Annotated in this window: 54 protein-coding genes (1 of these 54 running past the window's edge); 21 read left to right on the top strand and 33 right to left on the bottom strand. The window is 62.5% G+C overall.

The window, feature by feature from the left end; all coding sequences use genetic code 11:
- Positions 1-14 precede the first annotated feature (14 nt).
- Positions 15-452: a hypothetical protein gene (locus ACTJKM_RS26180; RefSeq protein WP_245296097.1), complete on the bottom strand. Its 438-nt coding sequence runs from the start codon at positions 450-452 to the stop codon at positions 15-17.
- 252 nt (positions 453-704) lie between these two features.
- Here ACTJKM_RS26180 and ACTJKM_RS26175 point away from each other — a divergent pair, with 252 nt between their 5' ends.
- The gene (locus ACTJKM_RS26175) at positions 705-1,184 is read left to right on the top strand and encodes a hypothetical protein (protein ID WP_156436866.1); all 480 of its coding nucleotides are present in this window, start codon (positions 705-707) and stop codon (positions 1,182-1,184) included.
- 289 nt (positions 1,185-1,473) lie between these two features.
- Here ACTJKM_RS26175 and ACTJKM_RS26170 read toward each other — a convergent pair whose 3' ends face one another.
- From ACTJKM_RS26170 to ACTJKM_RS26155, 4 genes are all read right to left on the bottom strand, one after another.
- Positions 1,474-1,935, bottom strand: a complete 462-nt coding sequence (locus ACTJKM_RS26170) for a metallophosphoesterase (protein WP_245296098.1) — start codon at positions 1,933-1,935, stop codon at positions 1,474-1,476.
- A gap of 624 nt (positions 1,936-2,559) precedes the next feature.
- Entirely contained in the window at positions 2,560-3,813 is a 1,254-nt protein-coding gene (locus ACTJKM_RS26165; RefSeq protein WP_245296099.1) for an MFS transporter, read from the bottom strand.
- Positions 3,810-4,409 (bottom strand): NADPH-dependent F420 reductase, encoded by a 600-nt coding sequence (locus tag ACTJKM_RS26160; RefSeq protein WP_058327270.1) that lies wholly within the window; start codon positions 4,407-4,409, stop codon positions 3,810-3,812. Before ACTJKM_RS26160 ends, ACTJKM_RS26165 begins: the two co-directional genes overlap by 4 nt.
- Positions 4,410-4,434: 25 nt before the next feature.
- Positions 4,435-5,187, bottom strand: coding sequence for a 3-oxoacyl-ACP reductase family protein (locus ACTJKM_RS26155; protein ID WP_058327271.1), 753 nt, complete (start codon positions 5,185-5,187; stop codon positions 4,435-4,437).
- Positions 5,188-5,298: 111 nt separating this feature from the next.
- Between ACTJKM_RS26155 and ACTJKM_RS26150 the strand changes: the two genes are divergently transcribed.
- Entirely contained in the window at positions 5,299-6,228 is a 930-nt protein-coding gene (locus tag ACTJKM_RS26150) for a LysR family transcriptional regulator (protein ID WP_058327272.1), read from the top strand.
- Between the two features lie 67 nt (positions 6,229-6,295).
- Here ACTJKM_RS26150 and ACTJKM_RS26145 read toward each other — a convergent pair whose 3' ends face one another.
- The 17 genes from ACTJKM_RS26145 to ACTJKM_RS26065 form a co-directional block, all read right to left on the bottom strand.
- Positions 6,296-7,504 (bottom strand): AAA family ATPase, encoded by a 1,209-nt coding sequence (locus tag ACTJKM_RS26145; protein ID WP_440661267.1) that lies wholly within the window; start codon positions 7,502-7,504, stop codon positions 6,296-6,298.
- Positions 7,505-7,517: 13 nt separating this feature from the next.
- Positions 7,518-7,913, bottom strand: coding sequence for a hypothetical protein (locus ACTJKM_RS26140; protein WP_440638315.1), 396 nt, complete (start codon positions 7,911-7,913; stop codon positions 7,518-7,520).
- A gap of 76 nt (positions 7,914-7,989) precedes the next feature.
- Positions 7,990-8,139 carry a hypothetical protein gene (locus ACTJKM_RS26135; RefSeq protein ID WP_203319464.1) on the bottom strand — a complete coding sequence of 50 codons (150 nt, stop codon included), beginning with the start codon at positions 8,137-8,139 and terminating at the stop codon, positions 7,990-7,992.
- A 1,917-nt stretch (positions 8,140-10,056) separates the two neighbouring features.
- A complete protein-coding gene (locus ACTJKM_RS26130) occupies positions 10,057-10,842 on the bottom strand; it encodes a crotonase/enoyl-CoA hydratase family protein (RefSeq protein WP_058327274.1) in 786 nt (261 codons plus the stop codon).
- A complete protein-coding gene (locus ACTJKM_RS26125) occupies positions 10,839-11,708 on the bottom strand; it encodes a hydroxymethylglutaryl-CoA lyase (RefSeq protein WP_440661265.1) in 870 nt (289 codons plus the stop codon). The genes ACTJKM_RS26130 and ACTJKM_RS26125 overlap by 4 nt, the downstream gene beginning before the upstream one ends.
- Positions 11,705-13,693 (bottom strand): acetyl/propionyl/methylcrotonyl-CoA carboxylase subunit alpha, encoded by a 1,989-nt coding sequence (locus ACTJKM_RS26120; protein WP_440661264.1) that lies wholly within the window; start codon positions 13,691-13,693, stop codon positions 11,705-11,707. Before ACTJKM_RS26120 ends, ACTJKM_RS26125 begins: the two co-directional genes overlap by 4 nt.
- A 15-nt stretch (positions 13,694-13,708) precedes the next feature.
- Entirely contained in the window at positions 13,709-14,092 is a 384-nt protein-coding gene (locus ACTJKM_RS26115) for a RidA family protein (RefSeq protein WP_058327277.1), read from the bottom strand.
- A gap of 10 nt (positions 14,093-14,102) precedes the next feature.
- A complete protein-coding gene (locus ACTJKM_RS26110) occupies positions 14,103-15,710 on the bottom strand; it encodes a carboxyl transferase domain-containing protein (RefSeq protein WP_058327278.1) in 1,608 nt (535 codons plus the stop codon).
- 46 nt (positions 15,711-15,756) lie between these two features.
- Positions 15,757-16,920 (bottom strand): isovaleryl-CoA dehydrogenase, encoded by a 1,164-nt coding sequence (locus ACTJKM_RS26105; protein ID WP_058327279.1) that lies wholly within the window; start codon positions 16,918-16,920, stop codon positions 15,757-15,759.
- A gap of 267 nt (positions 16,921-17,187) precedes the next feature.
- Positions 17,188-17,745 (bottom strand): gluconokinase, encoded by a 558-nt coding sequence (locus tag ACTJKM_RS26100; RefSeq protein WP_058327280.1) that lies wholly within the window; start codon positions 17,743-17,745, stop codon positions 17,188-17,190.
- Positions 17,746-17,838: 93 nt separating this feature from the next.
- Positions 17,839-18,534 (bottom strand): class II aldolase/adducin family protein, encoded by a 696-nt coding sequence (locus tag ACTJKM_RS26095; RefSeq protein ID WP_058327281.1) that lies wholly within the window; start codon positions 18,532-18,534, stop codon positions 17,839-17,841.
- Complete coding sequence (locus ACTJKM_RS26090) at positions 18,531-19,997, bottom strand: FGGY family carbohydrate kinase (protein ID WP_058327282.1); 1,467 nt, start codon at positions 19,995-19,997, stop codon at positions 18,531-18,533. Before ACTJKM_RS26090 ends, ACTJKM_RS26095 begins: the two co-directional genes overlap by 4 nt.
- 43 nt (positions 19,998-20,040) lie before the next feature.
- On the bottom strand, positions 20,041-20,889 hold the full coding sequence (locus ACTJKM_RS26085) for a sugar phosphate isomerase/epimerase family protein (protein WP_058327283.1): 849 nt from the start codon (positions 20,887-20,889) through the stop codon (positions 20,041-20,043).
- A 2-nt stretch (positions 20,890-20,891) separates the two neighbouring features.
- Positions 20,892-21,890: an ABC transporter permease gene (locus ACTJKM_RS26080; protein ID WP_113514813.1), complete on the bottom strand. Its 999-nt coding sequence runs from the start codon at positions 21,888-21,890 to the stop codon at positions 20,892-20,894.
- A complete protein-coding gene (locus ACTJKM_RS26075) occupies positions 21,887-22,888 on the bottom strand; it encodes an ABC transporter permease (RefSeq protein WP_058327285.1) in 1,002 nt (333 codons plus the stop codon). Before ACTJKM_RS26075 ends, ACTJKM_RS26080 begins: the two co-directional genes overlap by 4 nt.
- Positions 22,881-24,395 (bottom strand): sugar ABC transporter ATP-binding protein, encoded by a 1,515-nt coding sequence (locus tag ACTJKM_RS26070; RefSeq protein WP_058327286.1) that lies wholly within the window; start codon positions 24,393-24,395, stop codon positions 22,881-22,883. Before ACTJKM_RS26070 ends, ACTJKM_RS26075 begins: the two co-directional genes overlap by 8 nt.
- Positions 24,396-24,547: 152 nt before the next feature.
- Positions 24,548-25,540 carry an autoinducer 2 ABC transporter substrate-binding protein gene (locus ACTJKM_RS26065; protein ID WP_113514809.1) on the bottom strand — a complete coding sequence of 331 codons (993 nt, stop codon included), beginning with the start codon at positions 25,538-25,540 and terminating at the stop codon, positions 24,548-24,550.
- A gap of 244 nt (positions 25,541-25,784) precedes the next feature.
- Between ACTJKM_RS26065 and ACTJKM_RS26060 the strand changes: the two genes are divergently transcribed.
- The 3 genes from ACTJKM_RS26060 (at position 25,785) to ACTJKM_RS26050 (ending at position 28,109) form a co-directional block, all read left to right on the top strand.
- Positions 25,785-26,843 (top strand): LacI family DNA-binding transcriptional regulator, encoded by a 1,059-nt coding sequence (locus tag ACTJKM_RS26060; protein WP_058327287.1) that lies wholly within the window; start codon positions 25,785-25,787, stop codon positions 26,841-26,843.
- 89 nt (positions 26,844-26,932) lie between these two features.
- Positions 26,933-27,385 (top strand): Lrp/AsnC family transcriptional regulator, encoded by a 453-nt coding sequence (locus ACTJKM_RS26055; protein ID WP_058327288.1) that lies wholly within the window; start codon positions 26,933-26,935, stop codon positions 27,383-27,385.
- A gap of 100 nt (positions 27,386-27,485) precedes the next feature.
- The gene (locus tag ACTJKM_RS26050) at positions 27,486-28,109 is read left to right on the top strand and encodes a LysE family translocator (protein WP_058327289.1); all 624 of its coding nucleotides are present in this window, start codon (positions 27,486-27,488) and stop codon (positions 28,107-28,109) included.
- 56 nt (positions 28,110-28,165) lie between these two features.
- On the opposite strand, the gene ACTJKM_RS26045 is transcribed toward ACTJKM_RS26050, so the two are convergent.
- From ACTJKM_RS26045 to ACTJKM_RS26025, 5 genes are all read right to left on the bottom strand, one after another.
- Complete coding sequence (locus tag ACTJKM_RS26045) at positions 28,166-28,477, bottom strand: GFA family protein (RefSeq protein ID WP_440661273.1); 312 nt, start codon at positions 28,475-28,477, stop codon at positions 28,166-28,168.
- Entirely contained in the window at positions 28,405-28,581 is a 177-nt protein-coding gene (locus ACTJKM_RS26040; protein ID WP_440638307.1) for a GFA family protein, read from the bottom strand. The genes ACTJKM_RS26045 and ACTJKM_RS26040 overlap by 73 nt, the downstream gene beginning before the upstream one ends.
- A gap of 98 nt (positions 28,582-28,679) precedes the next feature.
- On the bottom strand, positions 28,680-29,678 hold the full coding sequence (locus ACTJKM_RS26035; RefSeq protein ID WP_082663510.1) for a DUF535 family protein: 999 nt from the start codon (positions 29,676-29,678) through the stop codon (positions 28,680-28,682).
- Between the two features lie 190 nt (positions 29,679-29,868).
- A complete protein-coding gene (locus ACTJKM_RS26030) occupies positions 29,869-31,041 on the bottom strand; it encodes an ATP-binding protein (protein WP_440661262.1) in 1,173 nt (390 codons plus the stop codon).
- On the bottom strand, positions 31,038-31,733 hold the full coding sequence (locus tag ACTJKM_RS26025; protein ID WP_058327291.1) for a response regulator: 696 nt from the start codon (positions 31,731-31,733) through the stop codon (positions 31,038-31,040). Before ACTJKM_RS26025 ends, ACTJKM_RS26030 begins: the two co-directional genes overlap by 4 nt.
- Before the next feature lie 472 nt (positions 31,734-32,205).
- Between ACTJKM_RS26025 and ACTJKM_RS26020 the strand changes: the two genes are divergently transcribed.
- Positions 32,206-32,847 carry a phosphatase PAP2 family protein gene (locus ACTJKM_RS26020; protein ID WP_440661261.1) on the top strand — a complete coding sequence of 214 codons (642 nt, stop codon included), beginning with the start codon at positions 32,206-32,208 and terminating at the stop codon, positions 32,845-32,847.
- A 27-nt stretch (positions 32,848-32,874) separates the two neighbouring features.
- Here the strand turns inward: ACTJKM_RS26020 and ACTJKM_RS26015 are convergent, their stop codons facing one another.
- A complete protein-coding gene (locus tag ACTJKM_RS26015) occupies positions 32,875-34,968 on the bottom strand; it encodes a two-component system sensor histidine kinase NtrB (protein ID WP_058327293.1) in 2,094 nt (697 codons plus the stop codon).
- Positions 34,965-35,705, bottom strand: coding sequence for a response regulator (locus tag ACTJKM_RS26010; RefSeq protein ID WP_058327294.1), 741 nt, complete (start codon positions 35,703-35,705; stop codon positions 34,965-34,967). Before ACTJKM_RS26010 ends, ACTJKM_RS26015 begins: the two co-directional genes overlap by 4 nt.
- A 247-nt stretch (positions 35,706-35,952) precedes the next feature.
- On the opposite strand from ACTJKM_RS26010, the gene ACTJKM_RS26005 reads away from it, so the two are divergent.
- The 5 genes from ACTJKM_RS26005 to ACTJKM_RS25985 all read left to right on the top strand — a co-directional run bounded on the left by ACTJKM_RS26005 (position 35,953) and on the right by ACTJKM_RS25985 (position 42,426).
- Positions 35,953-36,945 carry an ABC transporter substrate-binding protein gene (locus ACTJKM_RS26005; RefSeq protein WP_058327295.1) on the top strand — a complete coding sequence of 331 codons (993 nt, stop codon included), beginning with the start codon at positions 35,953-35,955 and terminating at the stop codon, positions 36,943-36,945.
- 170 nt (positions 36,946-37,115) lie between these two features.
- On the top strand, positions 37,116-38,141 hold the full coding sequence (locus ACTJKM_RS26000) for an ABC transporter substrate-binding protein (RefSeq protein WP_058327296.1): 1,026 nt from the start codon (positions 37,116-37,118) through the stop codon (positions 38,139-38,141).
- 130 nt (positions 38,142-38,271) lie between these two features.
- On the top strand, positions 38,272-40,509 hold the full coding sequence (locus ACTJKM_RS25995) for an ABC transporter permease (protein WP_440661260.1): 2,238 nt from the start codon (positions 38,272-38,274) through the stop codon (positions 40,507-40,509).
- Between the two features lie 8 nt (positions 40,510-40,517).
- Complete coding sequence (locus tag ACTJKM_RS25990) at positions 40,518-41,579, top strand: ABC transporter ATP-binding protein (protein WP_058327298.1); 1,062 nt, start codon at positions 40,518-40,520, stop codon at positions 41,577-41,579.
- A 34-nt stretch (positions 41,580-41,613) separates the two neighbouring features.
- The gene (locus tag ACTJKM_RS25985; protein WP_058327299.1) at positions 41,614-42,426 is read left to right on the top strand and encodes an inositol monophosphatase family protein; all 813 of its coding nucleotides are present in this window, start codon (positions 41,614-41,616) and stop codon (positions 42,424-42,426) included.
- Positions 42,427-42,441: 15 nt separating this feature from the next.
- On the opposite strand, the gene ACTJKM_RS25980 is transcribed toward ACTJKM_RS25985, so the two are convergent.
- Together ACTJKM_RS25980 and ACTJKM_RS25975 are read right to left on the bottom strand one after the other, a co-directional pair.
- Positions 42,442-43,221 (bottom strand): slipin family protein, encoded by a 780-nt coding sequence (locus ACTJKM_RS25980; protein ID WP_058327300.1) that lies wholly within the window; start codon positions 43,219-43,221, stop codon positions 42,442-42,444.
- A gap of 52 nt (positions 43,222-43,273) precedes the next feature.
- Positions 43,274-44,626: an NfeD family protein gene (locus ACTJKM_RS25975; RefSeq protein WP_440661258.1), complete on the bottom strand. Its 1,353-nt coding sequence runs from the start codon at positions 44,624-44,626 to the stop codon at positions 43,274-43,276.
- Positions 44,627-44,877: 251 nt separating this feature from the next.
- On the opposite strand from ACTJKM_RS25975, the gene ACTJKM_RS25970 reads away from it, so the two are divergent.
- The 9 genes from ACTJKM_RS25970 (at position 44,878) to ACTJKM_RS25930 (ending at position 53,412) form a co-directional block, all read left to right on the top strand.
- The gene (locus ACTJKM_RS25970) at positions 44,878-45,567 is read left to right on the top strand and encodes a DUF2161 domain-containing phosphodiesterase (protein WP_058327352.1); all 690 of its coding nucleotides are present in this window, start codon (positions 44,878-44,880) and stop codon (positions 45,565-45,567) included.
- 19 nt (positions 45,568-45,586) lie between these two features.
- The gene (locus ACTJKM_RS25965; protein ID WP_058327302.1) at positions 45,587-45,955 is read left to right on the top strand and encodes a YbaN family protein; all 369 of its coding nucleotides are present in this window, start codon (positions 45,587-45,589) and stop codon (positions 45,953-45,955) included.
- Between the two features lie 469 nt (positions 45,956-46,424).
- Positions 46,425-46,904 (top strand): GNAT family N-acetyltransferase, encoded by a 480-nt coding sequence (locus ACTJKM_RS25960; RefSeq protein ID WP_058327303.1) that lies wholly within the window; start codon positions 46,425-46,427, stop codon positions 46,902-46,904.
- A 22-nt stretch (positions 46,905-46,926) separates the two neighbouring features.
- A complete protein-coding gene (locus ACTJKM_RS25955) occupies positions 46,927-47,949 on the top strand; it encodes a glycoside hydrolase family 3 N-terminal domain-containing protein (protein WP_440661257.1) in 1,023 nt (340 codons plus the stop codon).
- Positions 47,950-47,978: 29 nt separating this feature from the next.
- The gene (locus tag ACTJKM_RS25950) at positions 47,979-49,628 is read left to right on the top strand and encodes an ABC transporter substrate-binding protein (protein ID WP_113514803.1); all 1,650 of its coding nucleotides are present in this window, start codon (positions 47,979-47,981) and stop codon (positions 49,626-49,628) included.
- Between the two features lie 191 nt (positions 49,629-49,819).
- Complete coding sequence (locus tag ACTJKM_RS25945) at positions 49,820-50,797, top strand: ABC transporter permease (protein ID WP_440661256.1); 978 nt, start codon at positions 49,820-49,822, stop codon at positions 50,795-50,797.
- Between the two features lies 1 nt (position 50,798).
- A complete protein-coding gene (locus ACTJKM_RS25940) occupies positions 50,799-51,689 on the top strand; it encodes an ABC transporter permease (RefSeq protein ID WP_440661254.1) in 891 nt (296 codons plus the stop codon).
- The gene (locus ACTJKM_RS25935) at positions 51,686-52,489 is read left to right on the top strand and encodes an ABC transporter ATP-binding protein (protein ID WP_113514801.1); all 804 of its coding nucleotides are present in this window, start codon (positions 51,686-51,688) and stop codon (positions 52,487-52,489) included. The genes ACTJKM_RS25940 and ACTJKM_RS25935 overlap by 4 nt, the downstream gene beginning before the upstream one ends.
- The gene (locus ACTJKM_RS25930) at positions 52,486-53,412 is read left to right on the top strand and encodes an ABC transporter ATP-binding protein (RefSeq protein ID WP_113514800.1); all 927 of its coding nucleotides are present in this window, start codon (positions 52,486-52,488) and stop codon (positions 53,410-53,412) included. The genes ACTJKM_RS25935 and ACTJKM_RS25930 overlap by 4 nt, the downstream gene beginning before the upstream one ends.
- A 134-nt stretch (positions 53,413-53,546) precedes the next feature.
- Here the strand turns inward: ACTJKM_RS25930 and ACTJKM_RS25925 are convergent, their stop codons facing one another.
- Together ACTJKM_RS25925 and ACTJKM_RS25920 are read right to left on the bottom strand one after the other, a co-directional pair.
- Positions 53,547-54,587, bottom strand: coding sequence for a glutamine synthetase beta-grasp domain-containing protein (locus tag ACTJKM_RS25925; protein ID WP_113514799.1), 1,041 nt, complete (start codon positions 54,585-54,587; stop codon positions 53,547-53,549).
- 358 nt (positions 54,588-54,945) lie between these two features.
- Complete coding sequence (locus tag ACTJKM_RS25920; protein ID WP_058327309.1) at positions 54,946-56,364, bottom strand: aminotransferase-like domain-containing protein; 1,419 nt, start codon at positions 56,362-56,364, stop codon at positions 54,946-54,948.
- Positions 56,365-56,444: 80 nt separating this feature from the next.
- Here ACTJKM_RS25920 and ACTJKM_RS25915 point away from each other — a divergent pair, with 80 nt between their 5' ends.
- A protein-coding gene (locus ACTJKM_RS25915; protein ID WP_058327310.1) for a DMT family transporter crosses the window boundary here: on the top strand, positions 56,445-56,773 show its 5' end (the start). It continues 535 nt past the right edge of the window; 329 of the gene's 864 nt are visible here — the first part of the coding sequence; the start codon lies at positions 56,445-56,447; its stop codon lies beyond the right edge, outside the window.

Raw genomic sequence — 56,773 nt, 5'->3', positions numbered from 1 at the left:
ACGGGTAAGGCAGGCTAGTAATCCAGCATAATCCTGTCGAGCTCTTTTGCCGGAAGGATTTCCATCTCATCGATGGTGATGATCAGCTTTTCGACCAGGCACCGCGCGTCGGACGAGAAATACCAGTCATAGCGGCCGCTCCCCACCCGGATCGCACCGTTGTTCTTGGCCGACATGCCGACCAGCCAATGGCAGGGAAAGTGCCGTCGATTGGCCTCCGTTGGCCGCGCCAGGCAGAAGCTATAGACATTCTCGCAGTCATTCGCGAAGCGACGACTGAGGATTTCTTCGATCGCGGCCAGTCCATTGGCCGAACTTGGAAAGGAAATGGCCTCGGTCTTCACGATCATTTCTAGCTGGACATCGTCAGCAAAGACGCGGCGCATCAGGAACGGACGGTTCCCGTCCTTGGCACAAAAATAGGCGCTGACGGCTTCATAGGGACTTGGCATGGGTCTCTCTCCCTGTTCCAAATCTAGTCCCATTACTTGCTTCCCGCCAGAGCGCCTGGGTTCGTCGATTGCGCCATATGCTTGAGACGGGTCGCCTGCATATAGGTTCATCAAACGAGGCGCTCAACTGTGCAAGGAGAAAGCGGCAATGGAGCAAGTGCCGCAAACGCTGATTTTATATTAGTAGAATTAGATATTATAAAATAGATTAAGATGCCTTTCGGTAGGCCGTTACGGGCGTTCGAGAAAAATATGCTAACCCGTCAACAAATGCTTGAAGGTATGCGCTTAGCTTCCGGCAAGCGCATTGCGCTTTGTATAGTAATCACACTTGTGAACACCAATTTTTTTCTCAATGCAGGGCCGCGGGCTGGCTCTTCTGTGCTAACCGCTAAGCTGAGATTGGTTTGTGGTCGATCAGATGTCGTCTGGAACTACATTGTAAGTGTAATGGGTGAAAAGAAAGCTATCGTGAACAACAGCGGAAGTGGCAAGCAGGGCGAAACGATCCGTCACCTCTTGCTGTACCGCGACAAAAGCTGGGTCCTTATTTACGACTTTTTTCGACGGGGGCGTCCAAGTGAGGAAGATCAAGCCTGCATCGTTGCCAGCGGCACCCAAGAAACCGCCTACGAAGCGACCGACCTCCTCGTCGATAGCCTTCCTCAAGATTGGATGGGTGAGAGGGTAAAAGACGTTCCTCCTCCGCAGCTTGATCGAATACCTCACTAAGATGGAACACTCGTCCGATGTCGCTTCAACTTTGTGGCACTTGCTCCATAATGCCGGGAGAAAGCAACGGACTGGTCCCCCCGAGTCCAGACGTACATGGCGACGGTCACTTGAAGAGCCGGGAGCATGATCAAGGTGGCCTAGACCTCGACGACAAGCCGCGGGTCGAAGGCAGTCCCCTCTCCAGGATATCCGCGCGGGTTGGCGATCACCCTGCTCTCACTGACTCGGTAATCGACTTTATTATGGACGTGACCATGCACCCACAATGCAGGCTGCCCTTCGACGATCAGGTCCTCCAGATCGGAGGCGTAGCAGGCAGATTGGAACTCCGGTGGAATTGATCTGGACGACGGAAGTCGTTCATCCCACTCTGGGCGGCCGCCATCGCGAGTTCAGGATCGCCCCCGTTGAGGCGGAAGTCGGTCCACAGGGTTGCCCCAACAAACCTGACGTCTCCGATATCCACGGCCTCGTTTTCGAGAAAGTGGATGCGAGGATGGCGATTACGGAGCAACCGCGCTTCGCGGATGCTCTCCTGCACGGAGGCTCCATAGTATTCATGGTTCCCTGCCGTCAACACGACAGGCATCGAGGAAGTGATGTTGGCTGCCAACCATTCGATGCTCGGGACGATGCCGCGGGTCAAAAGATCGCCGGCGCAGACCAGGACATCGGCGTCAGGAGGCGGCCGCTGAACGAAGGGTTGGCCGAACTCCAGATGCAAATCGGAAATGATCCAGAGTCTCACGCTTCGGTACCTTTCTGAGGTCGAAGCGTCGTCTGAACGTGATCCGACCCCGAAAGCCGGACGACTCCTGCGATTTCACGACACGTCTGCTGGTTTTGATCTCTTAATGCCATTCCTGACCTCGATACGATAACTGCCGCCTCCGCTTGCGCGGTTGAACGTCAAAGAACTCGTATCGGAAACAGGACAGCCTTGATCATGGCGAGAACATTTAGAGAACGCACATTCTCCCGTCAAGAGGGTTCTGGGGTGTCGAGTGGCTAGCCCGATTGTTTTTGTTCGGATGCGACCTGTCAGCGCTTGCCGGATGGCTGCCCGGAGCTCAAGGTGCGTTCGACCAAGTAATAGGAGATCGCGATGGCTCCGCCATCATACCGCAAGCCCCAACGAAAGGCGGTAAGGGAACCCTCGCTGGGCCGTGCCTTGGACGAGATAGGGTTCAAACCGCTCGGCCGTCGGATAAAGATTAAGCAGGGCGTCGATCAGGTGAAGCTCCGCCTGCACTTGATTGCAAACGTCTCAGGAGAGCGAGGGTCCTGAGGATGAGGACTCTGCTCACCTGCGAGGGCAGAGTCCTGACTGTTGGCCGTCGCGTCTCGACGGATCGTGGGGAGGCGCGGCGCTCTATCGTTTTCCGGTAGGCGCGCCGACTAGAAGGGCGGTCAGCAAGGCGGCCACGCCTCCTATCACCAGCGCGCTTGCGACTCCAAAATGATCGACAGCCAGACCTCCAACCAGCGCGCCCGCTCCAATGGCAAGCTGCGCAGTCGAAACAAACAGTGCGGCCACGCTTTCAAGCTTGTCAGGGGCGGAGGTAAACATAAAGGTCTGCATGGCGATCGGAAGCATCCCGAAGCCGAAGCCCCAGGTGAGCGTCCAGATCGTAGCGGCCAGCGCGCTATCTCCAGTTATCGTGAGGCCAAACGTGGACAAACTGATCAACGCAGCAGTCCCCGACAGAGAGAGTCGCAAGTTCCTACCTACCGCCCAGCCGCCGAATAGATTTCCGATGAAGCCTGCAATACCGTATCCGAGAAGCAGCGCGCTGAGCACGGCCGCGTCGATATGCGAGACCTGATTGAGAAAGGGTGTGATGTAGGTGTAGCCGGCGAATTGCCCGATGAATATCAGGACAGCGGCAAGCAGGCCCACTTGCGTCTTTCTGTTTCGAAGAACCGCAGGGATTTGAGCAAGGCCGGATGACTGCTGTGGCTTGATCGAGGGCAAGAGCAACAGGAGCGCAGCAACGACGAAAATGGCGACTCCAGACGCCAGCCCGAATGAAAGACGCCATCCGAGCAGATTCCCGACGAGTGCGCCCGCCGGCACCCCGGCGACCGTTCCCAGCGACACACCGGAATAGATCAGAGACGTCGCACGTCCGCCCTCCGCTCCGGGTCGAAGGCGCGGACCAAGTGATCCCCCGATCGTCCAGAAGCCACCGACCCCGATCCCCAACAGAACTCGGCCAAACATCAGCGCCTGGAAACTGGTCGCCATTGCAACAATTGCATTTGACAGCACGAGCAGACCCAAAAGAAAGACCAGAACGTGCTTGCGGTCGAACCGACCCGCAAGGCCTATGGTGAGAGGGGCGGCGATGGCGGCGAGGACGCCCGGCGTCGTGACCATCAGGCCAGCCTGCCCCTCGCTGATTCCAATCTCTGCTGCAATCTGCGGAAGCAGCCCCACGGGGAGGAATTCCGTGGTGACGAGAGCGAATGCGCCAATCCCGACGGTGGCAACGGCAGGCCAGGACGCAAGTGGCGCATGCGCGCGAGTCTGCGCATAGCTCGGTGAAACGGGCATATCCATTTGAAGGTCCTTATCAGTGAGAACCTCGGCCGGAGGCATGAGCTTCCGGCCGAGGTTCGTCATCCAAATTTCACGAGGTTGAGTGCAGGGAGCGGACCGCCTGGGAACTGCACGAGCTTTCCACCGACCGAGATCGGACCGAGATCGATCCCCGCGAAGCCCAGCTTGGCGATCAGTGCGCCAACTTCGGCCTTCGACCTCGCGTCATCTCCCGAGTAAAAGAGGACGCGGCTTCCACCCTCAGCACGCGGATCGCCAGAGAGCAGATGCGGAGGAAGATGGTTGAACGCCTTTACGACACGAGCGCCTGGCACCAGGTCGGCGAAGACTTCGGTCGACAGTCGCCCATTGAGTTCCGCTGGCTGGAAGAGCGGACGCTCGATCGGGTTGTTGGCGTCGATGACGATGCGCCCGGCCCAATCAGAAAGACCCGCCAATGCCTTTGGCAACTTCGACCACGGCACGGCGACCAGCACGAGATCGGCCTTGGCCGCTTCCTCGATGGTGCCTGCCGTGATGTGTGGTGTCAGTTCGCGTGCAAAGTCCCGAAGCGTGTCTGGACCGCGGCTGTTTGCGATCGTTGCGGCGATACCGTTTCGAGCAAGCGCGCGGGCGAACGCGGAGCCGATCTCCCCGGCTCCAATGATACCGATAGACATTGGTGGTCTCCAGGTTGATTGCTGATCAGGCGGTGAAGCCGCCGTCGGCGACGATGTCAGCGCCGGTTACGAAGGCGGCCTCCGGGCTGGCGAGATAAGCCACTACACTGGCGACCTCGTAGTCCTTTCCGTAGCGGCCGATCGCCATGCCGGGGCCGACGATCTTCGAGACGGGACCTCCATCCGGATTCATGTCGGTGTCGGTCGGGCCGGGGTGCACGGTGTTCACGGTGATGCCTTTGGGACCGAGGTCTCGCACGAGGCTGCGGTTGAAGCCGGCGACAGCTCCCTTCGTCAGCGTGTAGAGAGAGGCTGTCGGAAAGGCTGCATAGCGTACCATCGACGAACCGATATGGATGATCCGGCCGCCCGAGTTCATACGACGTGCAGCTTCCTGCGTGCCGACGAACACACCAGTCACGTTGACCGCGATCATGCGCTCGTAGTCTTCGAACTTGATGTCTTCGATCGGACCACCAAGTGCGATGCCGGCATTGTTGACGAGGATGTCGAGGGAGCCGAAGGTCTCCTCCGTCTTGGCCACTGCGGCCCGTACGGATTCAGGATTCCCGGAGTCGGCATGGATGGCGATGGCACGACCGCCTGCGTTTTCGATTTCCTTCACGACTGCGGCTGCCTTTTCCGGCGAGGCGCTGTAGGTAATGGCGACTGCGGCTCCATCTGCCGCGAGGCGCTTGGCGATGGCTGCGCCGATAGAACGGGAGCCCCCCGTGACGAGAGCGGTCTTGCCGGACAGTTTCTGAGAGATGTTGGTCATTGCGATCACTCCATTGCTTGGTTTCGATGGAGTGAATATCGCCCTCTTATTCCCCTATGATTAGAGACAATTGACTGTTATTAATTTCAAGCAATCATTGAAAGACGCCTCATGGAAACATTGGCAAATCTGGAGTCCTTCGTTCGCAGCGCGGAGCTTGGCAGCTTCTCTTCCGCAGCCCGCAGGCTAGGATTGACGCCAGCGGCGGTCAGCAGGAACGTCGCCGCTCTGGAATTCAATCTGAAGCTTCGGCTCTTCCAGCGCAGCACACGGAGTTTGGCACTTACGGAGGCGGGCGAGCGCTTCCTCCATTCGGTCCGTGATCACCTGGAGAGCCTTCAAGGTGCGATTGCCGAGGCTTCCAATGAACAGACCGAACCGGCAGGCGTGCTGAGACTCAGCATGAGTCCCACATTTGGAATTGAGTACATTCTCCCCAAACTGCCCGAGTTCATGAGCCGATACCCGCTGATCAGGCCGGAATGGATGTTCGAGAATCGGCAGGTTGACCTGATCGCCGAGGGATACGACGCGGCGATCGGTGGCGGATTCGAGCTGACACCGGGCATCATCGCAAAAACCCTTGCCTCGGCCCACATCATCGCGGTTGCCTCGCCGTCATACATGCAGGACCGGGTTCCGCCTCACGACCCATCCGGCCTGACTGAGCTAGATGGGATCGTCATGCGTTCATTGCGGACAGGTCGAATTCGACAATGGCAGATGCGAAACGTCGCAGGTGAAGAGCAGTCGGCGGCGCTGAAGGAAAGGATCGTCGTCAACGACCCGGCCGCAATGCGATCGGCTGCGGTTCTGGGGCTTGGCGTCGCCATGATCGCGAAACCGGACGCATTGCCCTACCTGGAGAACGGTGAACTCGTCCGGTTAACACCTGCATGGTACGCGGACGCTGGTCCGATTTCGATTTACTATGCGAGCCGGACCTTGCTGCCCACCAAAACCAGAGTGTTTATTGATTTCATCGGCGAGGTCTTCCAACGTGAAAGGTGGCCCGAACGGTTCGCAGGCACATTGGGCTAATGGCCCGTAGCTGGATAAGCGGCTCCGCCCCTCTGTCGAGCGAGGAGCGGAGCCTGACCGCTAGCCGTCACGTCCTGACGGATGCGGATTGGGTACTCATGCCCTTCGCGCCCAGGAGCGCCCGAACTTCGTCGCCGTTAACGTGACCCTTGTCGACCAGCGTCTCGGCAAGATGGTCGAGTTCCTGACGACGCTCCGAAAGAAGCGACACCGCGCGGTCTAACTGGGTCTTCAGCCTGACATCGACGAGACCGCGCAGTTTCGGGTCGCGATCCCGAAGGCATTCGAGGGGACGGTCCCCCTTGCCAAGTTCGACAGACAGCACCTCACCGAACCCGAAGTGACGCTCCAGCTTCGTGGCGATATCGCTTGCCAGCACCAGGTCCGACGACGGCGCTCCGCCTGCCCCGTCTGCGTGGCAGCCATAGACCACCGTTTCGGCCGCGATGCCGCCCAAGAGCATCGCGATCCTGTCGTCGTAGTAGCTTGCCGTCTTCACCCGACCGACCTCGGGTTCAAAAACGGTCATGCCAACCGACTGAGCGCCAACCCCGATCGCCGCATCCCGATCGATGTGAACATGCTTGAGCACGTCGCTTGCGAGGAGGACCGCGACGATGGCATGGCCAGCTTCGTGGATTGCCGTGTTCCGCAGTTCACTTGCGCTCAGGACGTAGCGCTTGGGCATCACCTCGAGGAGGAGGTCTTCCGACAAGGCAATCTTCCGCCGCCTCGAAAGCCGCCTGGCATCGCGAGCAAGTTTCTCGATGTCAGCTCCTGACCATCCCCTGGTCGCCGGGACGAAACGGGCGAGATCGCCGTCGAACACCTGTTCGCGCAGATGGTGCCGCAGGATCGCGACACGGGCGGCCGCATCAGGCAATGGGATTTCGATCAGCGTCTCGAGTCTTCCCGGCCGAAGCAGGGCGCGGTCGATGACAGAGGGATTGTTGGTGGCACCCACGACGACGACGCCTTCACGGCCCTCCGCAGGGTCAAGGCATTCAAGCAGGCCGTTGATCACTTGACGCCGATAGTCCCTTGCATGGTCGTCGTCCCCCTCCCGGTCGCCAAAGCTGTCGAACTCGTCGACGAACAAGATGCAAGGCGACTGCTTCATCGCTTGCGCGAAGGCGGCGCGCATTGCCTTCAAGTAGTCGCCCAGATGACCGGCCGCCTGCCAACGGGCGGCGGAGGCGACCACCAGTTCAACCTCGCAGGAGTCAGCGAGGGCTTGGGCATACGTCGTCTTTCCGCAGCCGGGCGGACCATGCAACAGCGCTCCTCGGTCACACGCCCTTCAGCGTGCTGGTCTGGTGAGCGATCCATTTCCGTTCGTCCTGGATGGCCAATGGGATGATATCGAAGAAGCTGGCCTGCTTCTGCTTGGTCCAGATGCCGAGCATCGGAGTGTGGCTAACGGAGGCGACGACGCCGTGCCAGTCGGTAGCCTCATATTCGAGCTTGATTGGATACGAGCTGATCCTGACGACGTCGGGGTTCGTCTCGAAGTGGATCAGAGCATCCCGCATAAGCGTAGAGCGCGCCCTGATCGACTTCTGGGGGGCCTTCCGGGTAGGAAAGCTAACCGGGATTTCCTGACGTTTCTGGCTTTTGGCCACCTTGACGAGGGGAACGTGGTCATCCCCGAAACCGAAGAACTTCATGAGTTCGCGTTCGTTCATTTCATATCTCCAGGCATAGCTCCGCCGACGCTGATCTTCGCGACCCGCGGTGCTGGTTTCAGATTGGGGAAATGCCTCAGATGTCGGCGGACTGGTCGTCTTCGAACAGGTGTCCCTGCCATTCGCGCATCAGATCGGCGATCGAGATGCACTCGCCCCCCAAGGAGTCTAGGTCAGCTACGCTGATCGGCCGGGAAGTGGAAATGGTGGTGTCGATGAAAAACATGGCGCACTTCTCCTCTCCCGCTGGTGGCTATCCGAGCGGGCTACGATGAACATTGGGGAAAAGGGACGCACCTGCTTGGCGCGTGCCTGGAGGTCAAAGTTCGGAGAGTTTGGCGAACCGCCCGAACTGCAAGCAAACGACTACGAGCTGCCGATGGCAGTCATATTCGCGTGGCTATGTGCAGTCCGAAGGCGGTCATGGGATCATCCCGTGCTGCGGAAACGGCATGGCTCATCGCTTCCGTTCTCGGTTTGTACCGGACGGTTTCGGTAAGTCAACCGGGCCCGGACCCGCCGGACTGCAGAAATTTCATGAAAGGGGACGAGCCGACGCGGGAATCCGTTGACAGTACCAATCCAACCGGCAACACTCAGAGTGCTTATGTTCTGGTGTTTTTTGGTTGGTTTGTTGGTGTCCTGCCATGCAGTCCCGATAAACAATCAGGAAGCTCACGGGTATCCCCACAACGGGTATTCCCACAACGACGGGCCGTCCTCTAACGGGGCGGCCCGTCGTTATTTGGTCGGTGGCGTAGGCGTTTGGCCATCCTTCACTCCTAGCTTCGTTGGTCCGGGCAAATATATTGAGGGCCGCCCGCTGAAGTTGACAAGCCTTTCCGTCGCCCGCGCGCCCCTGCCCTCTTCGACGAAACGACAGCTGCCAGATTTATTTTCGAGCGGGGTCAGCGACATCGGAAAATTAGAATTCTCTGATGCAGATGCGAGCAGCTCTGGCCTCGACCAGGAGCCTTCGACTTTTTGAAGCCAAATCGTTGGCTGAAAAAATTCTGCTGGTGCTCCTAGACAAGCACGAAGTTTGTTCTATTTTTGTTCACTATGAAAACCTGGACCTCGATCATCACCGCTCGAATAGGCTGAACGCCCTGGCCAAGAGACGGCCACCGTTCGGAATCGTGTTGTCGAGGTCTATCCATATGCTCACCATCGAAGATGTCGTTGGCGCTCCTGCCGCAGCTGGAGTAGCAACCCGGAAGTCTTTCTTTTCCTCAGCCACTGCTACTGGTCATCCCAGGATGCCGGCCACTACCATAGTGGCAACGATCGATCCGTGGAGACTGTGCCGCCTTCCCTACCCGACCTTCTGGTTTCCGATAATCGAGGTCTGCGATTTCCTCGACGGCGACAAATATCCGGCCGAGGCGGAAGATTGCCGTTCGCGCCCGGCTGCACCCGGCATATTCAGGCGCGGGGTTAGCGCAGTTGACCGTCATGGAAGATGTCACGGGGGTGGCATCTGCCAGGGAACGAAGGTGTGGAGGTGGAAGGAGTGACCGCGCGCCGACATCTATAATTCGGCTGTGAGGTACAGCATAGGAAGGCGGGAAGCGGATACTCATGGATTGCCTCGAGTCAGCGTTTTCCATTCAGACGAATGTCATGCCGGCCGTTCCCTGGGGTTCGGTATGAGGTCTTTCATTGATACCTGACGCTCTCGCGATGTCGGCCCTTCGCAGGAAGGAAGTCTCAACAACCGCGAAGACTGAATGCGCGAACGCGATTTCCGCCTAATACATGACTTCATTTGCGCTGCTTAGAGCGTCGAGAAAATGAAGAACTCGCATGCGAGAGTGACGTCTTGGATTTCTGGAGCGATGCCATCTCTGTGGCCAAAGATATTGAACGACGTCGAAGAAAGAAGGACTTGAGTCAACCGCCACGGCCCTGCGTGCCAATGCACATTTCCGATTGAATTTCAAGGAGTTGACGGAGCATTAGACTTGTGCCGACCGCCCATTTTGCCGTAGCATCACAAGTTTGAGTTGACGGGTTTTCTTGAAGATCATGTCTCAAGTCCGCTCTTTGGAACCGCCTCGGGTCATCCGTGGCGGTCTTTTTTTGCCCAAAGAGTTCAGACGTTGATGGCGGCCAGTTCAGACGTTCATGGCGCGCTACAGCCCTATTGCCGCCAGGATGGCTCGCGCTTGTCAAAGAAAGCGCCAACGCCTTCGCGAGCCTCGTCGGACTCCCAGCAATCAGCAAGCTGCTCGATGGTCGCGGCAATGGTGTCCCCGGTGATCGGTGGCCCAAGCGAACGGGCCAACCGTTTGGCCCGCCCGGTCGCCTCGGGCGCCACTGCCAGATAAGGTTCGATCTCCGTTTCGACCGCTCCGTCCAGTGCGTCGGCCGCAGCAACGACCGTGGCCAGCCCCAGGGCTTTCGCCTCATCGGCACCGAACAGGCGGGCGGACATGAACAACGGCCGCGCCTTGCCCTCGCCGATGCGGGCGACGACATAGGGGCTGATGGTGGCCGGGATTAGGCCGAGGCGCGTCTCTGTCAAACCAAATTTGGCGTCGGCCGAAGCGACGGCCGCATCGCAGATGCTCATCAGGCCGACGCCGCCGCCGAAGGCGTTGCCGTGCAGGCGACCGATCACCGGCTTGGCGATCTCGTTCAGCGCCTTGAACATCATCGCCAGACGCGTCGCTTCGGCGATGCGGATCGCCCGATCGGCATCGAACTGCTCACGCATCCAGCCGAGATCGCCGCCGGCGCAGAAGCTGCGGCCCTCGGCTTCCAGTATGACGGCCCGGACCGAGCGATCGTCCGAAAGCGAATGAGCGGCTTCGGTCAGTTCGCCGATCATCTTGGCCGAAAGCGCATTGTGCTTCTGCGGTTGCGCCAAAGTCAGCCGCGCGACGCCGCGTGCGTCGGTCACGATCCGGATCGTTTCGAGGGTCATGATCTTGTCCTCAAGGTGCGCGCGAAAGCGGCCGCCTGTTCGAGCTTCGCCGTGTCGAGGCTCGTCGAGAACCCCTTGCCGGTGACGAAGGCGTTGACGGCGAGCGTGTCGACATTGCCCGCCGCTCCAGGCGCATAGGGGCAGCCACCGAGACCGCCGGCCGAGGCATCGAAGACCCGCAAACCGCGGTCGAGCGCCACGGCGATATTGTCAATCGCGCGGCCGGACGTATCGTGGAAATGTCCGGCAAGCCTCTTGGACCGAATGCGCTCCAGCACTGCAGCCAGCATCGCGTCCACCGCCTCCGGTGTGCCGCGACCGATCGTGTCGCCGAGACTGATCTCATAGCAGCCGAGTTCATCGAGCAGGCCGGCAACATCGGCGGCACTGGCCGGCGCAATCGCACCTTCATAGGGGCATTCGACCACGCAACTGACGTAGCCCCGCAGCAAAAGCCCGCGCTCACGGCAGGCGTCGGCTATCGGGCGAAACCGATCGATGCTTTCGGCGATCGAACAATTGATATTCTTCTGCGAGAAGGTTTCGGAAGCCGAGGCGAAGATCGCCACCTCGTCGGCACCCGCGTCAAGTGCTGCCTCGAGCCCGCGCATATTGGGCGTCAGCACGGCATAGCGCGTACCGGGTCGTCTGATAATGCCGGCCATCACCTCGGCGGCATCGGCCATCTGCGGCACCCATTTCGGGCTGACGAAGCTCGTCACCTCGATCCGCTCATAGCCACAGTCGGATAGCAGATCGACGAGGCGGATCTTGTCGGCAGTCGCAACGAGACGGCTTTCATTCTGCAGCCCGTCACGTGGCGCCATTTCGACGATCGTCACGTGCTCAGGCACCGCTCCGCTCATTCCGCGCTCCCCGCCTGGAGCATCACCAGCACGGCGCCGGCGCTCACCTGCTCGCCTTCACTGACCAGTACGCTCTCGACCACGCCGGCACGCGAGGCCGACAGCGTAAGCTCCATCTTCATTGCTTCCATGACGGCGAGCGCCTGCCCCTTTTCGACCGTATCACCGGGGCGGACCCGGACGAGCTTGACGATGCCGGGCATCGGCGCCGACACCTCGTCGTCGGCCACCTCGCTGGAATGACCGGTGCCAAGCGCGTCGGGCAGGCGCAGGACGTAAGTGTCACCGTTGAGGAACAGGGTGATCTGCTCGCCTTCGCGCAGGAAGCGGAACTCATGCTGCGCTCCGGAGATCTCGGCGCGGGCGCCATCGGTAAACCGGTCGAGGATCACCACAGGCAGAGCCGCCGTTCCGGTGTGGACCGCAAACTGGTCGCGGCCGCGGGCGGCGAGCGTCACAATCGCCCGTCCGCCTGTGTGCTCGATCGTGACGTTCCTGCTGGCGTCGCCCCAGATCTGCCAATGGCCGAGTGACGACCACGGATCGGCAGATCCATCCGGCAGCAGGGCGCCGGTGGAGACGATCGCCGCCAGCGCCAGCGCCGCATCGCTTGGCGCCTTCGTTGCCGTGAGCTGATCGATGGAACGGTCGATGAGGCCGGTATCGGGATGCCCGGCGCGAAAATCCGGCTCGGCGGCAAGACGCGCAAGAAAATCGAGATTGGTAACCGTGCCGCCGATGCGGCAAGCCTTCAATGCGCTTTCGAGCTTTACCAACGCTGCCGATCGGTTCGGGCCATGAACGATCAGCTTGGCGATCAGCGGATCATAGAATGGCGTGATCCGGTCGCCCTGCCGCACACCGGCATCGACACGCACGCCATCTTCCGGAAAGCTCAGCGTCGTCAGCCGCCCGGTCGCCGGCAGGAAGCCGCGTGACGGGTCCTCCGCGTAGATGCGAGCTTCGAACGCCCAACCGTCGATGCCGATCTCGCTCTGGCGTTTGGGCAGCGCTTCGCCGGCGGCGGCGCGCAACTGCCACTCGACGAGATCGATACCGGTGATCGCCTCTGTCACCGGATGCTCCACCTGCAACCGGGTATTCATCTCCATGAAATAGAACTGGTCCGGCCAGAGTCCGTCCGTCACGTCAGCGATGAATTCGACTGTGCCGGCGCCGACATAGCCGATCGCCTGCGCTGCCCGAACCGCAGCATCGCCCATGGCGCGCCGCACTTCCGCGGTCATGCCGGGGGCCGGCGCTTCCTCGATCACCTTCTGGTGGCGGCGCTGCAGCGAACAGTCGCGCTCGAAGAGGTGCAGAATGTTGCCGTGCCGGTCGCCGAAGACCTGGACTTCGATATGCCGGGGTTTCGTCAGGTATTTCTCGATCAGCACCGAACCATCGCCGAAGGCGGCTTCCGCCTCGCGCCGCGCGGCCTCGAGTGCGGCTGGAAACTCGGCGGCACTGTCGACGCGACGCATGCCCTTGCCGCCGCCGCCGGCACGCGCCTTGATCAGTACCGGATAGCCGACATTCGCTGCTTCCTCCGCGAGGAAGTCGGCATCCTGCCGCTCGCCGTGGTAACCGGGAACGACCGGCACGCCGGACTGCTCCATCAACGCCTTGGCGGCATCCTTCAGACCCATGGCGCGGATCGCCCGCGCGGATGGCCCGACAAAGGTGATACCGGCCGCCTCGACGGCGTCGGCGAAATCGGCATTCTCCGAGAGAAAGCCGTAGCCCGGATGGATCGCATCCGCACCGACCGCGCGTGCGGCAGCGATGATGCGCTCGGCCGACAGATAGCTTTCGAGTGCCGGCGGCAGGCCGATGCGGATCGCTTCGTCGGCAAGTGCCACGTGCAGCGCGCCGACATCGGCATCGGAATAGACGGCGACCGTGCGAATGCCGAGACGCTTGGCGGTGCGCATCACCCGACAGGCGATCTCACCGCGATTGGCAATCAGGAGTTTGGAAAACATCGGCATCCTCGGCCCCTATCGCGCAGCGATCACATCGATTTCGAGCAGCCAGCCGGCGTCGAAAATGCCGGCGATCGCCACGGTCATGGCGGGTGCGAGCGGACCCAGATACTCCTGACGCGCCGCGCGGTTGGCCATGGTGTACTGGCGGTCGGCAAGATAGACCGTCACCTTGACAATATCGGACTTCGTCATTCCCGCCGCCGTCAGCTGGGCGTCGATGTTCGCCCAGACCTGGCGCGCCTGCGCCTCGAAACCCTCCGGCAATGCGTCTTCGACCGTCAGCGGCACCTGGCCGCTGACAAAGAGCAGGCGCTCGAAATCTTCAAGGCGCACGGCCTGCGAATAGCCGCCGCGCGGTTGAGGTGCATTCTTGGCGTTGATGTTCTCGCGCTTCATCAGCTCATCCCTACATCCTGAAGAGGCCGAAGCGCGTGTCTTCGATCGGCGCGTTGAGCGCTGCCGAAAGCGACAGGCCCAGCACATCGCGCGTCTTGCGCGGATCGACGACACCGTCGTCCCAAAGTCTTGCCGAGGCATAGAGCGGATGGCTCTGGCGCTCGAAGAGATCGAGGATCGGCTGGCGGAAACGCGCCTCCTCCTCTTCGCTCCAGGGCGTGCCCGCCCGCTTCAGCGCCTCGCTGCGCACCGTCGTCAACACACCGGCCGCCTGTTCGCCGCCCATGACAGAGATACGGCTGTTCGGCCAGGTCCAGAGGAAGCGCGGCGAGAAGGCGCGGCCGCACATGCCGTAATTGCCCGCGCCGAAGGAGCCGCCGACGAGCATGGTCACCTTCGGGACCCGCGCCGTCGCCACCGCCGTCACCAGCTTGGCGCCGTGCTTGGCGATGCCTTCCGTCTCGTACTTCCGCCCGACCATGAAGCCGGTGATGTTCTGCAGGAACACGAGCGGGATCTTGCGCTGGGCGCAGAGCTCGACGAAATGCGCGCCCTTCAGTGCGGATTCCGAGAACAGCACGCCGTTGTTGGCGATGAGGCCGACCGGGATGCCATGGACATGGGCGAAGCCGCAGACGAGCGTCGTGCCGTAGCGCGCCTTGAACTCGTCGAAACGGGAGCCGTCGACGATGCGTGCGATGACCTCGCGGATATCGTAAGGCGTGCGCAGATCGGAAGGCACGATGCCGGCAATTTCGTGCGGATCGTAGAGCGGCGGTTCAGATGCCGCGAGTTCGACCGACAGCGGCTTGTGCCGGTTGAGCGCGGCGACAGCCCGACGCGCCAGCGCCAGCGCGTGGGCGTCGTCCCGCGCCAAGTGATCGGCCACGCCGGAAAGGCGGGTATGCACATCGGCGCCGCCGAGATCCTCCGCGGAGACCACCTCGCCGGTCGCCGCCCTGACGAGCGGCGGGCCGGCGAGAAAGATCGTACCCTGGCCCTCGACGATGATCGTTTCGTCGGACATCGCCGGCACGTAGGCGCCGCCGGCCGTGCACGATCCCATCACCACAGCGATCTGCGGAATGCCGGCAGCCGACATGTTGGCCTGGTTGTAGAAGATCCGGCCGAAGTGATCCCTGTCCGGGAAAACCTCGTCCTGGTTCGGCAGATTGGCGCCGCCGGAATCGACGAGATAGATGCAAGGCAGACGATTTTCCGCGGCGATCTCCTGCGCGCGCAGGTGCTTCTTCACCGTCAGTGGATAGTAGGTACCGCCTTTGACCGTCGGATCGTTGCAGACGATCATGCATTCGCGGCCCGACACCCGGCCGATGCCCGTGATCAGTCCGGCCGCCGGCGCATCGCCATTGTACATGCCGTGCGCCGCCGTCATGCCGACTTCGAGAAACGGCGTTGCGGGATCGATGAGATTGGCCACCCGGTCGCGCGGCAGAAGCTTGCCGCGACTGACATGGCGCTCGCGCGCGGTTTCGCCGCCGCCGCCGGCCGCAAGCTTCACAGCCTCCTCGACCGTCACGATCGCCTCGGCCATGGCCGCCTGATTGGCCCTGAACGTTTCGGAGGACGGTGAGATGTGAGATTTCAGAACGGTCATGAGGTCCTCATTCGATCGAGTTCGGCCGCTTTCGTCTCATCCCGCTCTAGCTCGTCTCGGTGAACAGTTCCCGGCCGATCAGCATGCGGCGGATTTCGCTGGTGCCGGCACCGATCTCGTAGAGCTTGGCGTCGCGCAGAAGACGACCCGCCGGGTAGTCGTTGGTATAACCGTTGCCGCCAAGCGCCTGGATCGCCTCGAGCGCGAGCGCCGTCGCCTTCTCGGCCGCGTAGAGGATGCAACCCGCCGCATCCTTGCGCGTCGTCTCGCCACGATCGCAGGCGGCTGCCACCGCATAGACATAGGCGCGTGCCGCATTTGCCGTCACATACATGTCCGCGAGCTTGCCCTGCATCAGCTGGAATTCGCCGATCGCCTGGCCGAACTGCTTGCGCTCATGCAGATAGGGGACGACGACATCAAGGCAAGCGGCCATGATGCCGAGCGGGCCGGCAGACAGCACCACCCGTTCGTAGTCGAGCCCGGACATCAAAACGCGGACGCCGCCGCCGATGGTGCCGAGCACGTTTTCCTCCGGAACCTCGCAGTCTTTAAAGATCAGTTCGCAGGTGTTGGAACCGCGCATGCCGAGCTTGTCGAGCTTCTGTCCGGTGGAAAATCCGGCATAGCCTTTTTCGACCAGGAATGCGGTGATGCCGCGCGGACCGGCCGTCGGATCGGTCTTGGCGTAGACGACGAGCACGTCGGCGTCCGGGCCATTGGTGATCCACATCTTGTTCCCGTTAAGCACGTGGCGGTCGCCCCGCTTGTCGGCCCTGAGCGTCATCGAGACGACGTCCGAACCGGCGCCGGGCTCGGACATCGCGAGCGCGCCAACATATTCGCCGGAAATCAGCTTCGGTAGATAGCGCGCCTTCTGCTCGTCATTGCCGTTGCGGTTGATCTGGTTGACGCAGAGATTGGAGTGGGCGCCGTAGCTGAGGCCGATCGAGGCCGACGCGCGGCTGATCTCCTCCATCGCCACACAATGGGCTAGATAGCCCATGCCGGCACCGCCATGCTCCTCGCTAGCGGTGATGCCGAGCAGGCCGAGTTCACCCATCTCGCGCCAGAGCTGCATCGGAAATGCATTGTTGCGATCAGTCTCATCCGCCAATGGCGCGATGCGGTTCATTGCGAAGCGCCGCACGCTCTCGCGCAATGCGTCGATGTCCTCGCCAAGCGCGAAGCTCAATCCGCCCTGAAACATGTTTATCCTCCCATCGTGCCTGCCGCGCGGTCTCCTCCCACAGCGGCCGGACGATAACGCTCCATCCTCTACGCGGATCGCGGCGAATGCAATGATATCAACGCCGCGACATGGCCGGACGATAGCACCGCGTTCCGCTAATTTCCTTCCAAAGAGGGGCGAAGCCAAGCACGATATGAAAATCCGGAGGCACCTGCCGATTGCATCCTGTGCGTGAGGCGGTCACCGGGCGCTCGCGCGCCACGTCCGTTTTGGATCGTACCACGCTCAGGTGCCCCCCCAATTCGCAAGTCCCACAAGCTGAGCGAGCACCTCATTGATCACGGCCTGCGTCGGAGGCTCGATGTCCACGGTTACGGTCAAAGGCTCGCCGACAGGGTCTTCTAGCGTCGCGAGCTGCGTGTCGAGCAGAGAGGCGGGCATGAAATGTCCCGTTCGGCGCTGCATCCGCCCGACAAGAACATCGCGATCGCCGTAGAGATAGACAAAAGCAATGGACCTGCCGGCGCTCTCGCGCAGCAGATCGCGATAACTGCGCTTCAGCGCCGAGCAGGAGACGACTACCGGCGCATCACTCGACGCGAGCTGTCGGCCGATCTCCTTCAGCCACGGCCAGCGGTCCGCATCGGTGAGCGGAATACCCGCCGACATCTTGCGGATGTTTTCCTCCGGATGCAGCGCATCACCCTCGACGAAGCGGTAACCGCAGGCGGCTGCGATAGCCTCACCGACCGAGGTCTTGCCGGTACCGGATACGCCCATCACCACAATGGAACCGGGAAATGCCAGGCGGACAACAGCCTCGGACGCGTGATCGTTCGACATGGCCTTGCTCCTTGCATCTGCCGCGCTCGCTCTCCCTGATACCGCCGCGGCACCGGGTGAACAAGGCGGCTCATGCAAGTCTCAGACGATGTCTCAAACTGCAGCACGGGGGCGGGCGACGTCGTTGACGCCCTCGCCATCCGGTGCCTGGCCGTAGCTCATGCGACGCATCTGGGCGATGACCCGCTCCATCTCGTCATCGGGAAGGACCGGCGGCTCGCCGAGCGTCAACGCCTGGACATACATGCGCGACAGAGTCTCGATCTCGATGGCCAGCCACAGGGCGGATTCGAGCGTTTTGCCGAGTGAGATCTGGCCGTGCTGGCCAAGCAGGCAGGCAACGCGGTTCTTGAGCGCCACCAGCGCATTGTCGGAGAGCGCCTGGGTGCCGAAGGTCGCATATTCGGCACAGCGGATCGTCGTGCCACCGGCAATGCCGGTCATGTAGTGGAAACTGGGAATGGTCTTGTGATGGCAGGCAAGCGTCGTCGCATAGACCGAATGGCAATGCAGCACGACGTTGATATCCGTGCGTTCCCTCAGGATATCACGGTGGAAGCGCCATTCCGACGAAGGACGAAGGCCGACATAGGTGCCGTCGAAATCCATCTCGACAAGATCTTCGGGCTGCATCGTCTCATAGGGCAGCGACGAGGGCGTGATCAGGAAACCGGTATCGGTGCGCAGCGAAATGTTGCCCGCAGTGCCCTGGTTGATGCCGCTCGAATTCATCCGCCGGCAGATGTCCACCATCTCGCGGCGGAACGACAGCGTGTCTGTCTTGGTCATCGATATGTCCTTTCGAAGTCGCGAGTGAAACTGTTGTTGTGCCCGGTGCGCGCCCGGGCCCGCCATTGCGAAGCATAGACGGCGACAGCTGGCGAAAGATGCGAAACGTCGCCCGGATCGGCGAGCGAGAGCGGAGCCGGACGCTGGCGCTGGCCTTCGCTTGCAAGCAGTGCGGCGCCGGAGGCCACGCCGTAGGCATCGAGATTGAAGCGCACCCGCCGGTTCGGCATGAGCGCCGCAACGAGGCGGGCATAGAGGGGATCGCGCAGGAAGCTTCCGTCGAGCACGACCAGCGGCCCCGGCCCCAACGCCTCGACGCATTCCGTGGTCAGCAGGGAACAGTAAAGCAGCGCCAGCGCCTTGCGCTCGACCGGCGTCTCCGGCGGTGGCCCGTTGATGCGGCCACGGCCGGCGCTTCCCGGAAAGAGACCGTCGTCGTCGCCGAAGGACGGCAGCGCCATGGTACGTCTGGCAATCAGGCCGAGCACGACATCGTCGGGCACCGGGGCCGCTGGAGGTGCGCTGCCCGCCACGTGCGAAAACTCGCGCCCGCCCATGGTGAGCACGCCGCCGAGCGGTTTGCCGAAGACGTCGCTGTTCAGCGTCATGCCGCGGTGCTCGTCGAGCCGGTCGAGGGCCGTGCGGCCGCAAAAGCCGACGATCCAGGTCCCGGTCGAAACGACGATGAAATCGGTCAAGCCGGCCGCGTGATAACGATAATGATTGAGACTGCTGTCGTGGCCGCCCGCCAGCACCCGCAGTCCGTCCCGCAGCCCGTGGCGGCGGGCAAGCTCCGGACGCACAGGGCCGAGGACCTGCCAGGCGTCGGCGAAATCCGGCATCAACCGCTGCCAGCTGCGAGTGGTAACAATGGGCGCAAAGCGGCGTTCGGCAACGTTCCAGAGATGCGACTGTGCGCCGAGGAAGCTCGCCTCGGATACCGCAACGCCTGACAGGCGCCACGCCCAATACTGCGGCAGGCCCAGATACCAGCACGCAGCACCGACAGCACCCGGCGCGTGCTCCTGCATCCAAAAGAGCTGGCGCGCCTGATGGGTGGCGCTGTGCATCATCGCGCTGCCGCGGTCGAAGAAGGAACCGGCAAGCGGCGCGTAGCCTTGCCGGATCGCCTCCGGCAAGCGCTGCTCGTAATCGATCATCGGCAGGGCGGCAGCGGTCGCATCGGGGTCATCGCCGACGAGGACGCCGCCAGAGCCATGACCGGCGGCGACGAAGGTTTGCAGCGGATGACGGCTGGCAAGCGCTTCAAGGTTGGAGAAGATCCATTCGGAGAGGCTTGCGAGATCGTGATGTCGCCAGGGCGGACCGGGCAGCACCGGGTTGGCCACACTCAGCGTTTCCAGGACGACGCCATCGACCGTGACCGCGTTCAGCTTCACATTGGTCTTGCCGACATCGAGCACGGCCACCGTACCGGCTTCCTCGTCTGCCGCGACTGACATGCGGCGACCCTCCCGTCCTAACCCAAACGCACGCGGAGGCGCTTTAGATCAAACCGTATTGTTTGGCCTTGTTGCGCAGGAACGGCAGGCCGTTGCCCATGACCTCTTCCTCGTCCTTTGCGACAGGACGCCAGACGGCGAGGCCATAGGCCACCTCCGGCGGCATGTTGATGAAGCTCTCCATCGCGAGGCCGCCCTTGAAGCCGATGGCGGCAAGCGTCGCGAAGATCTCGTCCCAGGCGCAATTGCCGTAGCCGGGCGTTCCGCGATCGCTCTCGGAGAGATGGATGTATTTGATAAAATCGCGCGCATCGAGAATGCCGGTGCCGATGCCCTTCTCCTCGATGTTCATGTGATAGGTGTCGAGGTGGACGAAGACGTTATCGGCGCCGACCCGCTTGATCATGTCGACTGCCTGCCAGCCGGTGTTGATCAGGTGGTTCTCGTACCGGTTGACCGCCTCGACGCCCAGCTCGATGCCGCGCGTCTTCGCATGCTTGGCGGCTGCCGTCAGTGCGCGAGCGATGTTGTCGTATTCGGCCTCAGTCGGCGGCACGCCGGTACGCTCGCCGATGCCGCCATAGATGACGCCTGACAGCGCCTCGCCGCCAAGATCGGCCGTCTTGTCGATCGCCACCTTCAGGTGCTCGATCGCCGCATCGGGGCGGACGGATGCCCAGGCGTGCTCGGGCAGACCAAGCGAGCAGACGGCGCGCAGCTTGTTTTTCACCAAGAGCGCCTTGGTGTGGGCGGTGTCGACCACCGGCGGATTGAGCATCGGGATCTCGATGAAATCGACGCCGTATTTCACCGCCGCGGCGACGGCGCGCTCGGCACCGGGACGATCCCAATTCATGGTCCACATGCTCGTATGGACGCCAAAACCCTGCATGGTCACGTTTCCTTTCTGACAAATGAAATCTTGAACTTGGTGGCCACGAAGCGCAGCACCATGACGCCGGCAAGCAGCAGCCCCCAGACGGCGGTCGCCAGATGCTGGTTGGCACCGATGAGGTTGAGGCCGGAGGAAAGAAGCTGGAGCACAACCAGCGCGACGAAGACGGGAATGACCCGGCCAAAGCCGCCGAACGGATTGACGCCACCGAGGAAGCAGGCAAGCACGGTGATCAGCAGGTAGCTTTCGCCGTGGCCGATACGCACGGAGTTGAAGCGCGCCAGCATGATGATGCCGGCGAGCGCACACATGGCGCCCGAGAGCGCATAGACGAGCACGATCACCTTGCGGGTGTTGATGCCGGAATAGCGTGTCGCCTCGAGGTTGGAACCGATCATGTAGGTGTTGAATCCGAGCTTGGTGCGGGAAAGCAGCACGTGCCAAGCGAGCACGCAGACGATGAAGGCGATGAGCGGGATCGGCAGCCCGAGGAACGAGCCATGGCCAAGCGGGCCGAGGAAGGCTGGAAAGCCGGAGACATCGCCGCCGCGCGTCAGGAACTCGCCGAGGCCGCGCAGGAAGATCATCATCGACAGCGAAACAAGGATCGGGTGAGCGCGCGTAAAGGCGATCACCAACCCCATGACGACGCCGCTCACTGCCCCGACGATGATCGCCAGAACCGAACCGAGCAGGAAGGCGCCGAGACCCGCATCCACCCCGCCATTCGCTTGCAGGACCCAGGCGAGCGTCAGCCCGGCGATGTTGGCGGTAAACGTGATCGCAAGATTGAGGCCGCCGGTCAGGATCGGCAGCAGCATGGCGAGCGTCAGAAGCCCGAGTTCGGGAAGCTGGAAGGCGACTGAGCCGAAGGTGGCGGCACTGAGGAACTGCGGCGAGGCAATGCCGAAGACCAGCATGACGGCGAGGAAAGCCAGTCCTGGTCCCGCCATTTCCGGCCCAAGCAGGTTCTTTATGCGATCGACAACCGCGCTCATCGTCCGGTCCCCTTCTGGGTGAGGAAGGGCAACAGCCGTTCGATGCTGGTGTTGGAGAGCGTGATCGCGACCAGGATGATGGCGCCGATGATCATCTTGAAGGCGAAAGGCGAGACGCCCATCAGGTTGAGGCCGTTCTGCGTGATCGAGATCAGGAGCACGCCGAGCACGCAGCCGAGTACCGAGCCCTTGCCGCCGCCAAGGCGAGCGCCTCCAAGGACGACTGCCGCGAGCACATCGAGTTCGCGACCATAGAGTGCATTCGGTACCACCTCCTGCGCGTAGTGAGCCTGGATGAGGCCGCCGATGCCAGCCATCAGGCCAAGCCAGCCGAAGGCGATGAACTGCATGGCGCCGATGTTGATGCCGAAGCGGCGGGCGCCTTCTGGATTGTCGCCGAAGGCGTAGAGTTGGCGGCCGGTGGTGGTGCGGGTGATCAGTACCCAGGTGGCAATGACGCAGATCGCCATCACCAGCACCGGCAGGGTGATCTCGATCCAGGTTCCATCAGGCATCTCGCGTTCGAACAGGACGACGCGGTCCGTCAGCCAGTCCGGCAGGTCATAGATCGACACGCCCTTGGTGAAGAACATCAACAGGCCGAAATAGATGTTGAAGGTGGAGATCGTCGCCACGATCGAGATCACCCGGAAGCGGTGGATCAGGAAGGCGTTGACGGCACCAAGCAGGACGCCCATCGACCCGGCGATCAACAGCCCCGAGACCCAGCCGCCACCACCGATCCAGCCGAGCGCGATCGCCGTACCGTACTGCACCACGGACGCTGCGACGGCGAAGGAAATATCGATGCCGCCGGCAATCAGCACCACGAGCAGCCCGACGGCGAAGATGATGTTGACCGAGCTGATGTTGAGCAGGTCGAAGGCGTTGCCGAGCGAGAAGAAGTTGGCCGTCGTGACCGATAGAACGGCGCAGATCGCGATGATGACGCCCAGTAAGGACACTTCGGTCGCATGGGTACGGACGAAGCTAGGCATAGACAGCTCCTTCGATATCATCGAGCGAAGATGTGCGCGGATCATAGCTGCCGACGATGCGGCCCTGCGCCATGTGCAGAACGCGGTCGGCGTTGAAATAGACCTCAGGCACCTCGTCGGAGATCAGGATGATCGCGAGCCCGCTCTCGGCCAATCGAGCGACGATGTCGAATATGCCGGCGCGCGCGCCAACGTCGACGCCGACGGTCGGAGCGTCGAGGATCAAAAGCTTCGGATCGGTTGCCAGCCACTTGGCGATTGCCACACGCTGCTGGTTGCCACCCGAAAGGGTCGAGATCGCATCCTGCTGGAGGCCGATCTTGACGCCGAGATCGGCGATCCAGCGGCCGACAAGGCTGCGCTTGCGCTCTTCCGAGAGCAGGCCGCCGGAGAGGACCTTATCGAGCGAGCTGATGACGAGATTGTCGGCGATTGGCTGCGGCTGAATGAGACCGAGCGAGAGCCGGTCCTCCGAGAGATAGGCGACGCCCGCCTCGATCGCGTCGCGGTTCGAGGAGAAGCGGATCGGCTTGCCCTCGATCGAAATCGAACCCGATGCAGGCTTCAGCATACCGAAGAGCGTCAGCGCCAGTTCCGTGCGCCCGGAACCAAGCAGCCCGGTAATCCCGAGTGTCTCGCCACGGCGCACGGTCAGCGAGATATCTTCGAACTGGCCAGGGCGCGACAGTCCCTTCACATCGAGCACGGCCGGCTGCCCATCGCGCGACTTCGCACGCACCTGCTGGTCGAAGGTCTTGCCGGTCATCAGCTCGGTGATGCGCGATTGGGTCATGCTGGCGGCGGGGTAGACGCCGACCAGTGCGCCATCGCGCAGCACCGTAATCCGGCTTGAGATCTCCAGCACTTCGGCAAGCCGATGGCTGACGAAGACGACGGCGACGCCGGAGGCGGAAAGACCGCGAACGATATCGAGCAGGTGATCGGTTTCCGATTGGGTCAGCGATGCGGTCGGCTCGTCCATGAAGACGAGCTTCGCTTCGCCGACGAGAGCCCGGGCGATCGCCACGATCTGGCGCTGGGCGATTGCGTATTCCTTGAGTGGCAGATCGACGTCGAGCGTCACGCCGAGGCGGGCGAGCGCATCCTTCGCGATCTGGCGCATGCGGCCGTAGTCGACAAGCTTTGGCCAGCGACCGAGCACCGTCTGGAAGGCGATATTCTCGGCAACGCTCATCTCCGGGAAGAGCGCCAGATCCTGCCAGATCACCTGGATGCCGCGGTCCTGCGCCGTCACCGGCGACATATGGGAGTAGGTTTCGCCATCGAACTCGATCGAAGCGCCATCGGCGGGGTGATAGACGCCGGTGATGATCTTGATCAGCGTGCTCTTGCCGCAGCCGTTTTCGCCGGCAAGGCAATGAACTTCGCCCGGGCGCACGTCGAAGCTCACATTCTTGAGCGCTCGGACGCCACCGAAAGTCATGTTGATGTCGCGCAGGGACAAAAGCGGCCTTTCGCCTCCTCCCGCGGTCGCAAGCTGGTGCATGTGTCTGTGCCCGTAAACCACGTTAAGTTGGAGCGGGATGCGGGCGGAAAACCGCAAACACGTTTCCTCAGCCCGCTCCTGTACCGTTGAAGGGACTTGCCAGGCCGGCCGGAGCCGGCCCAGCAGCCGGGAGAACCCTTAAACTTTGGACCTCAGAGGCCCATGGCCGCGAGATCCGCGACCGTCTCCTTGTTGATCGGCACCAGTTGGTCGACGATGATATTGCGGTTCTCGAAGTCGGGCTTGACCTTGCCGAGACCTTCGATCTCGTCGCCGTCCTTGACCTCCTCGCCCTTCATTAGCTTGTCGGCAAGGGTGACGAAAACTTCGCCCGCCTGCTTCGGATTCCACATGAAGCCGCCGGAAATCGCGTCGGACTTCACCAGCTTCTGGCCCTGGCCGGGTGAGAAGGGACCGAGCACGAAGATCTCGCCGACCTTGCGGCGTTCTTCGACGGCGCGGCCAGCGCCGATCGGACCCTGGCTGCCGAAGGCGAGGAAGCCTTTCAGGTTTGGATGGGCGGAGATCAGGTCGAGTGCGGTCGACCGGCTCTTATCGACGTCTTCAGCAACGCCGTAGCGGTCGCCGACCAGCGTCATCTCCGGATAGTTCTTCTTGATGTAGGCGATCGCCGCATCGGCCCAGGCATTGTGCAACGGCACGGTCAGCGAGCCGACGAAGACGGCATATTCGCCCTTGCCGCCCATCTTCTCGGCAAGCAGCTTGCCATGCGCCTCACCGAAGCCGGTCGAGGATGCCAGTTCGAAGTCCCAGTCGGCACCCTTCTGGCTCGGCGATTCATGGGTGATGACGATGATGCCTTTTTCCTTGGCCTTAGTGAGCACCGGCTCGAGCACCTTGGCATCGTTCGGCACCACGCCGATCACCTTCACGCCTTGTGCAATGAGGTCTTCGATGGCGCGCACCTGCAGCGCCGGATCGGCGCTGGTCGGGCCGACCATGAAGGCGTCGATGCCGAGCTTCTGGCCGCGCTCCTTGATGCCCGCTTCCATGGCGTTGAACCATGGGATACCACCGATCTTGACTACGACGCCGACCTTGCCGGCATCTTGAGCAAAGGCAGCCGCAGAGCTGGCAAGCGCCAGCGATGTCGCCAGGGCGGCGACGAGAATTTTCCTGATCATGTCTCTCCTCCACTCGTTCCCAAGAAGGAACGCGCCCGGTCGCCATCTAAGCGCCGGCCTCCAGTTTCAAACCATCACTGGCGAAGTGCTTCCTCGCCTCCCTGACGGCCGCCTCCTCAGACGGCACCAACAAATTGCACAATCGATATTTCTTGTTTGCACAATCGATGGTGCAAGAACTATTGTGCAGACTTAATCTTTCGTCAAGGGGAAATCGGCACTAAAACGATCAAGGGAGAAAACGATGACCAGCAGCAGCAAAAAGAAAGCGACGATCTACGACCTGTCGGTGTTGTCGGGGAGTTCACCCTCAACCGTAAGTGCAGTCCTGAACGGCTCCTGGCAGAAGCGCCGGATCAAGGAAAGCACGGCGGAACTGATCCGCAACCTCGCTGAAACGCATCAGTATACGGCCAACCGCCAGGCGCGTGGTTTGCGCAGCTCGCGCTCGGGCCTGATCGGCCTGCTCTTACCGATCCACGACAACCGTTATTTCTCGTCGATGGCGCAAACCTTCGAGGCGCATGTCAGAAGCAAGGGACAGTGCCCGATCGTCGTCAGCGCCAGCCGCGATCCGAAGGAGGAGCGCAAGACCGCGGAGACGCTGATCTCCTATTCGATCGATGAACTCTTCATCTGTGGCGCCACGGATCCCGATGGCGTGCACGAGGTCTGCGAGGCGGCCGGCCTCAAGCACATCAACATCGACCTGCCCGGCACCAAGGTTCCTTCGGTCATCAGCGACAACTACGAGGGCGGACGGATGCTGACGGAGGCGATCATCCGTCACTTCCAGGCAACGAGCGCGCTGGAACCGCATGAACTCTACCTCTTCGGCGGCCGCAACGACCATGCCAGCCGAGAGCGTATTCGCGGGTTCCGCGCCGTCAAAAACGAACTGCTCGGCGCCGATCCGGACGAATGCATCCAGCCGACCGGTTATGCGCCGAACAATGCCAGGCTTGCCTTCGAGGCCTTCTACGAAAAGCACGGCAAACTGCCGCGCGGCCTCTTCGTCAACTCGTCGATCAACTTCGAAGGCCTGCTGCGCTTCATGGCAGGACATCCGCACGAGAACTTCGCCGACCTCGTCGTGGGCTGCTACGATTACGATCCCTTCGCATCCTTCCTGCCCTTCCCCGTCATCATGATCCGCCAGGACGTCGAGGGCATGATCACCAAAGCCTTCGACGTCATCGAGGAGGCCCGGCCCCAGCCGCGGATCCACCTCATCCAGCCCGAACTGGTGCAGCCGCGAACGGCGCTGACCGGCCCGCTCGATGCACTAAAGGACATCGAATAGGCCGCCTGACCAGTGCTTTCTCAGCCAACAGCACTTCTAAACAACAAAATCATCTGTACAGACCACTAAATTCCACGTATTAATTGGCAATGGATGCGATTGACAGAAAAATCATCGAAATTCTCACTGAAGATGCGAGGCGGTCGCTGACTGACATCGGCGCTGCGGTGGAGCTTTCGCCCTCCGCCGTCAATGAGCGCATTCGTCGGCTCGTCGCCAATGGCGTGATCCGAAACTTCACGCTGGAACTCGACCATCGCGCGCTTGGCCTCGACGTGCTTGCCTTCGTCTGGGTCGGCCTGGCGCCCGATGCGGACGAGGCGGCGTTCCGCGCCTTCATGGCCGATCATCCGGCCGTGGCCGAATGCCATCACGTCACTGGCGCCTGGTCCTATTGCGTCAAGGTCCGGATGCCGTCGCTCGGCGATCTTGAGCCGTTCCTTGCCGAACTGAAGCGCCAGCGGTTCCTGGCGCGAAGCGAAACGGTGATCGCGCTGTCAACCGTGCGGGAAAGCCTGGCAACGACTGCATCGCGCGCCTGAACGGACGCGTAAAGACTGGTGAAACATTTTTGAACTGCCGCACATGTTCCATCCTTGATCTGGATGGATTGAGCCATGCCGCGGCCGGAGCCCTATGCCCATGTCTACATTGTTGTTTGGAAAAAGCCTCCTGGTCGGTCTCGCGGTCGCGGCCCCACTCGGCCCCATCGGAGCGCTCTGCATCAACCGTACGCTGGAGCGCGGCTTCTGGGCGGGCGTCGCCGGTGGGCTAGGAACAGCCGCCGCCGATGCCACCTATGCAGCGCTTGCCGCGATCGGTTTCGCCGCCTTTGCGGCGGTGCTTTCCATGATCGCAACACCGCTCGGCCTCGCCGGCGGACTGTTCATGATCTGGCTCGGCTGGAGCGGATTGCGGCCGAAACCGGTGACGGCCGCGGCCGACGTCGGCGGACGCGATCTGGTCCGCACGACCATCGCCACCTTTTTCCTGACGATGACCAGCCCGGCGACGATCCTCTCCTTCGCTGCGATCTTTGCCGGCCTCGGCCTTGCCGAAGCAGGCGATGCGTTGAGCGCCGCCATCGTCGTCGTGGGCGTCTTCCTAGGCTCGCTCGGCTGGTGGTTCTTCTTGAGCGGCGGGGTGGCGATTGCCCGAACACGGCTGCCGGACAGCTTCGTCGCCTGGGTGTCGCGCCTCTCCGGCCTGGTCCTAATTTCCTTTGGGATCATCGCCATCGCCGCCGCCGCCAAGGGGTTGTTCTAGAACAATTGGCGCAGCCTACCCGGCTCGCCAACGATTTGCAGCCTGGCCGTTTCTCGTCAAGTCGGGGGCTTCACGGCCTCCACGTGCCACCACTTGGGCCGTGCGGAACGGTAGCTGTGACCGGCCGGGATCAAGTCGGCGGAATTCGTCTTGTCGAAGATGCCGAGTAGTAAGGCAACGACCGGTGCATTGTCGATCGCCCCAATGCTGCTGCCACAGGCCGGGCAGAAGGCGCGGCTGGAATAGTCGGACGAGCGGTAGACCGAAGGGGTACCGCCCGTACCGGTCCACGCAATCACATCCTTGTCGAACTCGACCCACGCCACCGCAGCGCGCCCGAATGGCGCTGGCACATCTTGCACGAACATGTGTGCGGTTTGCCGGGCGCCCCTTTGGCCTCGAAGCGGATTGCTCCGCAGAGGCAGCCTCCGGTGAAAAGCGGTTTCTTCTTCCCAGCGGCAACGGTCGTCATAGGCCAATCTCCAGCAGCATACATGATTCGAAATGCGCCACCGTACGTTGCATAGGCCGCCAAAGAAAGCCGAGGGTCGCGGGCGAAATGCGCCCGGTTCAATAGAACCAGGCGCCGATGTCGCGAAACGCCCGCTTGCTCTGGTCGCGTCGGTTGCCCTCGGGCGCAGCCTTGCCGTCGGCAACGGGAAGACGGAAACCGAAGGGCTCGGACGGCACCCCACCACGATCGCACCAATAGGCATCGAGATCAGCCATCATCATCTTCCGTCGCTTGCGGCGACGGCGATTGATCACATGCCTTTCGTTCGAAACCGCATGGATTGAGGCCGTTTGGCCTTCCGCCACCAGCCCCTGGAGGACGAGCAGTGCCGCATCCTTGGGGCGCAGACCGCCAAGATCGCGTGTTGCCGTTATCAGCGCTCGTTTCGCGTCTTCGCCCTTCGGCCCCTGCATGCCGCCCATCGCAAGGCTGTATGTATCGTCGTTACAGCGGACGAAGACGAAACCGACCGTGCAAAGCGTGTATTCGTCACTCTGACGACGAAGCCGGATTGCGAAGGCGCCTTCGTGGCGGGCACCGCAATGATCCGCCAATTGCAGCTGAATGCGATAGTTTTCGCTGCGACCGGAGACCGTTCCCATCTCCAGCGTGCCACCGCGCCAAAGCGCCATCAGCGAGCGGCGCGAGAGGACTTCGCTTGCAACGTCGAAATGATTGAGCATCAATTCGAGCCGCTCTGGCGAGGATGCACCGTGCAGGAAGAAGGTCGGGATCGACTTGCGCACGAGATCGTCGTGCGGCAGCCCCAGGCGATAGCGTTCGCCGAACTCGCCGAGAAAGGCGATCCAGCGCGCCGTAAGCAAGGGATGGCGCACAAATCGCATCGAAAAGACGACGGCGCGTTTCAGGCTCACCCGGAAGCCGAGCTTCAGGACGTGACCCAGGATCGATACCTTGGCTTGCGACCGATCTCTGACGACCGGCCCTGAAACCAAGCGTCCGGAAGACGATAGCGGCTCACCGCCAAACGTTGTGCTATCCTGAGAGGACAACCCCAGATCGACGCTGTATTCCTGCCTGATTTCCAGGGACATGGTGCAATCCTTGAGAGCAAACTCTGCCGGCCGGATTATTCGGCCAGCCTCGGTTTGCCCGTGGACTGTCAAGGATTTGCGGAGATGTGGTCGGCAATTGAGCGCGGTACCTGCGGGCCGGGCGAGACGTCCGGAGGAGCTGACGCCCTCCGCGCTCGGCGCCAGGAAGCGGCACTGCCGGCGCCGGGCCTTAGGCCGGGATGGCGCGCGGCAGGACGATCGTGATCACGGCGCCACCGCCGGCGCGGGACGCGAATTCCAGCCGCCCGCCATGCGCCTTGGCGATCGCCTGCACCACGGAGAGACCGAGACCGGTGCCTCCCGTTGCCCGCGACCGCGAGGCATCGCCGCGCCAGAAAAGATCGATCGAATGGGTCGAGACATCGTCCGGCAGTCCTGGACCGCGATCCAGCAACCGGATGAAGGCCTCGTCAGCGCCGCGTCGGCCCGTCTCGCACCGCAATACCCCGCCACTGGCTGCGTAACGCGTGGCGTTCTCGATCAGCGCCAGCAGAGCCTGGCGCAGGCGTTGCGAATCTCCCGAGACCCGGACCGGTTCCAGCGCCGTCTCGACCGACATGCCGGCCGAGCCAAGCAAGGTGCAGGACGCGCCGAGAACCTGGGAGGCCTCGGCAGCGAGATCGACCGATTGACGTTGCGTGACCAGCTTCTGGCCGGCGGCGAGCGAAAGGGTGCGCAAGTCCTCGACCAGGGCGGAAAGCCCCTCCACCTGGAGCAAGAGTTGCTGGATCCTTTCCTGTTCGAGAGGAAAGACGCCGTCGGCCATGCCCTGAAGGTTGCCCTGAAGGATCGTCAGCGGCGTGCGCAACTCGTGGGCGACCGCCATCGTGTTGAAACGCAGTCGGCTTTCCATGTTTTCGAGCTCGGCCGCCAGTTCGTCGAAGGTCTTCACGAGCGTTGCCACCTCCTTGGCACCCTTGCGGATCGATCCGACGCGCACGGCGAAATCGCCCGCCCTGAGATTCTGCGTCGCCTGGGCGAGCACCTCGAGCGGCCGGCTGATCTTGCGCGCCAGCCAGTAGCCGACGAGACCGCAAAAGGTCACCGCGGTCGCCCCGAAGCCGAGGATGATTTTGTCCACCTCCCAGTTTGCCCACTCCTCGAGTTCGGGCATTGTCGAAAGCAGTTTCTGCAGCGATTCCTGGCTCGGCAGCTTGCCGGAATTGAAATCGGTATAGGCCTGAGCCGCTTCCGGCGGCATCCGCTCCAAGAGCCGCGCCTCCAGCCGCGGCTCCATGTAGTCGACGCCGGCATAGATGATGAACACGCTGATGATGAGCAGGACGATCGTCACCAGGGCCGTGAGAATGCCAAGCGGCAAGCGCGAGAGGCTGATCTTCATCTTGGCTCCACGAAGCGATAGCCGACACCGCGAACGGCACTGAAAAGACCGCTGGCGCCCAGATCCTCGAGCTTGCGCCTGAGATTGGCGATATGGGTATCGACCGTTCGGGCCAGCGCATCGCTGTCCGGCAGGCAGGCGTCGAGGATATCGGCGCGGTCGAAGGCATGCGTCGGGCGGCGGATCATGTGGGCGAGGATGCGGAATTCGCTGAGCGTCAGCGGCACCGAGTGGCGGCGGCCGCTCTTCTCGACGAAGGCGACATGGGCATCGAGATCGACTTCCACGTTCTCGAAGCGAAGCACCGTCGCGCCGGCGCCGTTTCGGGTGCGCCGGAGAACCGCATTGACGCGTGCTACCACCTCCTGCGGGTTGAACGGCTTGACCACATAGTCGTCGGCGCCGAGCCTCAGGCCGGTCAGCCGGTCGAGATCCTCGGCCAGCGCCGTGACCATGATGACCGGTGTATTGCCCTCACGTCGCAGGCGGGCGAGGACTTCGAAGCCGTCGAGCTTCGGCATCCGCACGTCGAGCAATACCAGGTCGGGCGACAGCACCGCATGATGCGTCAGCGCCGTCTCGCCATCGGCGGCACGTACCGTCCGGAAACCATCGCGCACCAGATAGGCATCAAGTATCTGCGCGATTTCCGGCTCGTCCTCCGCCAAAAGGATGAGACCCTTGTCGACCATAAAGCAACTCCCTGGCCCGATGTTGTGATCCGCAGCTTATGGGATGAATAGATTCGAGTTGCAATTCGCCCGCACGGCACTGCCGTCCTTTAGCTGGCTTTCCGGATAGAGCCCCCGACAAATCTCCGCCGTTTCTTGACAATCGGCATCGGGGCTTCAGGGACATTGATAGATGGCTCCGCCAAATTTCAATCAAAAGATGTGCAAAGCTACCGCCCTGCTCGGCGCGTCAAGCTCTCCATGATCCTCCACTTAGCCTTGACAGAGCAAAGCAAATGTCCGGCCCGCACACCCCGACAATCTGCGAGCGACCGGCATGTCCAGCCTCTTTCCCTCCACAGTAATATCTTCAAACAGCATCCGATGGTTGCGCGCGAGCCCACGTCAATGGGCTGGGCAAGCCCGTGCCCGCGTTGAAGATCAGCCAATCGCCGTTGCTGGCGCACTGGCCATTTGCGCGGCTTTCGTCTTCATGGCCTTTCCCGGTATCGATCTCGTCGTTTCGCGCTGGGCGGCGTCCGCGGCAGGTGATTTCCCGCTTTCCCGAGAGCCTGCGCTCAAGGCACTTCGCGACTTCAATCGCGTCCTGCCCTTCTTCATTCTGCCCTGCGTCCTGGCCCTGTTGATGATGCAGGCGATTGCACTGGGCCGCCGATTGCTGCGCCCGCACAAGGCACTGTTCTTTCTCACCTTCTACGCCATTGGCCCCGGGCTGCTCGTCCAGGCCCTGAAGCGGCTGATCGGCCGCGCCCGCCCCTACGACATCACGGACTTCGGTGGCACCCTGCCCTTCACGCCCGCCTGGCAAGTCTCCAGCGCCTGTTCGCGCAGTTGCTCCTTCGCATCCGGCGAATCCGCAACGGCGATTGCCCTCATAGCGCTCGCGCTGCTTCTGCCCCTTCAGTGGCGACGCCTGGCGATCATCGCGCTCATCCCGCTGATCCTCGCCTTCTCGCTCAACCGGATCGTGTTTGGTGCTCACTTCCTCTCCGACGTCGTGCTCGCCTGGCTGTTGATGCTGTGGCTGATGACGTGGCTCTGGGCGGTCTTCGCCGACAATGGCGAGCGCATCGATGCCGCCGTCCAACGGCTCGGGCGGCGGCGAAATCCGTAGATCCGCAGCCGACGCTCTACATCCGTTTCAGCTCGGAAAGACCAACTCGACGCTCGTTCCCCTCCCCGGCTGGGACAGTATACGGGCGTCGCCGCCGCTTTGTCGGACGAAGCCGTAGACAACGGCGAGACCGAGACCGGCACCGCCCTCCTCGTCACGCGTGGTGAAATAGGGCTCGAACGCCTTGTCCACGGCCTCCGGAGACATCCCGATCCCATCGTCGGTGACCGACACAACGACATCGGTCTCCACTCCCGCAGCACGGATCAGGATCGTCCCGCCCTGAGGCATCGCGGCAGCGGCATTGAGGCAGAGATTGAGGATCGCCTGCTCGAAGAGGGCGGCATCGAGATGCACATTGGGCAGGCCGTCGGCAATTTCGAAGGCGAGACGGCATCTTTCACCGACGGCGATTTCCAGCACGTCCGCCATGCCACGCAACACCGCACCGACCTCCAGCGCGCCCGGCTGGATCGGGTGCTGGCTGCCAATGGACAACATGCTGCTGGCAAGCGAACGCCCGCGATCGGCCGCCTTGCGAATGCGGGCGATGTGACGCTTCTGCCGATCGTTGAAACCGGTATCCCGTTCCAGCAACCCCAAGCTGCCGGTGATGATGCCGATCATGTTGCCGACTTCGTGGCTCACCTGATGCGTCATGCGCATGATTCCGTCCAGCCGCTGCGCCTTTGCCGCTTCGGCCTCCTGCCGGTCCATGTCGGTCACGTCCCGGGCCAAGAGCACAATGCCGCGATCCGGCTGCCGCGACAGCGAGACCTCTGTCACGCGGCCCGCGTCGGAGCGATGCCGCAGCACAAGTCGGTCGCCGAGCGTGCCCGCGTCGCGATCGGCGGGCAGCAGAGCCGGGTCGATCTCGGGCATCGGGCTCACGAAGTTGCGCAGCGGCAGCTTCCTTGCCGAGCCCGGCCAGCCGACGAGTTCCATGACGCGGCGGTTCATCGTGATCGGTTTGCCGCCGGGATCGAAGAGCGCGATGCCTTCGTTCATGTTGCGAAAGGTTGAGCGGATGGTGCGCGCGGCGGCCTCGGCCGTACGTCTGAGCCGCGAAACACGCGCGACACTTTCGCGAAAGGCACTGAAGGCTTCGAGCAGCTGGACGAGCTCCGTTTCCGTCCCCTTGTATGTCGGCGCATCGACGTCCCGGCGCCCCTCCGCAAGTGCGTTCATCCCATTGGATAGCGACACGATCCCACGCGAGACGCGCATGACCGAGCGAATGGAGAAGACCGCCATGACAAGCACGAGCAGTGCCGCGACGGCGACGATAACAAGCAGGCGGCTCAGAGCATTGGAGGTCGACACGAGGTCGTCATTGAGGCCGCGGGCGACCGCCTCGCTCTGTGTTTCCGTCGCATGCGAGAGGTCGCGCGACACGGTGTGCAATCGCGCAACGGCCGCGCGAATGGCGAACATCTCCAGCAGATACTGGGTCTGCGCTTCGAAGACCCGTTCATAAGGCGCGAGTTCGGTAGCGGAAACCCGGATATCGGGTGCCGCATGCTCAAGGCGCGGCACCGTTTCGGCAATATAGCGGCGACGCAATTCGCCGAGCTGGAACAGGCTGTCGGAGTTGGATGCCGATTGCACGATCCCATTGAGGCGGTGGCGGAAATCGGCATCGGCCATGCCGCTGCCGGTCGCGATCTCGCCAAGTGCGGCTGCCGCTTCGGCCTTATGCTGCTGCGCCGATTCCGCGTCGCCGGCAAGCGTCATCGTCTGCGTGCGGATGGTTTCCAGAAGCTCGACGATATGCCCGTTGGCAAAACCTTTGACGGCCGCATCGCCGTTCTGCGGCGCCATGGCGCGCAACAGCGCATCGACCTGCGCGACCACCGAGCGGCTTTCGCTCGAAACCCGGTAGGGCGAAGTGGCGTTCATCAGAAACGGCGCGCTCGACACAAGATCGGAAACCTGGCGCGACACGAGCGAGGCCTTGGCAAGGCTGGTGAACGCCTGCAGCCCGTAGGCCGCCATCTCGTCGCGCGCCCGTTGCAGACCAAAAACTGCGACCGTCGCAAGGCCGAAGACGAGCACGCAGATGAAGGCGATAGCGAACGGGAGCCGGAAGGCAATCGACGAGAGAAAAGGGCGAACGATCACGACTTCGGCTCGCCGTCGTCGGTATCGAGCACGTAGCCCTTGCCGCGTCTCGTCTTGATATGGCGCGGCAGGTCGGGATTGCGCTCGATCTTGCGCCGGAGCCGGAGCACGAGCACATCGACGTTGCGGTCAATGTAGCGGTCGCTTTCGGCGCCGAGGCGGTCGAGGATCTGCGCGCGGCCGACCGGCATGTTCGGCGTCTCTGCGAGGATTTCGAGAAGCGCGAACTCGGCACTCGTCAGCGACCTCGACGGATCGGTCAGGCAAATCGCCCGGCGGCTCCTGAGATCGATCGACCAGTCGCCGAGCTTCATCGATGCCGGCTCGGTCTCGCGTTCGCTTTCCCGCTCCGGCTTGAGCGAGGGATTAGTGCGACGAAGAACGGCCTTGATCCGCGCCGTCAACTCGATCGGCTCGAACGGCTTGACGACGTAGTCATCCGCCGCCGTCTCCAAACCCAGCACCCGGTCCGCAGCACTGCCTGCCGCCGTCACCATGACGATGCCGATATTGGTGCGGGCCCGCAGCCTTTGCGCAAAGGTGCGGCCCGAAGTGCCCGGCAAATTGTGGTCGACAAGCACGAGATGCACCGCCTCGCGCGCCAGGACATTGGCTGCTGCTTCCGCCGACGGCGCGGTCAGGGGCAGCCAACCTTCTGCCTCCACCAGATCGGAAATAAGCTCCGACATGTCCGGATCGTCCTCGACGATCAGAATCCGTATCCTCTCACTCAGCATGCACGTCCTCCCGCCCCCATCATAGGCGGGGCCGTCCCAATGTTCAAAGCAGCTCGCATTATGTGATCTGTCATATTTGTAATCTTTGTAACTTTGAAACGGCGGAGAGCGCCCAACGCTGTAAGAACGGTAACCATTCTCCGATTGCGGCAGGCGGGGAATACCGACATCCTGACTGCGGAGATTGGGACGGCAGCGTTCCAAATGGGAGGACATCGTGAGAAGCATCACCGCTATCGGCGGGTGCGTGGCCCTGTGGCTGTGCACCGCCACAACAGGCATGACGGCGCCGGCGCTCACCGTGCTGTGCGGTGTCGACGAAGCGTGGTGTGCGACGATGAAGACGGCGTTCGAGACGAAGTCCGGCCTCGAAATCTCGATGACCCGCAAGAGCACCGGCGACATCCTCAACCAGCTGCGGGCCGAGAAAGACGCGCCGACCGTCGATGTCTGGTGGGGCGGCACAGGCGACACCCATCTGCAGGCTGGATCCGAAAACCTGCTCGAACCCTACAAGCCGGCGCACGAACGCGACATGCTGCCGTGGGCTCAGAACTTCTTCGCCATTTCCGGCGGCCGATCGGCGGGCATCTATGCCGGGGCGCTTGGTTTTGCCTACAATGCCGATCTGCTGCAGGCGCTGAAGCTGCCGGCACCGACCTGCTGGAAGGATCTTGCGGACAACGCCTATCGCGGCCGCATCCGCAGCGGCAACCCGAATTCCTCCGGCACCGCCTTCACCACGCTCGCAACCCTGGTGCAGCTTTTCGGCGAAGACGAAGCCTTCCGTTTCCTGGCAGCGCTCAATCGCAACATCGACCAATACACGACCGCCGGCTCCGCCCCCGTCAAAGCGGCCGCCCGCGGGGAAACGCTGATCGGCATTTCCTTCATGCACGACGCGGTCACGCAGAAGCAGGCTGGCTCGCCGCTCGTCATCGTCGCGCCCTGCGAGGGCACCGGCTACGAAATCGGCGCCGTCAGCATCGTCAAGGGTGCCCGTCATCTGGAGGCGGCGAAAAGCTTCGTTGATTTCGCGCTGAGCCCGGAGGGCCAGGGCACGGGGGCTGCCTCCGGACAGAACCAGGTGCCGTCCAATGCGCGCTCGAACCTGCCGCTCGCGGCACCCGATATCTCGATGATCAAAATGGTGGACTACGACTTCGCCACCTTCGGCTCGCCGGAAGAACGAAGTCGCCTGCTCAAAAGGTTCGACGCGGAGATCACAGCGACGAACTGACCGGGCCGAATAAACTTGAGCGAGGTGCGAGCGGAAAACCGCACAGACTTATCCTCATCTCGCTCCAGCAAACATCCGAAACCGTGAACGTGCTGCCCGGCGGGCAGGCCGATGGCCACGCCGTGTCTCGTTCGCGCCCACATAAACCAAGGCAACAGGAGGATGCCCCAATGAAAACAATGACCCTTTCCCTCATGCTCTTTACCGGCACGGCGCTTGCCGCGCTACAGGCTCAGGCTGCCGGCAGCCTCAACCTCATCTGCTCAGCAGACGTGGTGATCTGCGAGCAGATGACCGGCGACTTCCAGAAGGAGACCGGCATCAAGGTCAACATGGTTCGCCTGTCCTCGGGCGAGACTTATGCCAAGATCCGCGCGGAAGCCCGAAACCCGAAGACCGATATCTGGTGGGCCGGCACCGGCGACCCGCATCTGCAGGCCGCCTCCGACGGCCTGACACTCGAATACAAATCACCGATGCTCGATCAGCTTCAGGATTGGGCAAAGAAGCAGGCTGAAGGCTCGGGGTACCGCACGGTTGGCGTCTATGCCGGCGCGCTCGGCTGGGGTTATAACACCGAGATCTTTTCGAAGAAGGGCCTGAAGGAACCCAAGTGCTGGGCCGACCTGCTCGACGCATCGTTGAAGGGCGAGATCCAGATGGCGAACCCGAACTCGTCCGGCACCGCCTATACTGCGCTTGCCTCGCTGGTGCAGATCATGGGCGAAGACCAGGCCTTCGAATATCTGAAGCAGCTCAACGGCAATATCGCACAATACACCAAGTCGGGTTCCGCACCGGTGAAGGCGGCGGCGCGTGGCGAAGCCGGCCTCGGCATCGTCTTCATGCACGACGCGGTGGCCCAGACCGCCGAAGGCTTCCCGATCAAGTCGGTCGCGCCCTGCGAAGGCACCGGCTACGAGATCGGCTCCATGTCCATCATCCGCGGTGCCAAGAACCTGGAGAGCGCCAAGGCCTGGTACGACTGGGCGCTGAAGCCCGAAGTGCAGTCGCGCATGAAGGACGCCAAGTCCTTCCAGTTGCCGTCCAACAAGTCGGCCGAAGTGCCGAAGGAAGCGCCGAAGTTCGAGGACATCAAGTTGATTGACTACGACTTCGCCACCTTCGGCGACGCCGAAAAGCGCAAGGCGCTGCTCGAGCGCTGGGATCGCGAAGTGGGCGCCAGCGCCAACTGATCGCAGGATCGGCCGGCCGGAAAAGCGATCCGGCCGGCACCCCGGCATAGACGTTAGTTCGTCGGCTCCGGTCTCTGATCGGGCGCCCTAACGGCATTCCATTTTCATCTCAATTCACGCGAGGACCATCATGGAACATCGCAACCGCAGGCTCGACCTCACCCTCGGGCTCGGACTGGCAGCCTTCCTGCTGGTCCCATGGTATCGCATCGAAGGTGGCTTCTTCGGGCTCGGCTGGCTTGCCGATTTCCCCGGGGATCCGGCCGTGGCCCCCGGCCTGATGCAGATCTTCGCCCACGGCCGGTCATGGCTGGCCGTGACACTGGTGCTGCTCGGCATCTGCGCGGCAGCGCGTTTTGTCAGCGATCCCGCGCGCCGCGGGCTTCTGCTTGCTGTCGCCGGCGCAACGGGTGTCCTCTATCTCGCCCTTCAAGGACTGGCGATCGGCTTCACAGGCTGGACCTGGACCATCAGCGAAAGCCTGTTCGGACCGCTTTCCGACGGTCAGCCTTCGATGGGCGCCGGCGCCGTATTGTCTGCCCTTGCCTTCATTCTCCTTTTTGCCTTCGGGCTTGCCGAGCGTGGCGTGCTCAAGGGCGACGCCTTCATCGTTGCGGCGATTTCGCTGCTCGTTTCCCTGGTCATCGTCTTCGTCTTCTATCCGGTCGGCAGCATGTTCGCAGCTTCCCTCCAGGATTTCGACGGCTCGTTCAAGCCTGACGGTTTCATTCGCAACATCCAGGACGGCTCGATCTGGAGCTTGAGCTGCGTCATCGGCGAAGGCCGCTGCGGCGTCGCCTGGCGCACCCTGTGGCTGGCGCTGATGACCGCATTAGGCTCGACGCTCCTTGGCCTTGCCTTCGCGCTTGTGGCCACCCGCACGCGCTTTCCCTTCAAGAAGGGCATGCGGCTCCTGACGGTGCTGCCGATCATTACCCCGCCCTTCGTCATCGGCCTGGCGCTGACGCTGCTCTTCGGCCGCGCCGGCGTCGTCACCGAGTTTCTGTCCGATGCCTTCGGCATCGAGCCCGGCCGCTGGCTCTACGGCCTTACCGGCATCTGGATCGCCCAGGTTCTCTCCTTCACGCCGATCTCCTTCCTCGTGCTGATCGGCGTCGTCGAGGGCGTCAGCCCGTCGATGGAAGAGGCGTCGCAGACGCTCCGCGCCGATCGCTGGCGCACCTTCTGGAACGTCTCCCTGCCGCTGATGAAGCCCGGCCTTGCCAACGCCTTTCTCATCGGCTTCATCGAAAGCATGGCCGATTTCGGCAACCCGCTGGTGCTCGGCGGCAGCCACGGCGTGCTTTCGACCGAGATCTTCTTCGCCGTCGTCGGCGCCCAGAACGATCCGTCCCGCGCAGCGGTACTCGCGATCATCCTGCTCTGCTTCACGCTCTCGGCCTTCCTTGCCCAGCGTTACTGGCTTGCGGGCAAGAACTATTCGACCGTTACCGGCAAGGGCGATTCCGGCGCCCACAGCGCGCTTCCACGCTCGCTGTCGATCGGCGTCCACGCCGTCGTCATCCCGTGGATGATCTTCACAGTCGTCGTCTACGGCATGATCCTCTTCGGCGGTTTCGTGAAGACCTGGGGCCTCGACAACTCGCTGACCCTCGATCACTACGCCAAGGCCTTCTCGATCTCGGTTGCCGACGGCGCGATCGCCTGGACAGGCGTTGCCTGGAATTCCTTCTGGACGACTATGGAAATCTCGCTGATTGCAGCACCCCTGACCGCCCTCGTCGGGCTGCTGACCGCCTATCTCATCGTGCGCCAGCGCTTCGCCGGCCGTGATGTCTTCGAGTTCGCGCTGATGCTGAGCTTTGCCATTCCCGGCACCGTCATCGGCATCAGCTACATCATCGCCTTCAATCTGCCGCCGCTCGAAATGACCGGCACGGCGTTGATCCTCGTCGCCTGCTTCGTCTTCCGCAACATGCCCGTCGGCGTGCGCGGCGGCATCGCAGCGATGAGCCAGCTCGACAAGAGCCTCGACGAGGCGTCGCTGACGCTTCGGGCGACGAGCTTCCGCACCTTACGCAGGGTCATCCTGCCGCTCCTACGGCCGGCGATCGTCGCGGCGCTCGTCTATTCCTTCGTCAGGGCGATCACCTCGATCAGCGCCGTCGTCTTCCTCGTCAGCGCCGAATACAACATGGCGACCGCCTATATCGTCGGCCTTGTCGAGAACGGCGAGTTCGGTGTTGCGATCGCCTATTCCTCGGCCCTCATCCTGGTGATGATCACCGTCATCACCGGCCTGCAACTGCTTGTCGGCGAACGCAAACTGAGGCGCGAAAACCGCGTCCTCAGTGCCGCGCCCGCCCGTTCGTCCTCCGCCACCCTTTCCCAGGAGAAAACCGCTTGAGCACTCATATGAGCACGCCGCGCACCGGCTCTGTCGTCTTTCAGAACGTGCGCAAGCAGTTCGGTGCCTTCACCGCCATCCACAACCTGTCGCTCACCATCGAGCCCGGTACGCTCGTGACCCTGCTTGGGCCTTCCGGCTGCGGCAAGACGACGACGCTGCGCATGCTTGCCGGGCTCGAGCATCCCTCCGCCGGCAAGATCCTGATCGGCGGCAAGGACGTGACCATGCTGCCGGCCAATGAGCGCGACGTCTCGATGGTCTTCCAGTCCTATGCGCTCTTCCCGCACATGTCGGCGCTCGACAACGTCGCCTATGGCCTCGAGTCCTCCGGCATCAAGAAGAAGGAGGCGCGCGAGCGCGCCGAAGATGGCCTGCAACTCGTCGGCCTGGGCGGCCTCGGCCAGCGGCTTCCCGCCGAGTTATCCGGCGGACAGCAGCAGCGCGTTGCCGTCGCCCGCGCCCTCGTGCTCGAACCGCAGGTGCTGCTGCTGGACGAGCCGCTGTCGAACCTCGATGCGCGGCTGCGCCGCAAGGTTCGCACGGAAATCCGCGAGTTGCAGCAACGTCTGGGCTTCACCGCCGTCTACGTCACCCACGACCAGGACGAGGCGCTTGCCGTTTCCGACCGCATCATCGTCATGAAGGATGGTGCGATTGCGCAGGAAGGAGCGCCGCGCGATCTCTACGAGACGCCCGCCTCGACCTTCATCGCCGACTTCATGGGCGAGGCCAATGTGCTGCCTTGCGAGGTCACCGCAGCCGAAGCTGGCCAGGCGACGATCCGCATCGGCGGCCTCGAACATCGTCTGCCCTCGAAGACCGCTCGGCCAGGGCCGTCGAAGCTTGCAGTGCGTCCCAATGCGGTGACCCTGACGCCGGCCAAGGGCGCAGCACTTTCCGGCACGATCAGCAGCGCTGCCTATCTCGGCGGCCATGTCGAATACGAGGTCGAAACGGCAACCGGCCTCCTGTTTGTTATCGATCAGGCCGTTGAGGACATGTTATCTCCGACAACGGAGGTCGCCATCGGTTTCCGCAACCGCGGCCTCGCTTTGATTGACGCATGACTTTTTTACAACTGGATACGAGAAGGACACTTGCATGACTGCTGAAATTGCCGGCCTCGACGCCCGGTTCGCGCTTGCCAAATCTATGGCCGAGGAGGCCGGTCGGCTCGCCTACGACTATTTCCTGAAGCGGGAAACGCTTGTCATCGAAACCAAGCGCGACGCTCACGACGTCGTCTCGATCGCCGATCGCAACGTCGAGACCCTGATCCGCGAAAAGATCGCCGCCGCGTTTCCGGATGATGGCGTGCTTGGCGAGGAGCATGGTCTTCTCGACGGCACATCCGGCTTTACCTGGGTGCTCGATCCGATCGACGGTACCACGCCCTTCGTCAACGGCATGCCGAACTGGTGCGTCTCGATCGCCGTCGTGCATGCGGAGAAGCCCGTCATCGGCGTGATCCACGCGCCCTGCCATCAGGAAGTCTATGCAGCGGCAACGGGCCGGGGCGCGACGCTGAACGGCAAGCCGCTTCGCCTCGACGGCACGCGCACGATCCGCAACGCCGTCACCGGGCTTGGCGCCAACGATCAGGTGAAACCCGGCGAGATGGGTGCCATCGTCGAGCGCCTGCTTTCGAATGGCGGCAACTTCATGCGCAACGGCTCCGGTGCGCTGATGATCGCCTATGTCGCCGCCGGTCGCCTCGTCGGTTACTACGAGCCCTATATGCATGCCTGGGACTGCCTCGGTGGCTACTGCCTGGTGAACGAAGCCGGCGGCTGGACATTGCCCTTCCCGACGTGCGGCGAGGCTTTGACGCATTGGTCTCCGGTCTTGGCGGCTGCGCCCGGCGCAGTCGACGACCTCATGAAGGTCGCCAATCTTGAAACGGCGGCAGCCTGAGCGCCTTAGCGGTGCTCACGTTTGACCGGGCGGCTTGTCGGCCTTTAGCCCGAACAGGCGGCCGAGCTCCAAGGGGAACGGGAAGATGACAGTCGAATTCTTCTCGCCCGCAAGGACGTTGAGCGTGCTCAGATAGCGCAGTTGCATCGCTTCAGGCTGCTTGGACAGGATCTCGGCAGCCTCGAGCAGCTTGGCGGCAGCCTGTTGCTCGCCCTCGGCATTGATCACCTTGGCACGCCTCTCGCGTTCGGCTTCGGCCTGGCGAGCAATTGCGCGGATCATGCTCTCGTTGATGTCGACATGTTTGATTTCCACGGTCGCCACTTTGATGCCCCAGGCATCCGTCTGGCTGTCGAGGATCTTCTGGATGTCTTCGTTCAGCCGGTCCCGCTCGGCCAACATCTCGTCGAGATCGTGTTTGCCAAGCACGGAACGCAGGGTCGTCTGCGCCAGCTGGCTGGTCGCCATCATGAAATCCTCGACCTGGATCGTCGACTTTTCCGCATCGATAACCCGGAAATAGATCACGGCGCTGACCCGGACCGAGACGTTGTCATGGGAGATCACGTCCTGGCTCGGCACATCCAGCACCCGGGTCCTGAGATCGACCCGCACCATCTGCTGCACGTAGGGGACGAGCAAGATCAGCCCCGGTCCCTTGACGCCGGTGAACCGCCCGAGCGTGAAGACCACTCCGCGCTCGTATTCGCGCAGGATCCGGATCGAATAGGCGATGACGAGAATGATGAGCACCAGCAACGCGGCAAAAGGAGCGAGGCTCCCAAACATGTCCATGACCATTCCTCCATTCCGGACGCTTTCGCCTGCGCCCACAGGATCCGCGGCGCTATGCCTTCTGAGCGTCGCGCACCACTTCGAGCGTCAGTCCGTTCCGCCCGACAACCTTTACATCCTCACCTCTCGACAGCGTTTCCGTGCTGACAGCTTGCCAGCGCTCGCCATGGGCGATGACGTAGCCGGCGGCCCCTGTCCAACTTTCGACCTTGCCCGCAATGCCGATCATCTGTTCGCCGCCGGTCACCACCGCGTGGCGCCGTGAGCTGAAGGCCAGCCGTGCGACCAACAGGCTGAAGCCGAAGCTTGCGACGGCAAGCCCCGCTAGCACGGACCAGGAGACCTGCAGGCCCGGCGTATCCGTGTCAAAGAGGATTGCCGCGCCCAGAACCAGTGAAACGCTGCCACCGGCGCCGAGCACGCCGAAAGACGGCGAATGCGCCTCGGCAACCATCAGGCCGATCCCAAGCAGGATCAGACCGATGCCGGCGTAGCTGACGGGCAGCACCGAAAGCGCATAGAGCCCGAGCAGCAGACTGATGCCGCCGATCGTGCCTGGCGCCACCGACCCCGGAGACAGGAACTCGAAGATCAAACCGTAAATGCCGATCATCATCAGGATCACCGCGATATTGGGATCGGTAACGACCGAAAGCAGCCGGGTGCGCCAGTCGGGCACGAAGTCTTCGGTGGCCAGCCCGGCCGAATCGAGCACGATCTCCAGCTGCCCCGCATGCACGGTGCGCCCGTTTGCCTGCTTCAAGAGATCGGCGATGGTGGTGGCGGTGAAATCGACGACCTTCTCCCTGACGGCCGCTTCGGCCGAGAGGCTTGCCGCCTCGCGCACCGCCTTCTCGGCCCAGTCGGCATTGCGCCCGCGCAGTTCGGCCAGTCCTCGGATATATGCCACGGCATCATTGACGAGCTTCGCCTCGGCAGCGTTCCGAACCGCCGGCTGTTTGCCGCCGTCCTTGCCGGTATCGCCATCCTTCCCCTGGCCGAACATGTCACCGCCGATCGCAATCGGCGTCGCCGCGCCGAGGTTCGTTCCCGGCGCCATCGCCGCGATGTGGCTGGCATAGAGGATATAGGTGCCGGCGCTCGCCGCGCGCGCACCGCTCGGCGCAACGTAGCTTGCAACGGGCACGGGGGAAGCGAGGATCGCGCGGATGATCTCGCGCATCGACGTGTCGAGACCTCCGGGCGTATCCATTTGCAAGACCACCAGCGGAAGGCGGCGCTGTTCCGCCTTCGTCAAACCGCGCCTGACATATTCGGCCGTGGCCGGGCCGATGGCACCGTTGACATGCAGCACCAAGGCGACCCGATCGTTTTCGGCTCGCGGCGAAGCTGGAAACGCGAATGACGTGATCAAAACAAGCAACAGCGTGAGGATTCGCAACATCCGTCGTCAAAACCTCGCATGCCCGACGCCTCCGAAGAGGACGTCCATTCGAGAATAATAGCACAACACAAGGTTAGGACGAAGCGAGGTTGCTACTGCATCGGTTGGATCCTCGGAGCAACGACGTCAGCTCGCCTTGCTGCTGCGACGTGATGACAAGTCCGGCGATCGGAGTTATCTGCTAGTCTCCTTTCGCAATGATGCGTCACTGCTTGAGCCTCCCCGATTTCGACCAGAACAGGATCCCGGGTTTGGAGACGACCCTCTATCAGCCGATCAAGACCTTTCTCGAAGCCCGCGGCTACAGCGTCAAGGGCGAGATCGGCGGCTGCGACATGGTGGCACTCAGCGATGACGAGCCGCCGCTTGTCGTCATCTGCGAGCTCAAGCTGAGCTTCAATCTCGAGCTGATCCTGCAGGCCGTCGACCGCGCCACCGCCGGCGACGAGGTATGGATCGCCGCCCGTGTCTCGGCCAAAGGCAAGGGGCGGGAGAGCGATCGCCGGTTCCGCGATCTCTGCCGCAGGCTTGGCTTCGGCATGCTGGCGGTCGCCGACAACGGCATGGTCGACGTCATTCTCGCGGCCTCCGCGGTAATGCCTCGCAAGAACAACAGGAAGCGGTCGCGACTGATCAGCGAGCACCGCCGCCGCAAGGGAGACCCGACCGCCGGCGGTGCCACGCGATCGCCGATCATGACCGCCTATCGCCAGCAGGCGCTTGCCTGCGCGGCCGCCCTGCAGAGCGGCCATCAGCGCCCGCGTGATCTTCGCCCGGTCGCACCGGATGCCGCCAAGATCCTGCTTCACAACGTCTATGGCTGGTTCGAGCGGATCGACCGCGGCATCTATGCCCTGACGGAGCTGGGGGCCGAGGCGCTTCGCCGCTGGCCGCCGAGCGAGACGGCCACGACGCCGATCATCGAGACATCCGAAGCATGATGCTCACCGGGGCCATCGCATGAATCCCGCCCTTCGCATCCTCTGTCTTTGCCTTGCATGGCTGATGGTCGGACTGGGTGTCATTGGCGCCTTCCTCCCCGTCCTGCCGACGACTCCGTTTTTGCTTTTGGCGGCGGGCCTCTTCGCCCGCGCTTCGCCGCGATTGGAGCAATGGCTGCTCAATCACCGCGTCTTCGGGGCTTCGCTGCGGCTATGGCGTGAAAAGGGTGCCATCTCCAAGCGCGCCAAGACCGGTGCGGTCAGCCTGATGGCCGCTAGCTTCGGACTCTTCGTTTTCTTCGGCAATCCGAGCCTGACGCTGGCTGCGATCGTCGCGGCGTCGATGGCGCTTCCTGCACTGTTCATCCTGACGCGTCCGGCGGAATAGCCATAAAGGCAGCGGGACAAGATCCTGCGCGCCGTCCATGCAGGAAAACAATACTTTTCTTCTCAGGAAATACTTGGTCGCGATCGAAATTGGCGAGCTCTTCTTAAGCATGCACTTCATGAGCGCACGAATATTCATACTTAGTGTTTTTGTAAATCAAGATATATTTCGAACAACCCAAGAACAAAGTTGTACAAAGGTGCAATCTCCAGAGCGACCCGCTTTACTCGGCTGTTTTGGCCACCCTTTTCCCGGCACCGCTACCGCACCCATGCACCCCGAGGCCGGCCGGGGATTCGCGGGCCGTGCCGCGCTCTCCGGAGCGGCTCATGGTCCGATATCTCGCCTCGCGAAAAGAGGATAGCACCCCGAATCTGACGATTGGCGATTGACAAGCCGGTCGGGTTGGCTCCATCTATTGCATTACAAAGGCAGCAATTCCGTAATAAAGGAATATGTGGAGGAGCACATGCCTGACATGCTGGTGAGCTTGTATTCGCCGATCCTCGGCGAACTCAAGCGAAGTACCCAAACCGACAAGGTGACTATTCGGCCCGCCTTGCCGCCGGAAATGCGCCTGGTCATCGATTGGGTGCGAGAGAATTTCAGCGAGAACTGGGCAAGCGAGGTGGATGTCGCCTTCACGCGCCGCCCCGTGGCGTGTCTCATTGCCGTCGACGACGGCAATCTGGTCGGCTTTGCCTGCTATGACACGACGGCGCCGGGCTTTTTCGGCCCGACGGGCGTCCACGGCGCAAGCCGCGGCAAGGGCATCGGCGTCGCCCTGCTCTCCAGTTGCCTCGACACCATGAAGACCCTTGGCCACGCCTATGCCTTCATCGGCGACGCGGGACCCGTCGATTTCTACGCAAAGACTGTCGGCGCCGTGCCGATCCCCGCCCCCGACAAAGGGATCTACCAGGGCATGCTGCGCCGCCCTTCCAAGTAATTTCAAATATCGGAGCCTCCCCATGTCCTCGACACCGCTTGCCCTCTTTGTTGGCATACCCAATCCCACGCTCTCGGATGACGAGTTTGCCCTGTTCCGCGAAACCAATCCGCTCGGCCTTTTCGTCGGCCGCCGCAACCAGCGCGAACCCGCGCAGACAAAGGCGCTGATCGAACGCTTTCGCGAAGCCGTCGGCCGCGAAGATGCCCCCGTCTTTACCGACCAGGAAGGCGGCCGCGTCCAGCATCTCGACGCCGGCCCCTGGCCGCTCTTCCGCTCGTTCGGCGAATTCGCCGAGCTCGCGCGCCACGATTTCGCCCTCGGCAAGAAGGCCCTTCGCCTTTCGAGCCAGGCCATGGGCACGATGATGAGTGAACTTGGTCTCACGAGCGGCTGCTCGCCGGTGCTCGACCTCGTCTTTGCAACAACGAGCTCGGTCATCGGCGCCCGTTCGTTCGGCGCCGATCCGGACTTCATTGCAGCCCTTGGCCGTGAGGTAGTCGATGGCCTGCTTGAGACCGGCAACATGCCGGTCATGAAGCACATCCCGGGCCACGGCCGGGCGACGCTCGATTCGCACAAGGAGCGGCCCATCGTCGACGCTTCGCGCGAAACGCTGACCGCCACCGACTTCAAGCCCTTCGTAGCGCTCCGCGACACGCCCTGGGCCATGGTCGCCCACGTCGTTTACTCCGCCTTCGACAAGGAACTGCCGGCATCCATTTCGCCGGTCATGCACGACGTCATCCGCAACAACATGGGCTACGACGGCGTACTCGTTTCCGACTGCATCTTCATGGAATCGCTCCGCGGCACCTTGCCCGAGCGCGTCCGCGAGGTGCTCGACGCCGGTTTCGACATCGCACTTCACAGCCACGGCACGCTCGCCGAGAGCGAAGCGGCAGCCAAGGCGGCAAGTCCGCTGACCGCCGCCGCCCAGAAGCGCATTGACGCCGGCAAGGCCCGTCTCGGCACGCTGAAGGTCGACGTGCGCGCGGCCCATGCGGAAGTCGAGGACATGTTCAACAGCGCCCTCGTCGCCTGACCAATCCGAAAATCAAAAGGGGAACTACCGTGAAAAAATCGCTTCTCGGCGCGGCCACCGCGCTTGCCCTCATCGCCGGCCCGGCCGCGGCACAGACCGTGCTCACCGCCAACATCGAACCGGCGACCACCTGGGTACGCAACTTCAACCCGTTCAACCAGACCTCGGCGCGCCAGAGCACCCTCGACTTCATCTACGAGCCGCTGGTCGTCTTCAACCGCTTCGACGGCAACAAGCCGGTCTTCCGGCTCGCAGAAAGCTTCAAGCTTGCCGATGACCTGAAGTCGATCGAGTTCAAGCTCCGGCCGAACCTGAAATGGTCCGACGGCAAGCCGCTGACGGCGACCGACGTCAAGTTCACCTATGACTATTTGAAGAAGTTCCCGGCGCTCGATTTCGTCAGCATCTGGACCTTCATCGCCGGCGTCGAGGCCGTGGATGCTGAGACCGTGCGCTTCACGCTCGCCAATCCGAGCTCGCTTGCCGCCGAGCAGCTGGCGCAGCTGCCGATCGTTCCGGAGCATGTCTGGAAGGACATCGCCGAGCCGGTGACCTTCGCCAACGAGACGCCCGTCGGCAGCGGCCCGCTGACCGAGATCCCGCGCTTTACCGGCCAGACCTACGACCAGTGCCGCAACCCGCATTATTGGGATGCCGCGACGCTGAAGATCGACTGCGTACGCTTCCCGCAGCTCGCCGACAACAACCAGATCCTGACGGCGACGGCCTCCGGCACGCTCGACTGGGGCGTTTCCTTCATCCCGGATATCGAGAACGTCTATGTCGCCAAGGATCCGGAGCACTATCACTTCTGGTACTCGCCAAGCAGCATGGTCGCCTTCCTGTTCAACCAGGAGACGGCGAACGAGAACAACCGCAAGGCCTTCAACGACGTGAAGTTCCGTCGCGCCGCCTCGATGGCGCTCGACCGCGGCACCATGGTCGATGTCGCAGGCTACGGCTACCCGACGCTCAACGAAGACCCGGCCGGCATGGGCGAGCTCTACAAGAGCTGGGCCGATCCGTCTGTTGCCGCCGACTTCGGCAAGTACGGCAAGTACGATGCCGATGCCGCCAAGGCGCTGCTCGACGAAGCCGGCTATGCCGACAAGGACGGCGACGGCTTCCGTGACAATCCGGACGGCAGCAAGATCGCCTTTTCGATCATCGTCCCGAGTTCGTGGACCGACTGGATCGACACGGTGACGATCGCCGTCGAAGGCCTGCAGGCCGTCGGCCTCGACGCCAAGATCGAAACGCCGGAGGAAGCCGTCTGGACCGGCAACCTCATCAACGGCACTTTCGACGCAGCGATCAACAGCCTGCCGGCGTCCGCCTCGCCCTACTACCCTTACAAGCGCGCCTTCAGCGCTTCGGACAAGGGCAAAACCCGCTTCACCGCGCAGCGCTGGTTCAATTCGGACGTCGAGGCGCTCCTGACCGAGTTCACCCACACGGCTGACCCCGCCAAGCAGAAGGACGCGATGAACAAGGCGCAGCGCATCGTCGCCGAGAACCTGCCTGTCATGCCGGTGTTCAACAACCCGAACTGGTACCAGTACAACACCAAGCGCTTCAAAGGCTGGGCGAACGCGGAAAACCCCTTCGTCAACCCGTCGATCAGCCGCACCAACCCGGCACGCTTGCTGCACCTGCTGGCGCTTGAACCGGTGAAGTAACCCGATCACAGACGCGGCGCTCTCACAGACGATGCTCCGGGAGGGCGCCTTGTCTTGATCCGGCAACAGTGGCGGGCGGTCTTCGTCCGCCACGCGATCGTCCTGGCTGTTGCCCAGACGGACGGTCCGACAAGAAGACAGCCCTGCCGCCTGACGCCAACACGCGGCGGTCGCAGTCGATGGAGTTCCCGATGGCCTTTCTGCTTCGCCGCCTCTGTTTCTACCTGGCGGCCTTCGTCGCGGCGGCGACGATCAACTTCTTTCTGCCGCGGCTGATGCCCGGCGATCCGGTGCAGATCATGTTTTCGAGCGCCGGCGCCGAGTTGCCGCCCGAGAGCCTGCAGGCCCTGAAACTGACCTTCGGCTTCGTCGACGGCCCGCTCTGGCAGCAGTACCTCACCTATCTCGGCAGCATCTTCAGCGGCGATCTCGGTCGCTCGATCAAGTATTTCCCGCTGCCGGTGACGACGGTTCTCGGCAATGCGCTCGTCTGGACCGTGGGGCTGATGGGCACGGCGACACTCGTAAGCTTCGCGCTCGGCACCTTCCTCGGCGTTCTTGCGGCCTGGCGCCGCGGCAGCCTGTTCGACGTCATCGTTTCCGTCGGCGCAATCTTTGCGACCTCGGTGCCGGCCGTCGTCACCTCGCTGATCGTCGTCTTCACCTTCGGCTTCACGCTCGGTTGGTTCCCGACCGGTTATGCCGCCGACCCGGCGCTCGATCCGGCCTTCACGCTCGAATATTTTGGCAGCGTTCTCTACCACGGCATCCTGCCGATGCTGACACTCTGTGCGGTTCTGACCGGCGGCTTTGCCGTGACCATGCGCAACAACATGATCAACCTGCTCGGTGAAGATTACATCGTCATGGCCCGCGCCAAGGGCCTTTCCGACACCCGAGTGATGCTCTGGTACGCCGCCCGCAACGCGCTGCTGCCGACCGTCTCGAGCCTTGCGATCGCCATCGGCACGATGCTCGGCGGTTCGCTGGTGACTGAGGTGGTGTTCAACTATCCGGGTCTCGGCAACATCCTTTACCAGGCGATCCTCGCCCGCGATTACCCCGTCATCCAGGGACAGCTTCTAATCATGACCGCCACGATGCTCGTCGCCAACTTTGTCGTCGATGTCAGCTACGTGCTGCTCGACCCACGACTGAAGAGGGCGTGATATGAAGACCTCCTCCTTCCCGCTCATGCGCAACCGCAAGGCCATGGTCGGCGCGCTGATCGTCGCCTTCATTCTGCTCGTGGCGATCGCCGCCCCGCTGCTGACCTCCTACGATCCGAGCGCCCGCGTCGGCCGGCCGCACCAGGCGCCGTCGCTGGAACATTGGCTCGGCACCACCCGCATCGGCCAGGACGTCTTTGCCCGCCTGATCTATGGCGCCCGCACCTCGCTTGCCGTCGGCTTCGGCGCCGGCCTCCTGATCACCGCCGTCGGCACCGCGCTTGGCATCATCGCCGGCTACCGCGGCGGCAAGGTCGACGAAGTCATCAGCTTCTTGACCAATATGGTGCTCGTCGTCCCGAACCTGCCGCTGCTGCTCGTGCTCGCCGCCTTCATCGGCCAGGCGAGCCCCTGGGTCATCGCCCTCATCCTCGGCGGCACCTCCTGGGCCTGGGGCGCACGCGTCACCCGCGCCGAAACGCTCTCGGTCAAGCAGAAGGACTATGTGAAATCCGCCGAGATGATGGGCGAGCCGCGCTGGCGGATCATGACCTTCGAGATCTTCCCCAACCTCATCTCGATCGTCGGCATCAACTTTATCGGCAGCGTGATCTTCGCGATCATCACCCAGGCAACGCTCGAGTTCCTCGGCCTCGGCGACCCCAAGGTCGTCTCCTGGGGCACCATGCTCTATGCCGCGCAGAAGGCCTCTGCCCTTTCGGTCGGCGCCTGGTGGGACATCCTGACGCCCTGCTTCGCGCTCGCCTTTCTCGGCATCGGCCTGTCGCTCCTCAACTTCGCCGTTGACGAGATCGCCAATCCGCGGCTTCGAACCGGCAACCGGCTCGGCCGCTGGCAGGCCCTTATCAGCTCTGGGGAGGGCCGCCTGTGACCACGCCTCTGCTTTCCGTCAAGAACCTCACCATCGACTATATCGGCGAAACCGACGACTTCCGCGCCGTCGACGATGTCAGCTTCGATGTTGCCCCTGGCGAAGTCTTCGGACTTGCGGGCGAATCCGGCTGTGGCAAGAGCACCATCGCCTTCGCCATCAGCCGGCTGCACAAGCCGCCAGCGTTGATCCGCAAGCAAAGCGCCATCCTGCTCGATGGTCGCAACGTGCTCGATCTCGACCAGAAGGGTCTTGCCGACTTCCGCTGGCGCGAAGTGGCGATGGTCTTCCAGAGCGCGATGAATTCCTTGAACCCGGTGTTGCGCATCGAGCAGCAGTTCTACGACGTCTTGAAGACGCATAAGGGCATAAGCCGGGCCGCTGCGCGTGACCGCACTGCTGAAATGCTGCGGCTCGTCGATATTTCGCCAGACCGGATGCGCGACTATCCGCACCAGTTTTCCGGCGGCATGCGCCAGCGCATCGTGATTGCCATCTGCCTGGCGCTCGATCCGCGCCTCATCGTCATGGACGAACCGACGACGGCGCTTGACGTCGTCGTTCAGCGCGAAATCCTGCAGCGCATCAACGAGCTCCGGCGCAAGCTCGGCTTCGCCGTGCTCTTCATCACCCACGACCTCGGGCTGATGGTGCAGTTCTGCGACCGCATCGGCATCATGCTTGCCGGCAAGCTGGTCGAGCAGGGCACGGCCGACACCATCTACCGGACGCCCGAACACGACTACACGAAGAAGCTCTGGGCCTCCTTCCCCTCGCTGCACGGAGGCGTTCTCAGATGACCGGCACATCCGCACCCATTCTGGCGCTCGACCCCATCCTGACCTTGGACAAGGTCAGCAAGACCTTCGGCAATGGACCGGGGGCCGTGCGCGCCGCACGGTCGATATCCTTCTCGCTCCATGCCGGACGGGCGCTTGCGGTCGTCGGCGAATCCGGCAGCGGCAAGACCACCTGTGCCCGCATCGCCATGCGCGAATACGAACCGAGCGAAGGGCGGCTGCTCTTCAAGGGCAAGCCCATCGTTTCAGCGGGAAGCAAGGAGATCGCCGACTATCGCCGATCGGTGCAGATGATCTTCCAGGATCCGTTCGCCTCGCTCAACCCGGCCCACACAATCGCCTATCATCTGAAGCGGCCGCTGATGCTGCATCGCCCCGACATCAAGGGCGCCGCAATCGCGGAGGAGATCAAGGCGCTCCTGCGGCAAGTGAAGCTCGATCCCGATATCGTCGCGCCGAAGTACCCGCACGAGCTCTCGGGCGGCCAGCGCCAGCGCGTCAACATCGCCCGCGCACTCGCGGCAAAGCCCGAGGTCATCGTCGCCGACGAGCCGACCTCGATGCTCGACGTTTCCGTGCGCCTCGGCGTGCTCAATCTGCTCAGCGAAATGAAGCGCGAGATGAACCTCGGCCTGCTCTACATCACCCACGACATCGCGACCGCCCGCTACGTCGCCGAGGATATCGCGGTGATGTATGCCGGCCAGATCGTCGAATGGGGAAATACCGGCAAGGTCATCGACAATCCGGCCCATCCCTATACCAAGCTGTTGCTCTCGGCCGTTCCCGACCCCGACATCCGCTTCGACGATCCGAACGCGCAGGTCAACGCCTCCGAGGCCGACGAAACACGCCGCAGATCGGCGGCGAGGCAGGAGACGATCCGCGAGGTGGAGCCCGACCATTTCGTGCGCGCGGCCTAAAGCTCAGAGCCACACACGTATCACTCCAAAACAAAAACGCCCCGCAATCCGCAGGGCGTTTTTGTCTTTCGTCGCGACAGACACGACATAGTCGAGTTTGCCCGGCGCCCTCGTATGCGCCGGGCAAGGGAAAATCAGGCGGCTTCGCGCTTTGCGACGTCGGTCGGCACCGTCGAGATCGTCTTCAGGATCTGCGAAGCGATCTGGTAGGGGTCGCCCTTGGAGTTCGGGCGGCGATCTTCGAGGTAACCGCGGTAGCCGTTGTTGACGAAGCTGTGCGGAACGCGGATCGAGGCACCCCGGTCAGCAACGCCATAGCTGAACTGGTGGATCGAAGCGGTTTCGTGCTTGCCGGTCAGGCGCATGTGGTTGTCCGGGCCGTAGACGGCAATGTGGTCGGCGCGGGCTTCGGCAAAGGCGGCCATCAGGGTTTCGAAATAGTCCTTGCCGCCGACTGTGCGCATGTATTCGGTCGAGAAGTTGGCGTGCATGCCCGAGCCGTTCCAGTCGGTGTCGCCGAGCGGCTTGCAGTGGTATTCGACGTCGATGCCGTATTTTTCGGTCAGGCGCTGCAGCAGGTAGCGGGCGAGCCAGATTTCGTCGGCGGCCTTGCGCGAGCCCTTGCCGAACACCTGGAATTCCCACTGGCCCTTGGCGACTTCGGCGTTGATGCCTTCATGGTTGATGCCGGCAGCCAGGCAAATGTCGAGGTGCTCTTCGACCACCTTGCGGGCAACATCGCCGACATTGCTGAAACCGACGCCGCAGTAATAGGGGCCTTGCGGCGCGGGGAAACCGGCTTCCGGGAAGCCGAGCGGGCGTCCGTTCTGATAGAAGAAATACTCCTGCTCGAAGCCGAACCAGGCGCCTTCGTCATCGAGGATCGGGGCGCGGGTGTTGGACGGATGCGGCGTCGTGCCATCGGGCATCATGACTTCGCAGAGAACCAGAACGCCGTTCTTGCGCTCCGGATCCGGATAAACGGCAACCGGCTTCAGAACGCAGTCGGAGCTGCTGCCTTCGGCCTGCATCGTCGAGGAACCGTCGAAGCCCCAGAAGGGCAGCTGCTCAAGCGTCGGAAAAGCATCGAATTCCTTGATCAAGGTCTTGCCGCGCAGGTTCGGGGTGGGCTTGTAACCGTCGAGCCAGATGTATTCGAGCTTAAACTTTGTCATTTCGTTCTCTCACATGACGCCAGGAATGGCTGGGTTCCGAAGCGGCTGGGCAATCCAGATCGGCTGCCCGACGACCGATGCCCGTTAAGAAGCATTAATCGTGCCAACTCGATTTCAGCGCCGAGAATCCAGAGAAATTTGCGTTTGGCGGCAGGCAGGAGCCCCGGCGAGCAGACGCTACAGCGCAAGGAAGAAGCGCATTGCGCAAAAAATAGGCAAACCCTGCCCAACTCCGTGGCAAAGCAACGTGAAAGGCTGAGATCGACGGCACTTCCCCAGCAATCGCCGGCGATCGCCTCTAAAACGAGCAATCGCTTTCAGCACGCCGGTCTGCTCAGCCTGCGCGCCCGACACCGCGTTAGCGCATGATCAGGGGCAGAATTTTGAAAAGCCGCTCATCCTCGCATTGGGAGACGTTGAAGCGCATGAAGCCGTTGGCCGTGCCGGCATGGGAAAAGACGTTGCCGGGGGCCAGCACGATCTCCTGCTGCAGCGCCTTCTGTGCCACGTCGGCCGCATCGACACCATCGGGCAAGCAGCACCAGAGGAACATCCCGGCCTGCGGCTCGATCCATGGTTTGATGCCGATGACACCGAGCCGCGCCGCTGTCTCGCTCATGACGCGGGCCAGACGCTGGCGCAGCGCCTCCATGTGCTTGCGATAGCTGCCATCCTTGAGCAGCGAAAATACCAGCTCCGCCGCAAGGCTCGGCCCGCCGAAGGTGGTGGCGATCTTCAGGTCGATGAGCCCTTCGATCCAGGCGCGCGGCGCGGCGATGAAGCCGCAGCGCATCGAGGCGGAGAGGGTCTTGGAAAAGCTGCCAATCTGCACGACACGATCGAGCCCGTCAAAGGCTGCGAGCCGTGGCGCCGGCGTATGCTCGAAATCCGCGAAGATATCATCCTCGATGATCGTCAGCCCCGCCTGCTCGGCAAGCTTGAGCAGCCGATGGGCGACAACAGGAGAGAGTGTGGCGCTTGTCGGGTTGTGGAGAGCGGAATTGGTGATGTAGAGCCGCGGCCGATGCGCCGCCAGCACCTCAGCGAATTTTTCGAGATCAGGCCCCGAGGGCGTATAGGGCACGCTCACCACCTCAGCCCGGTGGGCGCGCAGCAAGGCATGGAAATTGAAATAGCAGGGATCGTCGACCACGACCGTATCGCCGGGTTCGAGCAGGAAGCGACAGAGAAGGTCGATCGCCTGCGTTCCCGATTCCGTCAAGATGATCTGATCGGGTGACGCCTCGACCCCATGTTCGCCGAGACGTCGCGCAAGAAGCTGGCGCAGCGGCCGATGGCCAAGCGGCGTTCCGTAGTCCGTCAGCCCGCTCGCCTCCAGCCTGGCTGCGGACTTGAGTGCGCGGCGAATTGCCGTCTCCGGCATCCAGGTCGGCGGCAACCAGCCACAGCCCGGTTTCAGCACGTTGTCGCCCGTTTCCAGCGCCTGGCGCGACACCCAGAGCGGATCGACGGCCCGGTCGAGCCGCGGCCCAATCTCGGCCAGCGAAAAGGGCGCCAGCGGCGCCGAGACAAAGAAACCCGCGCCCGGTTTCGAGCGAATAACGCCTTCCGCCACCAGCCGCTCATAGGCCTCGACGACGGTCGATTTGGAAACGCGCATGGTCTTGGCGAAGGCGCGGATGGACGGAAGCTTCGCGCCGGGTGTGAGAACGCGCCCCGTGATCCGCTGCCGGATCGTCGCCATAACGCCTTCAAGCAGCGTTTCGCTGCCAATCCTAAGCTCCTGCATCGTCATCCGTACTGCCCAAACATCCATTACAGTTTGGCGAAACTGTACCGCATTGTCTCTGGCAAGACCACCCTCTGCGGCCGATACAGACGAAAAAGGAGAATGCGATGGACAAGACGGCAGACGGTTGGATGAGCGGTTTTATCGGGGTGCTGATCTTCAGCGGATCATTACCTGCGACACGCGTCGCAGTCATGGATTTCGATCCGGTGTTTCTGACGGTGGCGCGTGCGGCGATCGCCGGCCTGCTCGCGCTCGCGCTGCTTCTGATCTTCCGTCAACCGCGCCCGGCGCGGGCCGATCTCGTTTCGCTGGCGATTGTCGCCTTCGGCGTCGTACTCGGTTTCCCGCTTTTGACCGCCCTCGCCCTACAGCACGTTACCTCGGCGCATCTGATCGTCTTCGTCGGCCTGCTGCCGCTGGCAACGGCCATCTT

The sequence above is a fragment of the Ensifer sp. 22460 genome (genome assembly GCF_052044935.1).
Lineage (GTDB): Bacteria > Pseudomonadota > Alphaproteobacteria > Rhizobiales > Rhizobiaceae > Ensifer.
This window is presented reverse-complemented; position numbering and strand designations above follow the sequence as displayed.

Coding starts and splice junctions, on each gene's coding strand:
- ACTJKM_RS26125 (WP_440661265.1), bottom strand. CDS start 11,708: ATGAGCGGAGCGGTGCCTGAGCACGTGACGATCGTCGAAATGGCGCCA.
- ACTJKM_RS26060 (WP_058327287.1), top strand. CDS start 25,785: ATGACCAGCAGCAGCAAAAAGAAAGCGACGATCTACGACCTGTCGGTG.
- ACTJKM_RS25930 (WP_113514800.1), top strand. CDS start 52,486: ATGACCGGCACATCCGCACCCATTCTGGCGCTCGACCCCATCCTGACC.
- ACTJKM_RS25940 (WP_440661254.1), top strand. CDS start 50,799: ATGAAGACCTCCTCCTTCCCGCTCATGCGCAACCGCAAGGCCATGGTC.
- ACTJKM_RS26050 (WP_058327289.1), top strand. CDS start 27,486: ATGTCTACATTGTTGTTTGGAAAAAGCCTCCTGGTCGGTCTCGCGGTC.
- ACTJKM_RS26075 (WP_058327285.1), bottom strand. CDS start 22,888: ATGCCTAGCTTCGTCCGTACCCATGCGACCGAAGTGTCCTTACTGGGC.
- ACTJKM_RS26010 (WP_058327294.1), bottom strand. CDS start 35,705: ATGCTGAGTGAGAGGATACGGATTCTGATCGTCGAGGACGATCCGGAC.
- ACTJKM_RS26155 (WP_058327271.1), bottom strand. CDS start 5,187: ATGACCAACATCTCTCAGAAACTGTCCGGCAAGACCGCTCTCGTCACG.
- ACTJKM_RS26085 (WP_058327283.1), bottom strand. CDS start 20,889: ATGCAGGGTTTTGGCGTCCATACGAGCATGTGGACCATGAATTGGGAT.
- ACTJKM_RS26140 (WP_440638315.1), bottom strand. CDS start 7,913: ATGAACGAACGCGAACTCATGAAGTTCTTCGGTTTCGGGGATGACCAC.
- ACTJKM_RS26160 (WP_058327270.1), bottom strand. CDS start 4,409: ATGTCTATCGGTATCATTGGAGCCGGGGAGATCGGCTCCGCGTTCGCC.
- ACTJKM_RS25990 (WP_058327298.1), top strand. CDS start 40,518: ATGAGCACGCCGCGCACCGGCTCTGTCGTCTTTCAGAACGTGCGCAAG.
- ACTJKM_RS26130 (WP_058327274.1), bottom strand. CDS start 10,842: ATGACCCTCGAAACGATCCGGATCGTGACCGACGCACGCGGCGTCGCG.
- ACTJKM_RS26120 (WP_440661264.1), bottom strand. CDS start 13,693: ATGTTTTCCAAACTCCTGATTGCCAATCGCGGTGAGATCGCCTGTCGG.
- ACTJKM_RS26150 (WP_058327272.1), top strand. CDS start 5,299: ATGGAAACATTGGCAAATCTGGAGTCCTTCGTTCGCAGCGCGGAGCTT.
- ACTJKM_RS26000 (WP_058327296.1), top strand. CDS start 37,116: ATGAAAACAATGACCCTTTCCCTCATGCTCTTTACCGGCACGGCGCTT.
- ACTJKM_RS26105 (WP_058327279.1), bottom strand. CDS start 16,920: ATGTTTCAGGGCGGATTGAGCTTCGCGCTTGGCGAGGACATCGACGCA.
- ACTJKM_RS26045 (WP_440661273.1), bottom strand. CDS start 28,477: ATGTTCGTGCAAGATGTGCCAGCGCCATTCGGGCGCGCTGCGGTGGCG.
- ACTJKM_RS25965 (WP_058327302.1), top strand. CDS start 45,587: ATGAATCCCGCCCTTCGCATCCTCTGTCTTTGCCTTGCATGGCTGATG.
- ACTJKM_RS26135 (WP_203319464.1), bottom strand. CDS start 8,139: ATGTTTTTCATCGACACCACCATTTCCACTTCCCGGCCGATCAGCGTA.
- ACTJKM_RS26065 (WP_113514809.1), bottom strand. CDS start 25,540: ATGATCAGGAAAATTCTCGTCGCCGCCCTGGCGACATCGCTGGCGCTT.
- ACTJKM_RS26095 (WP_058327281.1), bottom strand. CDS start 18,534: ATGACCAAGACAGACACGCTGTCGTTCCGCCGCGAGATGGTGGACATC.
- ACTJKM_RS25975 (WP_440661258.1), bottom strand. CDS start 44,626: ATGTTGCGAATCCTCACGCTGTTGCTTGTTTTGATCACGTCATTCGCG.
- ACTJKM_RS25960 (WP_058327303.1), top strand. CDS start 46,425: ATGCCTGACATGCTGGTGAGCTTGTATTCGCCGATCCTCGGCGAACTC.
- ACTJKM_RS26030 (WP_440661262.1), bottom strand. CDS start 31,041: ATGAAGATCAGCCTCTCGCGCTTGCCGCTTGGCATTCTCACGGCCCTG.
- ACTJKM_RS25920 (WP_058327309.1), bottom strand. CDS start 56,364: ATGGATGTTTGGGCAGTACGGATGACGATGCAGGAGCTTAGGATTGGC.
- ACTJKM_RS26055 (WP_058327288.1), top strand. CDS start 26,933: ATGGATGCGATTGACAGAAAAATCATCGAAATTCTCACTGAAGATGCG.
- ACTJKM_RS26100 (WP_058327280.1), bottom strand. CDS start 17,745: ATGTCGAACGATCACGCGTCCGAGGCTGTTGTCCGCCTGGCATTTCCC.
- ACTJKM_RS26080 (WP_113514813.1), bottom strand. CDS start 21,890: ATGAGCGCGGTTGTCGATCGCATAAAGAACCTGCTTGGGCCGGAAATG.
- ACTJKM_RS26035 (WP_082663510.1), bottom strand. CDS start 29,678: ATGTCCCTGGAAATCAGGCAGGAATACAGCGTCGATCTGGGGTTGTCC.
- ACTJKM_RS25980 (WP_058327300.1), bottom strand. CDS start 43,221: ATGGACATGTTTGGGAGCCTCGCTCCTTTTGCCGCGTTGCTGGTGCTC.
- ACTJKM_RS26110 (WP_058327278.1), bottom strand. CDS start 15,710: ATGACCGTTCTGAAATCTCACATCTCACCGTCCTCCGAAACGTTCAGG.
- ACTJKM_RS26165 (WP_245296099.1), bottom strand. CDS start 3,813: ATGACGAACCTCGGCCGGAAGCTCATGCCTCCGGCCGAGGTTCTCACT.
- ACTJKM_RS25985 (WP_058327299.1), top strand. CDS start 41,614: ATGACTGCTGAAATTGCCGGCCTCGACGCCCGGTTCGCGCTTGCCAAA.
- ACTJKM_RS26040 (WP_440638307.1), bottom strand. CDS start 28,581: ATGACGACCGTTGCCGCTGGGAAGAAGAAACCGCTTTTCACCGGAGGC.
- ACTJKM_RS26070 (WP_058327286.1), bottom strand. CDS start 24,395: ATGCACCAGCTTGCGACCGCGGGAGGAGGCGAAAGGCCGCTTTTGTCC.
- ACTJKM_RS26020 (WP_440661261.1), top strand. CDS start 32,206: ATGGCCTTTCCCGGTATCGATCTCGTCGTTTCGCGCTGGGCGGCGTCC.
- ACTJKM_RS26025 (WP_058327291.1), bottom strand. CDS start 31,733: ATGGTCGACAAGGGTCTCATCCTTTTGGCGGAGGACGAGCCGGAAATC.
- ACTJKM_RS25955 (WP_440661257.1), top strand. CDS start 46,927: ATGTCCTCGACACCGCTTGCCCTCTTTGTTGGCATACCCAATCCCACG.
- ACTJKM_RS26115 (WP_058327277.1), bottom strand. CDS start 14,092: ATGAAGCGCGAGAACATCAACGCCAAGAATGCACCTCAACCGCGCGGC.
- ACTJKM_RS25945 (WP_440661256.1), top strand. CDS start 49,820: ATGGCCTTTCTGCTTCGCCGCCTCTGTTTCTACCTGGCGGCCTTCGTC.
- ACTJKM_RS25995 (WP_440661260.1), top strand. CDS start 38,272: ATGGAACATCGCAACCGCAGGCTCGACCTCACCCTCGGGCTCGGACTG.
- ACTJKM_RS25925 (WP_113514799.1), bottom strand. CDS start 54,587: ATGACAAAGTTTAAGCTCGAATACATCTGGCTCGACGGTTACAAGCCC.
- ACTJKM_RS26090 (WP_058327282.1), bottom strand. CDS start 19,997: ATGTCAGTCGCGGCAGACGAGGAAGCCGGTACGGTGGCCGTGCTCGAT.
- ACTJKM_RS26180 (WP_245296097.1), bottom strand. CDS start 452: ATGCCAAGTCCCTATGAAGCCGTCAGCGCCTATTTTTGTGCCAAGGAC.
- ACTJKM_RS26175 (WP_156436866.1), top strand. CDS start 705: ATGCTAACCCGTCAACAAATGCTTGAAGGTATGCGCTTAGCTTCCGGC.